This is a genomic window from Lysinibacillus sp. HST-98 (assembly GCF_016757845.1).
GTDB lineage: Bacteria > Bacillota > Bacilli > Bacillales_A > Planococcaceae > Lysinibacillus > Lysinibacillus capsici.
In genome coordinates this window covers 115,344-173,014 of sequence record NZ_JAENHX010000008.1, presented here as the reverse complement: position 1 = coordinate 173,014, position 57,671 = coordinate 115,344, and the positions used below count along the sequence as shown (strand labels likewise).

Genomic DNA, 57,671 nt, shown 5'->3' with positions numbered 1-57,671 from the left:
TTTCTCTTCACAAAGAGTGTCACCAGTTGTTGTATCCTTAAGACCTACAGCAGCTGCGATATCACCAGCAAATACTTTTGAAATCTCTTCACGGCTGTTAGCGTGCATTTGTAGGATACGACCTACACGTTCACGTTTACCTTTTGAAGAGTTTTGTACGTATGAACCTGATTCAAGAACACCAGAGTACACACGGAAGAACGTTAATTTACCTACGAATGGGTCAGTCATAACTTTAAATGCTAAAGCTGAGAATGGCGCTTCGTCTGATGATGGACGTTCAGTTTCATCACCATCTGGAGTTGTACCTTTAATAGCAGGTACATCAACTGGTGATGGTAAGTAGTCGATAACTGCGTCAAGCATTTTACGAACACCTTTGTGTTTGAATGCTGTACCACAGATTACTGGATAGAATTCTACAGCGATTGTCGCTTTACGGATAGCCGTTTTAAGCTCTTCTTTTGTAATTTCTTCACCAGCAAAGTATTTTTCCATGATTTCTTCGTTAACTTCAGCGATTGCTTCGATTAACTTCTCACGGTATTCTTCAGCTTGCGCTTGGAATTCTTCAGGAATTGGTTGACCTTCACGTAATGCTGTACCTTCTTCGTTATCGTAGTAAGTTACATCCATTTCAACTAGGTCAATAATTGCTTTGAACTCATCTTCCGCACCAATTGGTAATTGGATTGGATGAGCATTTGCTTGTAAACGCTCGTGTAAAGTACCTACAGAATATAGGAAATCTGCACCCATTTTATCCATTTTGTTAATGAATACGATACGTGGTACACCGTAAGTTGTAGCTTGACGCCATACAGTTTCTGTTTGAGGTTCAACACCAGATTGAGCATCAAGTACAGTTACTGCGCCGTCAAGTACACGTAATGAACGTTCTACTTCTACAGTGAAGTCTACGTGTCCAGGAGTATCGATGATGTTTACGCGGTTGCCTTTCCATTGAGCTGTTGTCGCAGCAGAAGTGATTGTGATACCACGTTCTTGCTCTTGCTCCATCCAGTCCATTTGAGAAGCGCCTTCATGAGTTTCACCGATTTTGTGAATCTTACCTGTGTAATAAAGGATACGCTCAGTTGTTGTTGTTTTACCAGCATCAATGTGAGCCATGATCCCAATATTACGAGTATTCTCTAGTGAGAATTCGCGTTTCATTAGGTATTTCTCCTTCCATATTGGGCTTATGCTATGTTTAGATTACCAACGGTAGTGAGCGAATGCTTTGTTCGCTTCTGCCATTTTGTGCATATCTTCACGTTTCTTAACTGATGCACCAGTGTTGTTAGAAGCATCAAGAATTTCGTTAGCTAAACGCTCTTCCATAGTTTTTTCACCACGAAGACGAGAATAGTTAACTAGGTAACGAAGACCTAAAGTTGTACGACGTTCTGGGCGTACTTCAACTGGTACTTGGTAGTTAGAACCACCAACACGGCGAGCACGTACTTCAAGAACTGGCATTACGTTATTTAGAGCAGCTTCGAATACTTCGATTGGATCTTGACCAGAACGTTCTTTAACTAGTTCGAACGCACCGTATAAAATCTTTTGAGAAGTACCTCTTTTACCATCAATCATCATTTTATTGATTAAACGAGTTACTAGTTTTGAATTATAAATTGGATCTGGTAACACGTCACGTTTGGAAACAGGACCTTTACGAGGCATGTGTTTTCCTCCTTTCATTGAGTAAATATATTGTTTGATTTAAATTATTTTTTTTCTTTAGGGCGTTTTGTACCGTATAAAGAACGTGATTGCATACGACCGTTTACACCAGCAGTATCAAGAGCACCACGAACGATATGGTAACGAACACCCGGTAAGTCTTTTACACGACCGCCACGGATAAGAACAACACTGTGCTCTTGTAAGTTGTGGCCTTCACCAGGAATGTACGCTGTAACCTCGATTTGGTTAGTTAAACGTACACGAGCGTATTTACGTAACGCTGAGTTTGGTTTTTTAGGCGTCATTGTACCTACACGAGTACAAACACCACGTTTTTGTGGAGATTTAACATCAGTTAAAGATTTTTTAAATGAGTTATATCCTTTGTTTAACGCTGGTGAATTTGATTTCGTGATTTTAGATTTACGAGGCTTACGTACCAATTGGTTAATTGTAGGCATCGATTTTTCCTCCCTTCATTCCTTCTTTTTTAATACCACACATCCAGGTGGTTCATTTTTTGGGTAAAAACAAAGTCTTTGTGCATTTTACACAAAAACTACTCTACAGTAATCGCAACTACCGCAGCTCCAACATGGATTCCACAGGCTTTGCCCAGTTCCTTTTTGGACTCAACAAGAATAACTGGTATACCGATTTCTCTCGCGAAAGATATGGCCGAATCGGTTACCCAATTGTCTGCATCAAGTGCCACAAATAGTTCTTTCACTGAACCAGCTCGCATTGCTTTTACTGCTTGCTTTGTACCTATGATTGTTTGACTAGCCCTTACTTTATCATAAGACATTTACATATCCTCCGAAGTACAGACAGTTAACTATCAACCTTCAATATATTATCATTACTCATTTACACTGTCAACTAATATCTTGAAAAAGTCCGAAGAGATGATGAAAATATGCATCTCTTCGGCCTAATTTTAATGTTTATTCAGCAGAAATGACTTCTGTGTCAAGCTCATCTTTTTCGATGCGGATTTGACGATAACGTTGCATACCAGTACCTGCAGGAACAAGTTTACCGATAATTACGTTCTCTTTTAATCCAAGAAGCTCGTCACGTTTACCCTTAATTGCTGCATCTGTTAACACACGTGTTGTTTCTTGGAACGATGCTGCAGATAAGAATGATTCTGTTTCAAGAGAAGCTTTTGTAATACCCAGGATAACAGGACGACAAGTTGCAGGGTTTTTGCCATTCATAACAGCGTCTACGTTTGCCTCTGAGAATTGGTGGATATCTAATAATGAGCCAGGTAGTAATTCTGTATCTCCAGCTTCAATTACACGCACTTTTCGAAGCATTTGGCGAACCATTACCTCAATGTGTTTATCCCCAATTTCTACCCCTTGCATACGGTATACTTTTTGAACTTCTTTTAATAAATATTCTTGAACAGTTGAAACGTCTTTGACTTTTAGCAATTGTTTTGGATCGATAGAACCTTCTGTTAAAACTTGACCACGTTCTACATTATCACCTTCGATAACTTTCAAACGTGCGTTATAAGGTGCTTGATACTTACGAGTTTCTACGTCACCTTGAATTGTAATTTCTTTTAAGCCTTCACGAATTTCTGTGATATCTGAAACCGTACCAGCGATTTCTGAAATAACAGATTGACCTTTTGGATTACGTGCTTCAAAGATCTCTTGGATACGTGGAAGACCTTGTGTAATATCATCTCCGGCAACTCCACCTGTATGGAATGTACGCATTGTTAACTGTGTACCTGGTTCACCGATTGATTGAGCCGCAATAATACCAACTGCTTCCCCAACTTCAACCTTCTCACCTGTCGCCAAGTTCATGCCGTAACATTTTTTACAAACGCCGTGTTTTGTATTACATGTAAATGCTGAACGGATTGTCACTTCTTCAATACCCGCCTCGATAATTGCACGAGCGATATCTTGGTCTATTAAACCGTCTTTTGCAAGAATTACTTCACCAGTTTCAGGGTGGAAGATTGTTTTCTTCGTATGACGACCAACAATACGTTCATCTAGAGCTTCAATTAACTCTGTGCCTTCCATTAATGCACCAATCGTTAAGCCACGGTCAGTACCACAGTCATCTTCACGAACGATAACATCTTGTGCAACGTCAACAAGACGACGTGTTAAGTAACCTGAATCGGCAGTTTTTAGGGCTGTATCGGCAAGACCTTTACGAGCACCGTGAGTTGAGATGAAGTATTCTAATACTGTTAAACCTTCACGGAATGAAGATTTGATTGGAAGTTCGATAATACGACCAGCCGGGTTGGCCATCAGACCACGCATACCAGCTAGCTGAGTAAAGTTAGATGCATTACCACGGGCACCTGAATCAGACATCATGAAAATTGGGTTTGTTTTCTCAAGTGACTTCATCAGCTTCGCTTGAATTTCATCTTTTGCAGCACTCCAACTTGAAATTACGCGATCGTAACGCTCATCCTCTGTAATGAAACCACGACGGAATTGCGCTTGCACTTTATCTACTTTCTCTTGAGCTTCTGCTAAAATTTCACCTTTATCAGGTAATACCACGATGTCAGATACACCTACAGTAATACCTGCACGTGTTGAATATTTGAAACCTAGGTTTTTCATACGGTCAAGCATTTTAGATGTTTCCGTAATGTGGAAACGTTTAAATACTTCAGCAATGATATTTCCTAAGAATTTCTTACGGAATGGATTTACAACTGGTACTGATGCAAAGTATTTACGCAATACAGCTGTACGTTGTGCATCAATTTTCCCTTTTTCATCTAAATTATTATAAGCATTATCTGATTCAAGCTCTTTAAGTGTTTCTTCATCAATTGTTAACTTAGCAAAGTATTTTTCTGGTGTTACTTGCTCTAAGTTGAAATCAGTTGGCTCATTAATATAAGGGAATGATTCCGGCAAGATTTCATTAAAGATTACTTTACCAACAGTTGTTAATAAGAACATATTATTTTGTTCTTCAGTGAACGTTGGATTATTTAATGAACTTGCTTTTATTGCGATACGTGTATGCAAGTGTACATGACCTGTATCATAGGCAATTAAAACTTCATTTGGACCATAGAAAACAGTACCTTCACCGCGTGCACCTTCACGTTCAAGTGTTAAGTAGTAGTTTCCTAATACCATATCTTGAGAAGGTGTTACAACAGGTTTACCGTCTTTTGGATTCAGGATGTTTTGTGCAGCAAGCATTAGAAGTCGAGCTTCAGCTTGAGCTTCAGCTGATAATGGTACGTGAACTGCCATTTGGTCACCATCGAAGTCAGCATTATAGGCTGTACATACTAATGGGTGAAGACGAATAGCACGACCTTCAACTAGTGTTGGTTCAAATGCTTGAATTCCAAGACGGTGAAGTGTTGGTGCACGGTTTAGTAATACTGGATGCTCACGAATAACATCTTCTAAAACATCCCATACGTCGTTATTTAAACGTTCGATTTTACGTTTAGCAGATTTAATGTTATGAGCAAGACCACGCTCTACTAATTCTTTCATAACGAATGGCTTGAATAATTCAATAGCCATTTCTTTTGGTAAGCCACATTGGTACATTTTTAAGTTTGGACCTACTACGATAACAGAACGACCAGAGTAGTCAACACGTTTACCAAGTAGATTTTGACGGAAACGACCTTGTTTACCTTTCAACATATGTGAAAGTGATTTTAATGGGCGGTTACCAGGACCTGTTACAGGACGTCCACGACGACCATTATCGATTAATGCATCAACAGCTTCTTGTAACATACGTTTTTCATTTTGTACGATGATGCTTGGAGCACCTAAATCTAATAAACGTTTTAAACGGTTATTACGATTAATTACACGACGGTATAAATCGTTTAAATCTGAAGTCGCGAAACGACCACCATCTAATTGCACCATTGGACGAAGCTCTGGTGGAATAACAGGTAGTACATCTAGAATCATCCATTCAGGTGAGTTTCCTGAGTTACGGAAAGATTCAACAACTTCTAGACGTTTAATGGCACGAGTACGTCTCTGACCTTGAGCAGATTTTAACTCCTCTTTTAAAGATTGTGTTTCATCTTCCAGGTCGATTTTACCTAATAATTTTTTGATTGCTTCTGCACCCATTGATGCTTCGAATGTATTACCGAATTTTTCACGATATGCACGATACTCTTTTTCAGAAAGTAATTGTTTACTTTCTAAATTAGTAGCACCTGCATCGATCACAACGTATGAAGCGAAATAGATAACTTCTTCAAGAGCACGAGGTGACATATCTAAAATTAGACCCATACGGCTAGGAATACCTTTGAAGTACCAGATATGAGAAACTGGTGCTGCTAATTCGATATGTCCCATACGTTCACGACGAACTTTAGCACGTGTTACTTCAACGCCACAACGATCACAAACTACGCCTTTATAGCGTACACGTTTATATTTCCCACAGTGACACTCCCAGTCCTTAGTTGGACCAAAAATACGCTCACAGAATAAACCATCTTTTTCTGGTTTTAGTGTACGGTAGTTAATTGTTTCAGGTTTTTTAACCTCTCCATATGACCAAGAACGAATCTTGTCAGGTGATGCTAAACCAATTTTCATATATTCAAATTCATTAACGTCTATCAAGGAGCCTACCTCCCTCTAGTATAGGTCTTTATAAAGACTCTTTTACGCAGCTCGATAATCGTTTGCAAAGATTGCCTCTTTGGCAAAGGATTAGAAATAGAATGATTTATTAAAAGAAAAAGCCAGGCAGGGCGTTAAATCCTGCCCGGCTAATTTGAAAAATAAGTTTGACCATATTCACATTTGTGAATTTGGTTTTCCATTATTCAAAAGACTCTACTGGCTCTTCTTCTGTATCTGGCTGTGGTGCAATGTTAAGTGCATCAGCTGGCTGAAGATCATCTTCTTCGTCTAAATCGCGAAGCTCTACTTCTTCATCATTAACTGTTAACATCTTAACATCCATACCAAGAGATTGAAGTTCTTTAATCAATACTTTGAATGACTCAGGAACACCTGGCTCTGGTACACTTTCACCTTTAACGATGGCTTCATATGTTTTCACACGACCAACAACGTCATCAGATTTAACCGTTAAGATTTCTTGAAGTGTATACGCAGCACCATAAGCTTCAAGTGCCCATACCTCCATCTCACCAAAACGTTGTCCACCAAATTGCGCTTTACCACCAAGTGGTTGTTGCGTAACAAGTGAGTAAGGACCAGTTGAACGTGCATGAAGTTTATCATCAACCATGTGTGCAAGTTTGATCATATACATGATACCTACTGATACACGGTTATCGAATGGTTCCCCAGAACGTCCATCATACAGGATTGTTTTACCGTCACGGTTCATCCCAGCTTCTTCCATCGTTTCCCAAACGTCTTCTTCATTAGCACCATCAAATACTGGTGTTGCCATGTGAACGCCTAGGTAACGAGAAGCCATACCTAAGTGTAACTCTAAAACTTGTCCGATATTCATACGGGAAGGTACACCAAGTGGATTTAACATGATATCTACAGGTGTGCCATCTGGCATGAATGGCATATCTTCTTCTGGTAAGATACGAGAGATAACCCCTTTGTTTCCATGACGTCCGGCCATTTTGTCCCCAACACGAATTTTACGTTTTTGAACAATGTAAGCACGAACTAATTGGTTAACACCTGGTGGTAATTCATCGCCATCTTCACGGTTAAATACTTTAACATCAAGAATGATACCGCCAGCACCGTGTGGTACACGTAATGAAGTATCACGAACCTCACGAGCCTTTTCACCGAAGATTGCATGTAATAAACGCTCTTCAGCAGTCAATTCTGTAACTCCTTTAGGCGTTACTTTCCCTACAAGAATATCACCGTCACGTACTTCCGCACCAATACGGATAATACCACGTTCGTCTAGGTTACGAAGTGCATCTTCTCCGACGTTTGGAATATCACGAGTGATTTCTTCAGGCCCAAGCTTTGTATCACGAGACTCTGATTCATATTCTTCAATATGAACAGATGTATAGACATCGTCTTTTACAAGGCGCTCACTCATAATAACAGCATCCTCATAGTTAAAGCCGTTCCAAGTCATGAAGGCAACAAGTACGTTACGTCCAAGAGCTAGTTCGCCTTTTTCCATTGATGGACCATCTGCTAAAATATCACGAGGCTTGACACGTTCGCCTACTTTTACAAGTGGACGTTGGTTATAAGAAGTACCTTGGTTAGAACGAATGAACTTTTGTAATTTATATTTTGTTAAATCGCCTTTAACCTCTTTGCCGTCTACAACTTCAATGCGGCGAACATGGATAGAGCGAGCTTCAACGTGCTCAACAATACCATCATACTTCGCTACTACAGCCGCACCAGAATCACGCGCATCAACATGCTCCATACCAGTACCAACGAATGGTGCTTCTGGGTTAAGAAGTGGAACTGCTTGACGTTGCATGTTGGCACCCATAAGTGCACGGTTCGAGTCATCGTTTTCTAAGAATGGGATACACGCAGTCGCTGCAGAGACAACTTGTTTAGGAGATACGTCCATGTAGTCCATTTGCGCTTTATTGAATACCGTGTTATCCCCACGGAAACGACCAACTACTTCATCATTAGCAAAAGTACCATCTGGATTTAACGGTGAATTTGCTTGCGCTACATAGTAGTTATCTTCTTCATCAGCTGTTAAATAATCAATTTGCTCCGTTACTCGACCTGTTTCGTGGTCAATACGACGATAAGGTGTTTCAATGAAGCCAAATTTATTTACTTTGGCAAATGAAGATAATGAGTTGATTAACCCAATGTTTGGACCCTCCGGTGTCTCGATTGGACACATGCGACCATAGTGAGAGTAGTGAACGTCACGTACTTCGAAGCCAGCGCGCTCACGCGTTAAACCACCAGGTCCTAATGCAGATAGACGACGTTTATGCGTTAACTCTGCTAATGGGTTTGTTTGGTCCATGAATTGTGATAATTGAGAGCTTCCGAAGAACTCTTTAATGGACGCAATCACTGGACGGATATTGATTAATTGTTGTGGTACGATCGCAGCTGTGTCATTAATTGACATACGTTCACGTACTACACGTTCCATACGAGACAAACCGATACGGAATTGGTTTTGTAGTAACTCACCAACAGAACGTAGGCGACGGTTACCTAAATGATCAATATCATCTGTTGCACCTACTTGGTAAAGTAAGTTAAAGAAATAGCTTACTGAAGATAAAACATCAGCAGGTGTAATATTCTTCACTTCTTCATCAATGTACGCATTACCAATGATATTAATTTCTTTTTGCGCTTCATCTTTTGGAGCATAAATCTTAATAGATTGGATGGTTACATCATCTTCAAGCACTCCACCGACTTGTGATAAAGTGCGGTAACCAATACCTTTTGATGAATCTTCTAGGTAAGGTAGAATTTTATCTAAAGTACGACGATCTAGTACTGTACCTTTTTCTACTAAAATTTCGCCTGTTTCTGGATCTACAAGCGTTTCAGCAATCGTTTGATTGAATAAACGATTTTTAATGTGAAGCTTTTTATTCATTTTGTAGCGACCAACATTCGCTAAATCGTAACGTTTAGCATCGAAGAAACGAGAGTATAATAAACTCTTCGCACTTTCTACTGTTGGTGGCTCGCCTGGACGTAAACGTTCGTAGATTTCTAAAAGCGCTTTTTCTGTACTTTCAGAGTTATCTTTTTCTAACGTATTACGTAGATACTCGTTATCACCGATAATATCGATAATTTCTTGATCTGAACCGAAACCTAATGCACGTAGTAACACTGTTACTGGTAGCTTACGAGTACGATCAATTCGCACGTAAACTACGTCTTTCGCATCAGTTTCATACTCTAACCAAGCACCGCGGTTTGGAATAACTGTAGCTCCAAAGCCTTTTTTACCGTTTTTATCAGTTTTATCATGGAAATACACACTTGGTGAACGAACTAATTGTGAAACGATAACACGTTCAGCACCGTTGATAATGAACGTACCTGTTTCTGTCATTAACGGGAAGTCACCCATGAAGACATCTTGTTCTTTCACTTCGTCTGTTTCTTTGTTGTAAAGACGTACTTTCACACGTAATGGAGCTGCGTAAGTAACATCTCGCTCTTTACACTCATCAACATCATATTTAGGCTCACCTAATGAATAATCGATGAATTCTAATGAAAGATTACCTGTAAAGTCCTCGATCGGCGAAATGTCACGGAACATTTCACGTAAACCTTCTTCAAGGAACCACTCGTAAGACGCCGTTTGAATCTCAATCAGATTTGGAAGCTCAAGCACCTCTTTAATACGCGCAAAGCTTCTACGCTGGCGGTGTTGTCCGTACTGAACTAGTTGACCTGTCAACTCATTCACCCCTCAATAAAGCGATATTAGGTCTTTGCAAAATCATACAAATAGTGTATGATTTCGAAAGACAAAAAGAAAACGAGTCTTCAAAAAGATCTCATTTTCGGTTAACTAAACTTATCTTGGCAAGTATACCCATATTAAAACATTTCTATACAAAAAGGGCATACGACCTCAAAATAATATTTTTGCATTGTATCATATTATCATAGCCGATTTGTCAAGTCAATAAATTCTACATATTTCATTTATTTTTTTGCGCGTACTATCCAGTACCCTTTTTTCTTTTCTACTACATCGACTTCTGAAAACTTTTCTTCTAAGTAACTTACTGTCGATGGCGCTCCTTGTTTCTTCTGAATGACTACCCAGAGTTCACCCGAAGACACTAGCCGATCGTAAGCTCCATCGTAAAAGCGGAAAATCGTTTCCTTCCCCGCACGAATTGGTGGATTCGTTAAGATTGCTGCCGCATCTACATCGTTATCAACCATCGATAGGCCGTCACTCACAAATATTCGCACATTTTGAACACCGTTCACTTGCGCATTTTTTTGCGAAAGCGCAACTGCACGTTCATTTATATCCATCATAAAAACGGTACGGTCTGGATTAGTTTTGGCAATCGATAACCCTATCGGCCCGTATCCACAACCTACATCAAAAATCGCACCATCAATATCAGGCATTTGAAAAGCGTCTATTAAAACACGGGATCCAAAATCTACTTCGCTTTTACTAAATACACCTGCATCCGTTTCAAATGAAAACGTATGCCCTAGTAACTTGAATGTCCAGTGACGTGGTTTACTTTCAGTTTGAGGCTTACTTGTATAATAGTGATCTGACATTTTCACGCCTCCTCAGAATGAAGAAAAAAGCTCGCCAAAATGACGAGCTTTCCTTTTGTTAAAAAGTAACGCGAGATTACTTAACTTCTACAGATGCGCCAACTTCTTCAAGTTTAGCTTTGATTTCTTCAGCTTCATCTTTAGAAACGCCTTCTTTAAGAGCTTTAGGAGCGTTATCTACTACTTCTTTAGCTTCTTTAAGACCTAAACCAGTGATTTCACGAACCACTTTGATTACTTTGATTTTTTCTGCACCAGCAGATGCTAATACTACGTCAAATTCTGTTTTTTCTTCAGCTGCAGCAGCACCACCAGCAACTACTGCTACTGGAGCAGCAGCTGTTACACCGAATTCTTCTTCGATAGCTTTTACTAAATCGTTTAATTCAAGAACTGTCATAGCTTTGATAGCTTCTAAGATTTGCTCTTTATTCATTATAATTTCCTCCTAATTGGATAATGTTTTATTTTTTGCGATCAGGCCGCAGAAGTATTAGTGCGTACTAAATTACGCGCCTTGTTCTTCTTTTTGTTCTGCAACAGCTTTTGTTGCAAGTGCGAAGTTACGCACTGGAGCTTGAAGTACAGATAAAAGCATAGAAAGTAGACCTTCGCGTGATGGAAGTTCTGCAAGTGCTTTAACATCTTCAACAGAAGAGATAGTACCTTCAATAATACCAGCTTTAATTTCTAAAGCTTCGTTTTTCTTCGCGAACTCGTTGATGATTTTAGCAGGCGCTACAACATCTTCATTTGAGAACGCAATTGCGTTAGGACCAACTAATACGTCGTTGATTCCTTCAAGGCCAGCAGCTTCAGCAGCACGACGAGTTAAAGTGTTTTTGTAAACTTTGAACTCAACGCCAGCTTCACGAAGTTGTTTACGAAGCTCAGTTACTTGTGCAACATTAAGACCACGGTAATCCACAACTACTACAGAAGCAGCGCCTTGGAATTTTTCAGTAATCTCTTGAACTTGTACTTGTTTGTTTTCGATTGCTTTGCTCATGATGACACCTCCTATTAGAATGGGTCATTTATACCGACAAAAGAAAAGCCTCCGAGTCAAATAGACACAGAGGCTGAAAGTCATCATCTTTAAAATAAGAATCTGAATTCCGATGTCCTCGGTAGGAACATTAAGTGACAAGTCACTCCTACTGTCTACGGTACAAATGGATAATTCACAACAGCAACTATAGTATCACGTATAGCCACTATCGTCAATACATATATATAAATTATTTTACTACTACGTTAGAAGCGTCAATTTTAACCGCTGGACCCATTGTAGTTGTAACATTTACAGATTTCATGTAAGTACCTTTAGCTGCAGCAGGTTTTGCTTTTTGTACTACATCAAAAACAGCTAAGAAGTTTTCTACTAGTTTTTCTGCTGAGAAAGAAACTTTACCGATAGGAGCGTGGATAATACCAGCTTTATCAGCACGGTATTCTACTTTACCAGCTTTGATTTCTTCGATAGCTTTTGTTACATCAAAAGTAACTGTACCAGTTTTAGGGTTTGGCATTAAACCTTTAGGTCCTAATACACGACCAAGTTTACCAACTTCACCCATCATGTCAGGAGTTGCTACGATTACATCGAAGTCAAACCAACCTTGTTGGATTTTTTGGATGTATTCTGCATCGCCTACATAGTCAGCACCAGCTGCTTCAGCTTCTTTAAGCTTTTCACCTTTTGCAAATACTAATACGCGTTGAGTTTTACCAGTACCGTTTGGTAGCACTACTGCACCACGGATTTGTTGGTCGTTCTTACGAGTATCAATACCTAAGCGGAAAGCAACTTCTACAGTAGCGTCGAAGTTTACTGTGCTAGTTTTTTGAGCAAGTTCGATTGCTTCTTGTGCAGTGTATAGTGCGTTACGATCAATTAATTTAGCTGCATCTTGCAGTTTTTTACCTTTTTTAGCCATTATATATTTCCTCCTTGATTGTGGTTATAGCGGATTTTACCTCCCACGAATAAAGGTTGCGTGTTCACAAAGAAACTTCGCAACCTTCCAAAAAACAAAACATCAAGTAAATGGGATTAGTCTTCGATAACAATACCCATGCTTCGTGCAGTACCTTCAACCATTAACATAGCAGCTTCTACTGAAGCAGCGTTAAGGTCTGGCATTTTAGTTTCAGCGATTTCGCGAACTTTATCACGTTTAACCGTTGCCACTTTTTTACGGTTTGGTTCACCAGATCCAGATTGGATACCAGCTGCTACTTTAAGTAGAACTGCTGCAGGTGGAGTTTTTGTAATGAAAGTGAAAGAACGATCCTCGAATACTGAAATTTCAACTGGGATAATAAGACCAGCTTGATCAGCAGTACGCGCATTAAATTCTTTACAGAATCCCATGATGTTCACACCCGCTTGACCTAATGCAGGACCAACCGGTGGAGCTGGGTTAGCTTTACCAGCAGGGATTTGAAGTTTTACAACTTTAATAACTTTTTTAGCCACGAGACACACCTCCTTAAGTCCGTGATGTGGTAATTGGGTTGCCCCTCCCACTCAATATCTGTCTGTCAGCTAAGTGCCGATAACATTAAAATTATCATTACAGACGTCAAACAAAAGTATGACAGTCTGACCTATGAAATGATACCACTTTTACTTTTTTTAAGCAAGTAGTAATTAACAAAATCTACGAAACATCTACCAATTAGCATGTAGTGTTCTATTGTTAGAACTATAATTTTTGAACTTGTTCGAAATCTAGCTCCATAATTGTTTCGCGACCAAACATATCAACCGTCACTTTAATTTTACCTTTTTCTGTGTCAATTTCTTCAACACGCCCTTGGAAATGAGCAAACGGCCCTTCTAATACTTCTACTGCTTCACCAACAGTAATGTCCACTTCTACAACTTTATCAGTCATACCCATTTGCTGCAGTAGACGATCGGCTTCTTCAGGTAATAACGGTGTTGGTTTTGCTCCTCCACCAGATGAACCGATAAAGCCCGTAACACCAGGTGTATTTCGAACTACATACCAAGAATCATCTGTCATGATTAACTCTACTAACACATAACCAGGGAAAACTTTACGCATCATTGTACGTTTTTTTCCATCTTTCATTTCTGTTTCTTCGTGCTCAGGAACAATCACACGGAAGATTTTATCTTGCATTCCCATTGTTTCAACACGTTTCTCTAGGTTTGCTTTTACACGGTTTTCATACCCTGAATACGTATGAACAACATACCAATTTTTCTCCATAACTACTAGGACTCCTCGTCCGTCCCTCCCTTACAAATAAAAGTGAAAATGAATCGCGATACGCTCAATGCATTTTTACTCTTTTCACAAACATCTCATTAGAAAAATATAGCTTTCGCTATTTACTTGCGAAAGCTCGATGATATATACCGAAACTAGCATAGTCATCTATCGCTACTATCATACTCTCCTAGTAGTATTTATCATAATGAGGAGATTTTACTGCTTTGCGCTTCACTTCACCCATCTCATCGATCCAATTAGATGGAGTTTTCTGCTGAATGAAGATAAAACAAACGAAAAAACCCGTTATTGCAATGGACGGGCTATTTCAAAAATATGCTATTTACTAAATTATAAATCTAAGTACCAGCGGAATAATGATGAAATACCTAAGTCAACTAACACAAAAAATAAAGCCATAATGACAACAGTTGAAATTACAACGACTGTATATTTCGTCAGTTCTTTACTTTTCGGCCAGCTTGTTTTGCGCATTTCTGACATTACATCGCTGAAAAAGCTTTTGATCTTGCCCATTCTAGCTTAACCTCCGAATCAATCAAATCTGTCTATTTACATATCATTTTATAGCGTTTGTTTATGCATTGTATGTTCATTGCAATGCGAGCAAAATTTCTTTAATTCGAGACGTACAGTTGAACCTTCTTTAGCTGGGAACGTGTAATTTCTCGAACCACATTTCTCACAATTTAGCACGACTTTTTTTGCCATATAATCACCTTTTTCGGCACTTTGTCTTTTTAAGACTAACACCTATATTTGTCAATGTCAATAAAGCCTATATGGGCTAAGACATTTCCTCAAGGACTAAATGACGTTCTAATTTACGTTTTACCCGCTGCAATGCATTATCGATAGATTTCACATGACGATTTAATTTGGCGGAAATCTCATGATAAGACTGACCGTCTAGATATAAGGCTAAAACTTGTAGCTCTAATTCACTTAAAATCTCACTCATCTTTTCTTCTAAATATCCAAACTCTTCTCTATGAATCATCAATTCTTCTGGATCATCCATAATAGCACCCGTTAGTACATCCATAAGCGTTCGGTCTGACTCTTCGTCGAATATAGGCTTGTCCAAAGAAATATAGGAATTTAGAGGTATATGCTTTTGCCTAGTTGCTGTTTTAATAGCTGTGATAATCTGCCTTGTAATGCATAACTCTGCAAAAGCCCTGAATGATGCAAGCTTATCACCTTTAAAATCACGAATCGCTTTATATAAGCCTATCATGCCCTCTTGTACAATATCTTCCTTATCTGCTCCGATTAAAAAATAGGATCTTGCCTTCGCTCTTACTAACAAACGGTATTTCGTAATCAAATAATCCAACGCATCTGTATTACCTTGATGCACCATTTCAATAAGCTCTTCATCATTGAATCGTTCAAAATCTTGTGTCACTTGTACAATGCTATTTTTAAACATGGTATCACCTCAGCCACAACAGATAATTAGAAACAGTATAACGGAATTGGAAAATATGCGTCAATCAATCATTTCAACCCTCTTCGCCATTTTTCAAAGGCGAGCGCAACATCTGGCTTTAATTCTATACGAGAAGGCGGCTTACTTTCTTGCTTCCGCTTCACATCGTGAGTAATTTTATGTTGGATAATACTTGTATCAATTTCTAGCTCTCTAGCCGATTTCCTTAAGGCACCATTCCCAAATATAACACTTTGCTCTGCCATATCAGAAGTTGCTACATGAATTTGTATATTTCTAGCCTTTAATTCATGCGTCATTTTTTCAATACGTTCATCTGCTGTTTCATTTTTTCGTGTATAAATGACTTCTACATCATTTTCTATATAAGATTGCTCTACTCCTGGTACAAGATGTGCGTCAAAAACAATAATTACGCGCCAACCCATCGCTGCTTTATATTCAGCCATGAGTTCTATCAACCTTCTACGCGCATCCTCAAAATTCGTATCACGCAATGGCCGCAGCTCTTTCCAAGATCCAATCATATTATAGCCATCAACAAGCAAAATGTTTTTCATTGTTACTCAATCGCTTCTTGACGTTTACGATACACTTCGTACATTAATAAAGCCGCTGCTACTGATGCGTTCAGTGATGTGACATGCCCAACCATCGGTAAGTGATATAAAAAATCGCATTTCTCTTTTAATAAACGCCCCATCCCTTTGCCCTCACTACCGATAATGATGGCTAATGGTAATGTTGCATCCATTTTTCGATAATCTGCAGATCCCTTTGCATCTGTCCCTGCAATCCATATACCACGTTCTTTTAATTCATCTATTGTTTGAGCAAGGTTGTTTACACGTACAACCGGAACGTGTTCAATCGCTCCTGTAGATGCCTTTGCCACTACTGCTGTTAAACTCACTGATCGGCGCTTAGGAATAATAATACCATGTGCCCCTATAGCATCAGCCGTTCTCATAATAGACCCTAGATTATGAGGATCCTCTAACTCATCTAAGATTAAGAAAAAAGGATCTTCCTGTTTATTAGCCGCTGCTGCAAATAAATCCTCAAGTTCAGCATACTTATAAGCGGCAACAGAAGCAACGATTCCTTGATGATTAGCACTTGATAATTGATCAACTTTCTTTTTTGGGACAAATTGAACTATAACACCACGTTCACGGGCTAAATCTAGCAGTTCATTGACGCCAGATTTCTTTACTCCTTCTGCAATCCATACTTTATTCATATCGCGGCCTGAACGAAGTGCTTCTAACACTGGGTTTTTACCGGCAATAATTTCACCATTCTGTTCTGCCATTATTTAGACACTCCTTTTGATTCCTCGATTATTTGAATAGCATATGCAATGATTTCGTAGACGCGTTCTAGTTCATTCAATAAATATAAACTACCAAGCACTGCCTCAAAGCCTGAGCTATTACGATAGGTCTGGACATCCGTATTTTTTGGTACAGAGCCGGATTTGGCATTGCGTCCACGGCGGAACACAGCCAATTCCTCCTCTGTTAAATAATTTTCATCTATCATGCGATGAACGATCATAGATTGCGCTTTTGCTGAAACGTAGCGAGTTGCCTCTCGATGTAGTGTGTTTGGTTTAACACGACCAGAGCGTAGCAAATATTCTCGGACCTTTTGTTCCAATACGGCATCACCCATATAGGCTAACGCCAGCGCTTTTAATTGTTTAACATCTTCATTGCGAAGTTTATCCAACTTAATTACCCTCGTTTCCATCTAGTTCCTTGTCGTGTATCTTCTAAAATGATACCTTGGGCTTGCAAATGGTCACGGATCTCATCAGAACGAGCAAAATCACGACTTTTACGTGCCTCAACGCGCTCTTGTAATAATTCTTCAATTTCTTCGTCTAATAGTTCTTCTTCTTTTGCAAATTCAATACCTAAGACGTCACCTAGTACTTCAAAGGTTTCAATAAAAGTTTCTAATACCTTCTTGCAAGTATTGGCTTCACTTAAGTAAATGTTAGCAATACGAGCTACTTCAAATAATACAGAAATAGCGTTGGCTGTATTAAAATCATCGTCCATTGCCTCTTCAAAATGCGCTTTTTGTTCCGTAATTTTGTTCAGCCATTCTTCTGAATGATCACCTAAGCTTACGGTAGTCGTAAGGCGGTGCTTCACATTGTTGTATGCTGTACGAATACGCTCTAAACCTGACGCAGCAGCTTCTACTAGATCCTTCGCAAAGTTAATTGGATGACGATAATGGACAGATAGCATGAAGAAACGCAATATCTGCGGGTCAATTTGTTTACGGATATCATTCACAAGAATAAAATTCCCAAGAGATTTGGACATCTTTTCATTATCAATATTAATATACCCGTTATGCATCCAATAACGCGCAAATGTTTTATCATTGTGTGCCTCTGATTGAGCAATTTCATTTTCGTGGTGAGGGAAAGTTAAATCCTGCCCACCAGCATGAATATCAATAGTATCTCCTAAATGTTCACGAGCCATTACAGAACACTCAATATGCCACCCTGGACGGCCATCTCCCCATGGGCTTTGCCAGAATATCTCACCTGGCTTAGCAGCTTTCCATAAAGCGAAATCTAGCGCATCATCTTTTTTCTCGCCCGCTTCAATACGAGCACCGATTTTTAAATCGTCAACTGATTGGTGTGATAATTTACCGTAGCCATCAAATTTACGAGTACGGTAATATACATCTCCAGCAGACTCATAAGCGTAGCCCTTTTCAATTAGCACTTGAATAAATTGAATGATATCGTCCATATGCTCTGTCACACGTGGATGAACATCTGCTTTTTTGCATCCCAGTGCTGTAACATCTTCAAAATAGGCTGCAATAAAGCGCTCTGTTAATTCATGCACTTCTTCACCAAGCTCATTTGCTGCTTTAATAATTTTATCGTCTACATCCGTAAAATTGGAAACAAACTTTACATCATAGCCTTTATACTGAAAATAACGACGTACTGTATCATAAACAATTACAGGACGTGAATTCCCAATATGGATATAGTTATACACCGTAGGACCGCAGACATACATTTTTACCTTGCCCTCTTCTAGCGGTACAAAGGTTTCCTTTTGTCGTGTTAATGAGTTAAAAATTTGAATACCCATTGTGTTTCACTCTCCTTTTCTGTTGAATAAAAAAGCGCCCCTATCACTCCTAAAAGGAATGACAGAGACGCTCGATTTGCGTGGTTCCACTCTGATTGAAGACAAAAAGCCTTCCACTTTGGACATCCATTAACGGGGATGACTCGATAAAGCCTACTCTCGTTCAGCTTTATGCTCAAAGGTGCATTTCAGTTTTGCCTAGGCTCAGACCACTTTCAGCCGATGATGGTCCTCTCTTAAGAGCATGCGCCACTTACTTCTCCTTATCAACGCTTTTTCAATGTAAATACATTTTACAACGAAAGAATGAATTGTCAATAAATTTATCTTTATTGTGCAAATTTCTCTACACGGTCAATTGCTTTCTCTTTACCAATTAAACAAATGGCGTTCGGCAACTCTGGTCCATGTGTTTCACCAGTTGTCACAACACGGATTGGCATGAACAGATTTTTACCTTTATGACCAGTTGTCTTTTGTACAGCTTTAATTGCAGCTTTTACCGCATCTGGTGTAAACTCTTCTAGCTCTTCCAATTGCGCTTTAAATGCTGCCATTACTTCAGGTACTTGCTCTCCTGCTAAAACCTCTTTTGCTTCTTCATCATATTCAATATGGTCGTTAAAGAATAGGCTAGATAATTCGACAATTTCTGCACCAAAGCTCATTTGGTCATGATAAAGCGCAATTAAATCCGTCGCCCAAGCATGTTGCTCTGCAGTCAATTCTTCAGGTAATAAGCCTGCTTTTTGTAGGTGTGGTAAAGATAATGCTACAACTTCTTCCAAAGACAATTTTTTAATATATTGATTATTCATCCATGTTAGCTTTTGTTTATCGAACATAGATGGTGATTTTGAAAGACGTTTCTCATCAAAAATTTTGATAAATTCTTCTTTTGAGAAAATCTCTTCTTCTCCCTCTGGAGACCAACCAAGTAGCGCAAAGAAGTTAAACATCGCTTCAGGAAGATAACCTAAATCTTTATATTGCGTAACAAATTGAATAATCGATTCATCACGCTTTGATAGTTTTTTACGGTTTTCGTTAATAATTAATGTCATATGACCAAAGCGTGGATATTCCCAACCAAATGCATCAAAGATCATCATTTGCTTTGGTGTATTCGATAAATGCTCCTCACCGCGGAAAACGTGAGAGATTTCCATAAAGTGATCATCTAAAACAACTGCATAGTTATATGTTGGAATACCATTAGCTTTTACAAGTACCCAATCACCAATATCTTTAGATTCAAATGTAACTTGTCCACGAACTAAATCTTCAAATTCGTATGTTACATTTTCAGGTACACGCATACGAATTGTGTATGGCTCACCTGCCGCTTCTTTAGCAGCGACTTCATCTGCTGATAAGTGGCGACATGTACCATCATAAGTAGGAGCCGCTACACCTCTTGCTTTTTGTTCTTCACGAGATGCTTCAAGCTTTTCAGAAGAACAGAAACACTTGTAGGCTACACCTTGCTCTAATAGTTTTTCAGCGTGTTCTTTATAAATATCAAGACGTTCCATTTGACGATAAGGCGCATAAGGTCCACCAATATCAATGGACTCATCATATTCAATACCTAACCATTTTAGGTTATCTAGCTGAGATGCTTCTCCGCCCTCTACATTACGTTCAATATCCGTATCTTCAATACGTACAATGAATTTACCGTTATGATGTTTTGCATATAAATAATTGAATAATGCTGTACGCGCTCCACCGATATGTAAATAACCTGTTGGAGATGGCGCGTAACGAACGCGAACTTCTTTCGTCATAATTAAAAGCCTCCTAAATTTTCGATCAAAAATTGACTTTGTTCATTTTACCACTCTGTTACAGGAAATAAAAGCGGGGTTCATCCACATTTATTTCTTGATCAATAGAATCGTTGCCATTGCCGCAATACCTTCCTCGCGACCTGTAAAACCTAATCGTTCAGTTGTAGTTGCTTTAACATTTACCTGTGAAGGCTCTGCGTGTAATAATTCAGCGATACGTTGTTGCATCTGTCCAATATAGGGTGCCATTTTAGGACGTTGTGCCATAATGGTACAATCGACATTACCTAGAGAATAACCCTTGTCCTCAACAATCTTCCAAATGTACTCTAATAATTTTGCTGAATCTGCATCTTTAAATGCAGGGTCTGTATCTGGAAAATGACGGCCAATATCCCCTTCTCCAATTGCTCCTAGAGCCGCGTCTGTGACAGTGTGTAAGAGAACATCCGCATCTGAATGTCCTACTAGTCCTTTTTCATGCGGAATGGTAATGCCCCCAATAATTAATGGACGACCTTCTTCAAATGCATGTACGTCAAAACCTTGTCCAATTCGAAACATATTCATCTTCCTTTAATTAATATTTATCATTATCATATCAAAATTTGCCCTAGGTTGTTTGAAAAGCGCTTTAATAATTATCCTCCTATAGCAGTAATGGGCAGTTTAGAAAGCTACACTCTCTAGACTGCCCCATATTCTTTAAATATGATACTCTATATTTTTCATTTGACTGTTGCTAATATTCGGAGATGGCTGTGAATTATAGACACGTGAATAAGGGGGAACGGAGTGTGTTAGCCAAATATTACTCCCTAAGACGGAATCATGTCCAATCGTCGTCTCGCCCCCTAAAATAGTAGCACCAGCATAAATGACAACATTGTCAGCAATATTCGGATGACGCTTAATGCCCTTAATTGGATTACCATTTTCATCTAACGGGAAGCTTAGTGCACCTAATGTTACACCTTGATAAATTTTTACATTCTTACCGATAGTGCAAGTTTCACCGATAACGACACCTGTTCCATGGTCAATAAAGAAAGATTCTCCTATGGTAGCCCCTGGATGAATATCGATACCTGTTAATCGGTGTGCATATTCTGACATAATACGAGGCACAATTTGTACGCCCATTTCGTATAACTCATGTGCGATGCGGTGAATATAAACAGCCACAATAGATGGATAGCTTAGTAAAATCTCCTCTGTGGAAAGAGCTGCAGGGTCACCATTATATGCCGCTTGAATATCTGTTTGTAACACTTGGCGAATGGCAGGAAATCGATTAATCAAATTCATAACAATTTTGTCTGCTTGTTCACGGCAATACTTCTCGCAATTGGCAGGATCACTGTCCTCCATATTATAAAATAATACTTTTTCGATAATATCTCGCAAATCTAATGCTGTTTCACGCAGCTTATTACTGCAAACTACGTTCACCCTTGTTTCATCAATAGGTCTTGTCATATAAATGCCAGGAAACAGCACCTCATGGAAATTATCGATTATTTTTATAACCCGATCTCGTCCATCAAAGCCTATTGAGTTGTCAACGTCGATGTACTGTTTATTTATACTAGTTAATGAACCTGTAATTTCTGGAACCTTTTGATTTAACCAATCATTTAATGACACAATAAACACCCCTCACATCTTTTCATCTATTCTATTACCTTATTAATCATATATCCACTATTTCATTTTACACGTAAAACGATCACAAATGGATAAAACCACTTTATTTGAACTATTCCAACTTTTTATTTTCTTCCTACGCCTTCGCATCTAATTCGACTAGCAAAATGTCATTATTATCATACATATATGGATGAACAGATTACGAAGCAATAAGGCATTCTGACCATACAATTTTCCCCAACCAAAACAAATAAAAAAGACTATCCATTCTCAAAAAACTACGAATGAATAGCCTCTATAAATAATATTTCTTAATGATTAAATGATTCACGCTTACGCAAAATTGCCTCACCAAATACTAAGTCTTCTTGTGTTGTCATTTTTACATTTTCATAACTACTTTCTACGATGTGTACCTGATGTCCGAGACGCTCCATTAGCATTGCCTCATCTGTCCCAAGAAAACCTACTTTTTCAGCTACGTCCTCCGCTTCCATAATTAATTCAAAACGGAATGCTTGTGGAGTTTGTACCATCCAAAGGCTTTCTCGATCAACCGTTTCCTCTATAATGCCATTCATTGATACTTTTTTCATCGTATCTTTCGCACGAACCCCTGCAATTGCTGCACCATGATTATGCGCGTTCTGTACAAGCTTTGCAATGATATCATGCGTAATAAACGGGCGTGCTGCATCGTGGACAAGCACAATATCTACCTGTTGCATCTCTTTCATGCACGAATGGACCGAATGCTGTCGCTCAGCACCCCCATCAGGTAAACCCTTCACTTTGGTAATCCTATAGTCCTCTAGCATTTTTTGAATAAATCCACGTTCTTCTGGTTTTACAGCGAGCCAAATACCTGTGCAAGCGGGATCTTGTTGAAACACTTCTAGTGTGTGTACCAGAATAGGTTTCTCTAAAAGCTTTAAAAATAATTTATTTTGCCCTGCTCCCATACGCTTACCACTTCCAGCAGCAGGTAGAACCACTTCATATTGCATTTTCCCACATCCTAATCGTCCTTCGGCTTAGCAAATATCATACGACCTGCCGATGTTTGCAGCACACTAGTAACTGTAACTGTAATTGCCTGTCCGATGTAACTACGACCACCTTCAACCACAATCATCGTACCATCATCTAAATAGGCAACTCCTTGGTTATGCTCTTTGCCATCCTTTATAACCACAACCTGCATATCTTCACCTGGTATGACTACAGGTTTCACTGCATTCGCTAAATCATTGATATTTAACACTTTTACATGATGGAGCTCACAGACTTTATTCAGGTTAAAATCATTCGTAACGATGCATGTATCATTGCCCATTTTTTTTGCAAGACGGACAAGCTTTAAATCTACCTCTTGTACATCTTCAAAATCCTCATCCGTAATTTCAACTTTTGTCTTACGCTCATCTTGTAATTTTTTTAAAATATCTAAACCACGCCGACCTCTTGTGCGCTTTAAGGTATCAGAAGAATCAGCTATATGCTGAAGCTCTGTGAGCACAAATTGAGGTACAACTAATATACCTTCAATGAAGCCTGTTTCAGAAATATCAGCAATACGACCATCGATAATTACACTTGTATCTAGCAGTTTGTAGCTTCCACGAACCTCCTGAGCTTCAGCACCTTCAGCAGCTTTTTTCTTCGTATTGGTACTACGTAATGTAAAAAGCTGTATGAGCTCATCTCTTTTTCTAAAACCTAGACGGAACCCTAAATACCCTAATACAAATGACAGGATAATTGGAAGTACTTCCGAAATAACAGGGAATGGTACACTATCAATGGCAAAGCCTAAAAAGTAAGCGACAATCAACCCAATTATTAAACCAAACGTACCAAATAATAAATCTCCGATAGGAACCTTAAACAGAACTTCTTCCATCCAGCTAATGAGCCTTACAAAGTAATCGGAAAATGCAAAAGATAGTGTAAACAGTAAAAGTGCGCCTAGAGCTACTGATACATAAGGATTATCTAGCCAAGGATTAGATGATAAATGAAGCAATTCGTATAATGGCGGTAAGAAAACAAGGCCCAATGCTCCTCCAATCAGTAAAAACGCAATTTGAACAAATTTTTTCACAAGCTGTCACCTCCTAATGGTTAGTTAAGATTATACATAGTTTACGGTAGAAAATCTTTCATGAGCTCAGTCAAAATCTCATTATTTTTGATGTTGTGAAACAAGGATAAGACAGTTAGACAAAATTTTACAAACTTCTATTTTGTTCGTACTAGATGAAATCCTTTATTCATTCATCAGCTATTATTTAGGACGTTCATTCTTTTATTTGAGTTTCCGATATTAGCATTAAAAATGAAGGAAAATGCATGTCAGAATAATATCCAACATGCACAACCTCCTTTATAACTCTCTAAAGCATGCATTTAGTGCATCTTTTATCGTTTCTACACCAACAATTTCAATTCCCTGCGGAAATTCCCAACCACCAATATTCGAAGAAGGAATGAAAGCTCTTTTAAATCCAAGCTTCGCCGCTTCAATGACTCTCTGTTCTATACGTGATACCCGACGGACCTCACCTGTCAGTCCGACCTCACCAATAAAGCAATCCGTTGCACGCACTGCCTGATCCTTAAAACTAGATACAATGCTTGTCAACACTGCTAAATCTATTGCTGGCTCATCCAGCTTGACACCACCAGCAACTTTAATATATGCATCCTGAGCTTGTAGCATGAGACCCATACGCTTTTCTAGTACAGCCATTAGCAATTGTACTCGATTTTGATCGACACCTGTGGCCATACGTTTAGGATAGTTAAAGCTCGTAGGCGTAACTAAGGATTGAATTTCAACAAGGATTGGCCTTGTCCCCTCCATTGAGGCTACAATAGTTGACCCCGCCGCACCTTGTGAACGCTCCTGTAAAAATAGCTCAGAAGGGTTTAGAACTTCCTTTAACCCACCTTGAAGCATTTCAAATATAGCAATTTCATTTGTAGATCCGAAGCGGTTTTTTTGGCTTCGTAAAATACGATGATTATGATGTCTCTCCCCTTCAAAGTACAGTACAGTATCCACCATATGCTCTAAAATACGTGGCCCTGCAATTTGTCCCTCTTTTGTGACATGCCCTACTAGAAAAATAGCAATACCTTTTGTTTTAGCGATTCGCATCAGCTCAGCTGTACATTCACGAACCTGTGAGACACTACCTGGGGCGCTTGTTACTTCTGGATGAAAAACCGTTTGTATGGAATCGACAATGACAAATTTAGGTTGTACTTCATCAATGGTTTGGTTTAAAAACTCTAGGTTTGTTTCAGAGTATATGTAAAGCTCTTGAGAAATCACTCCTAAACGCTCTGCTCGTAATTTCGTTTGACGAATAGATTCCTCTCCAGAAATATAAAGTACGCGATGCCCTTTATTCGAGAGTAATGCGGAAACCTGTAATAGTAATGTTGATTTCCCTATTCCAGGATCACCCCCAATTAATACTAGAGAACCAGGTACAATGCCACCGCCTAATACACGATTGAGTTCGCCCATTTCTGTTGCTACGCGCGATTCTTCAGTAGCTTCCACTTGGATAATGGGGATTGCCTTTTGAGTAACTGTAGCAGAATGTTGAAATGCTCCACGTGGGCCTTTTGCAACCATTTCTACTTCTTCCACCATTTTATTCCATTCGCCACACCCAGGGCATCTTCCCATCCATTTAGCAGATTCATAGCCACAGCCTGAACATACAAATTTCGTTTTTTTCTTTGCCAAATTGCTTTCACCTCGAATATTTGTTCTTATCCTTAATTGTACAAAAAAAAAGACAGCTTGGCACTTAAAGCCTTACTGTCTTTTCTTGAAATTATTTAGAGATGGAAACTCCCTCTTTTTTCTTTACAACAAACTCATCGTTTACGTAATCAATGACAACCTGATTACCCTTTTCTACATTACCCTTTAGTAATTCTTCTGATAATCGATCCTCTACTTGTTTTTGTAATGCACGACGTAGTGGACGAGCACCATATTGAGGGTCATAGCCTTCTTCAGCAATTTTTTCAAGTGCTGCATCAGTCAGCTCTAACGAAATATCTTGCTCTTTCAAGCGTTTTGTTAAAGCATTGCCCATCATCGCAATGATTTCTTTTAAGTGCTCTTTTTCTAAGGCGTGGAAGACAATCATTTCATCGATACGGTTTAAGAATTCTGGACGGAATGCTTTTTTCAATTCTTCTAACATCGTACCCTTCATGTCTTTATGCTTAGACTCTGCACCACCTACATTGAAACCAAGGTTCTTTTGGTATTTTAATGCATCTGCACCAACGTTTGACGTCATAATGACCACTGTATTGCGGAAGTCTACTACACGTCCCTTAGAGTCAGTTAAACGACCATCTTCAAGCACTTGCAATAGAATATTGAATACATCAGGGTGTGCCTTTTCAATTTCATCTAATAAAACGACTGAATATGGCTTACGGCGAACTTTCTCTGTCAGTTGGCCACCATCATCGAAGCCTACATAGCCTGGAGGTGAACCTACTAGACGAGAAGTCGAATGTTTCTCCATATACTCGGACATATCAACACGAATCATCGCATCCTCATCACCAAACATTACTTCAGCAAGTGCTCTTGCAAGCTCTGTTTTACCAACGCCTGTAGGTCCTAAGAAGATAAATGAGCCAATTGGTCGTTTTGGATCTTTTAAGCCTGCTCTTGCACGACGTATTGCACGAGAAATCGCTTCTACTGCTTCTCCTTGCCCTACTACACGTTTGTGTAACTCTTCTTCAAGCTGTAATAACTTCGAAGATTCTTCAGAAGCAATTTTAGCTACTGGAATTCCTGTCCACATTGATACAACTGCTGCTACATCATCCACAGTCACTTTAGATTCGGCTTTACCTTGCTCTTCTTTCCAATTTTTTCGAGTAGCTTCAATTTCATCCTTCAGCTTTTGCTCTGTATCTCTTAGCGCTGCTGCCTTTTCAAATTCTTGACCTGATACGGCTGCATTTTTTTCAGAACGAACATTTTCAAGCTTATCCTCAAGCGCCTTTAAGTTTGGTGGGACTGCGAATGAGCGTAAGCGTACTTTAGAACCTGCTTCATCGATTAAGTCAATCGCTTTATCTGGTAAGAATCGGTCAGAAATATATCTATCACTCATTTTTGCCGCTGCTTCAATCGCTTCATCTGTAATTTTCACACGGTGATGCGCTTCATAACGATCGCGTAAGCCTTGAATAATTAGAATAGCCTCTTCCACTGTCGGCTCATCCACTTGGATTGGTTGGAAACGACGCTCTAAGGCTGCATCCTTTTCAATGTACTTGCGGTACTCATCAAGTGTTGTGGCACCAATACATTGAAGTTCACCACGTGCTAAAGATGGTTTTAAGATATTTGATGCATCAATCGCACCTTCAGCACCACCCGCACCAATTAATGTATGCAATTCGTCAATAAATAAAATGATGTTGCCTGCTTGGCGAATTTCATCCATCACTTTTTTCAAACGATCTTCAAATTCTCCACGATATTTTGTACCTGCAACAACTGTCCCCATATCTAAGGTCATTACACGTTTGTCACGAAGGATTTCTGGAACTTCATTATTAATAATTTGCTGTGCCAATCCTTCAGCAATCGCTGTTTTACCAACACCTGGCTCACCAATTAATACAGGGTTATTTTTCGTACGACGCGATAAAACCTCAATAACTCGTGTAATTTCCTTGCTTCGGCCAATGACAGGGTCTAATGTACCTTCACGTGCAATTTGTGTTAGATCACGTGCTAGGCTATCTAATGTAGGTGTATTGGCAGCTTGAGCTGCTTGTTGGCCAGATTGTGCATTATCATTATTACCTAATAGCAATAATACTTGCTGGCGAGCTTTATTTAAGCCGACTCCCGCATTGTTTAAAACGCGAGCTGCCACCCCCTCACCCTCACGTATAAGCGCCAATAATAAATGCTCTGTACCGATATAGGAGTGACCTAGTTTACGTGACTCATCAACAGATAATTCAATTACTTTTTTAGCTCTTGGCGTATAATGAACGATTGGACCGACATCTTCTTTGCCCTTACCAACTAATTCTTCAATGCCAGCTTCAATCATTTGAGGACTAATATCAATGGCTTCTAACGCTTTCGCAGCAATACCACCGCCTTCACGTATAAGCCCTAATAGAATATGCTCTGTACCGATAGATTCGTGCTTCCAACGAATAGCCTCTTCCTGAGCAAGCTGTAATACTTTTTGCGCGCGTTGTGTAAAACGATTAAACATCATATAAATCCTCTCCTTTTTCCCCATTTATAGGCTTATTCGCATGTTCTTGGGATAATGCGTCACGAAGCATCTCCGCTCGTACACGATCCCGTTCAGCAGGTGGTAATGCCTCACCTGCATAGTGCTGTAAAAAACCTGGTTGCATACTAACAACACATTCATTTAAGGTCGTTGCTTGTATACCATCAATCAATTGTAAATCTACTCCTAAACGAACATTAGATAGGCAAGTAGCAGCTTCCTCACTTGTTAAAATTCTTGCATGTGTAAGTGTGCCTAAAGCTCGATATACGCGATCTTCTAGCGCAAGCTCTGCCTTTTCCATTAATTTACCTCTTGCATGCCGCTCTTTTTGAATAATCTTTTCAGCGACACTTTGTATATCTGCTAATATATCTTCCTCTGTCTTCCCAAGTGTAATTTGGTTAGAGACTTGATAAACATTTCCTAAATTTTCGCTTCCTTCACCATATATACCTCTTACAGTCATTCCTAAGCGTGTCATGGCATTTATAATTTGATTCATTTGCCCAGTTAATGTAAGAGCGGGTAAATGCATCATGACGGATGCTCGTAGCCCTGTACCAATATTCGTTGGACAGCTTGTTAAATAACCAAAAGTATCTCGAAAAGCATATGGTAATACTTTCTCTAGGATACGATCAATCTTATTTGCTTGTTCATAGGCACTTTGAAGTTGAAAACTTGCTGTCATACATTGAATGCGTAAATGATCCTCTTCATTCACCATAATGCTAATGGATTCATCTTCAGAGAGTAGTATAGAGCCCACTTGCTCTTTTTTAGCCAGTTGCGGGCTAATCAAATGCTTTTCTACAAGAATTTGACGCTGTAAAGGGGTTAAATCCTTTATAGCAAAATAAGCATAATCATTTTGAAGCGTTGGGCTATCGCTGATTGCATGTGTAACGGCCTGTTCCACTTGCAGTGCCTCATTTTCTGAAAATGCTAATGGAAAACGATAGCCATCTAAATTTCGTGCAAGGCGGATCCGTGTACTAATGACGATATCTGAGTAATCATCTTTGATATGCATCCATGTTGGTGTCGCACGCTCTAAAAATGATTCAATCATCATGTCACATCACCACCTTCAAATTGTAGATGCTTCTCTAGCTCTTTGACTTCATCACGTAGCTTCGCCGCTTCTTCAAACTGTTCTTCATCTACGGCGGATTTCATACGCTTGCGGATATCCTCTATTTGCTTTTTAATAACATACACATTACTGCGAGCACCAGGCATTTTACCAATGTGTTGTGGACCTGCCTGAATACGATTAAAAAGCTTTGGCAAATGATCTCCAAATGTGTCATAACAGCTTGGGCACCCGAATTTTCCTTCTTTTAAAAATTGCTTATACGAAAATCCACATTGTGGGCATGTTTGCTGCTGTGGTTGTACCTGTTGTTTTTCCCCCACCTTTTGCCATGTAGGAGAGCCAAACCAGTTAGACAATAACTGTTGAATAGATACTGGCTCTTGTTTAAACTCTGCATGAAATGGATGGAATTGTGAGGCGCAGACGTCACAATAATGATGCTCTACTTTTTGCCCACTTTGAACTTGTGTTACTGTAACTGTCGCATTACGTTGTTTACAATGTTCGCATATCATTTCCATCACCTCACTATTTTTGTTGTTCATATTTTATTGTTGTCAGCATTGCTCGCAATATTTTTGATCGAATGACATCTCTTAATGGGAGATGCAAGTCGATCGTGGAGCGATCAATTGCTGCTAACATTAATTTCGCTTCTCGCTTGGAAATTACCTGCTCATCAATGAGTCGATAAACCAAATCTTCTGCCATCGTTTGTGATGCCCCACCTTCAATTTGCCTGAGAACATCGTCGATCAAATCAATCTGTGAATTCGCGCGGACACGTAAAATTCGAATGTATCCACCACCACCACGTTTGCTCTCAACAAGGTAACCCCGCTCGGCAGTAAATCTTGTATTAATAACATAATTTATTTGTGATGGTACACATTGAAATTTATCAGCAATTTCACTACGTTTAATTTCAATATGCCCTTCCCCACCTAATTCAAGTACTTGCTTTAAGTAACCCTCTATGATGTCTGATATATTACGCATTTTAGGAATACACCTCGCTTGCTTCACTGACTTTGACTATCTTTGACTTTCTTTGAGTATATTATACAAAACGCTTGAAAAAAATTGCAATGATTTCGCCCATAGAAAAGTGCAAAGTCTTGAAAATGGCTTTTTAATAACCGAAAAAGGCACTTTTCGATCATTTGTTTACGGTTTAATAATTTCCTCATACACCTAATGTACCCTTATTCGTCATAGAAAAAACGCAAGCATATGCAATTAGCATATACTTGCGTCTATGAAAATTATACCCAGCGACCAACAATTGGATAACGCCAAGGTTCATCAGACAATGCTTTTACGATACCGATAATCGGTACCACAAATAGCATAATGCCGAAAATGATTAAAAATGGTAAGCCAATAAGGACAAAGCTTAAAACAACAGAGATAGCAATTAAAACACCCATGACAATTTGGAATAGCAGTGCTTGAATAGAAATTGCCTTTATTTCCTCATCCGAACTAATTAAAAAGAAAATAATGGGCACTAACCATGGCGCAAAAAATGCACTTGCGTGTATGATTACTTTAGACCATTTAGACTCCATATATATCAACCCTTTCTTTGAACTTTATTCTATGTTTTGTGTACTACTATTTACGGAACTATACCCGCAATAGTTTCACATTAAGAAGGATTTTTTAAAATTTTTTTGAAAGGCTGTGAGGAGCGTTGGAATTTAACAACACATTAGCAAATGAATATGAAAAGGGTATTCGCCGTACATTGCCGAGTTATGATACCATGCTACGTTTAATACAAACTTTTTATTATTCTAGGCTATCAGAAAATGCTAACATGTTAGTCGTGGGAGCAGGGAGTGGCAATGAAATTATACAGCTTGCAGAAGGAAGACCTCACTGGTCATTCACTGGCATTGATCCATCAGAATCCATGCTTACTATAGCTAAAGAGCGTTTGCTCACTCTACCAAATAATATGTCATTCCATCAGGCTACAATACTAGATGCTTCGCTGTCCTCTACTCAGTATGATGCAGCAAGTTGTGTACTCGTCTTGCATTTTATTCACGATTATAAAGAAAAGCTAGAAACAATAAAAGCAATAGCAAGACATTTGAAACCTGGAGCACCATTTGTCCTTGTTTCAAAATATGGTCAGCTAGGATCTTTAGAAACAGAACTACAATTTGATTTATGGCGTTCTTATTGGCTACAGCATACAAGACTTTCTTTATCCGATGTAGCAGAGATGGAAAAATCCATTCGTTCCCTTTCTTTTATGAGTGAAGAGGAAATTTTAACACTTTTACAAAGTGCGGGCTTTACTAAACCTTCTAGATTTTTTGCCACTACTTTGTTCGGTGGTTGGGTATGCTTTAAAGAGGATCGCTAACTATTTTGTAGTAAATAATTTGAGGTGAAAACCGTGATAAGCACCATTGGCATTACAAAGCAGCAACAATTGTTAAAGGATTTTCCATTAGAAGAGATACATCAGCAAGAATTTGAATGGTATTGGGTTGATTTTAATTGTCCTACAGCCGAGGAAGAATTATTGTTGGATACATTTTTCCACTTTCACCCTCTTGCTATTGAAGATTGCTTAATGAGGTTGCAGCGTCCTAAGCTCGATTTCTATGATGATTTTCATTTCTTTGTCATTCATCGAGTAAATGAAGAGACGTTAGCTGCGGAGGAGGTTAATATTTTTGCCTCCAATAAATTCATCATAACCTTCCATAAAAATCCTGTCCCTGAGATAGAGAAGGTGCAAAAAATGCTGGAAAACCAACCGAAGAATTGGGAGCGAGGTACTGTATACCTAACGTATCAAACCATTGATAAAATTGTTGATAGTTATTTCCCACTCGTTTACAAAATTGAAGATCATCTAAATGCTTTAGAAGGTGAACTTACATACCAAAGTAATGTAAATGCCATGAAAATTGTCTTCGAGTTCCGTAGTGACTTGCTTGACTTAAGACGTACTATTTTACCAATGCGTGATCTTTTATATCGCATTCTTAATTCTTACCGTTTCTCACTAAAAAAATCGGAGAGAGCTTATTTTGGAGATATCTACGACCATCTACTTAAGCTAACAGAAATGGTTGAATCTAATCGAGAGCTTACAGCAGATATGCGAGATAGTTATATGGCTATGAGTTCTAGCCGAATGAACGGGATTATGATGACTTTAACAATTGTATCAACTATCTTTATACCACTTACTTTCATTGCTGGTGTGTATGGGATGAATTTCGATAACATGCCTGAGCTACATGGGCAATACAGCTATTTTATTGTACTCGGGATTATGATAATTATCGTTATCTTTATGTTGGCCGTCTTTAAACATAAAGGCTGGTTTAAACTGTTTAAACCATAAAAAGACTGCTCGTTTTAATAAAAACGAGCAGTTTTTTAATCTATTAATATGGTCCTCTGTCATCAATCTTATTATCACCTTGCTGTGGAAATAAAAAGTACGCTAATACCCCTGATCCCAAAGCTGCACATATTGTAATTAATAATTGCTCAATATCTGGTACCTCAGCATGATAGTTTCGTAGCATATAAACAGAGCCAATGGAAACAATCACCATAACAGGAATAACAAATTTAAAACGTTTTTTCTCCATACCACCCCTCCTTCCATTTTTATTTTCGTACGATTTTTATATTGCTAAACAGTTCGTATTTTACAGGTTTCCTATTTTAAATTCAAATTTACATTGCTTCACCATTTGGACTAACAATAAAGTAAAAAAAATAAAGAATTAACCAATTTTTTAACCAAATATTCAGCAAATAATAGTAAAATAGATTTAATACCATTTATTTATTAAATTTACAAACCTAACAAATTTCAAAAGTGCTTATTTACTTACAATTTATTATGGATATTAAGAATGGAGCAAATAATAATGAGTTGGTTTTCAAAAAATAGTAGTGCTAGCTACGCAATTACATTAACACCTGAAAATTTTAAGAGCAATGTACAATTAGATGTATTGAACCACCCCAACCTTCAAAAACAATTACAACTTTTAAATTTAACACTTGAGGATTTAGCTATCATTAAGCAACTACAGCCTTTGGCTAAAGACCTAGTTCCTGAAATGGTGGAGAAATTTTATGTAGCCATTAGTTTGAGCCAAGATTTACTTGATATTATTAATAGAACATCACATATTGATCGTTTGAAAATCACGTTACATAAACATTTAAGTGACATTTTTGAAAGTCATATTAATGATGCCTATATTGCTGAACGAAAAGCCATTGCTGAGGCTCACGTTCGAATTGGCTTGCAATCAAAGTGGTATATTGCCTCATTCCAGTCACTCACTACTACTTTTGCAAACTTTGTGAACGAGGTAGATATTTCCAAAACAGATGCTATTCGTGCTATAAACGCTTTTTGTAAAATCATTAATTTTGAGCAACAGCTCGTGATTGAGGCATATGAAAAAGAGGAAGAACGTATTCGATCAACAGCAGATGCAACAAAAAATTCCCTTGTAACGACGATCCAAAGTACTGCAGAGGAGCTTAATGCCATTAGTGAAGAAACAGCCGCATCACTATTAGTGATTTCCTCACAAACAGATGATATTGCTGTAGCAACCAAGCAAGGATTGAGTTTTGTAGCAGATACACAAGAAAAATCAAGACGAGGCCAACAGCAATTGAAAGAACAAAATGATTTAATCCAAGTTATTTTGCAAAGTGTCAATGGTCTTGAAGTAACGATGAACCAACTACGTACCTCTTCTCAAAAAATTTCTGAAATCGTTGGGCTAGTTACAGGCATTGCTGATCAAACCAATTTATTAGCATTAAATGCTTCGATTGAAGCTGCACGAGCTGGAGAACATGGGAAAGGTTTTGCAGTGGTGGCTGAGGAAGTTCGTAAACTTGCTGAGGAAACAAAAAATGCTGTCCAAAATGTTTCTCATCTTATTAAGGACACAGAAAGTAATATTACGACTATGGCTAATTCAGTTATTAATGTTGATCAAAAAATTCAACATAGTGTCAATACACAAGAAAGCTTATCCAAGTCATTTAATGATATTGCTGATGCAGTTTCTGGCATTCAGCAGCAATACGTAAATACATCTAGAGATATTTCAGCCATTTCTAATTTAATCACTGAATTATCGCAGGGCGCTACGCTAGTCTCTTCTTCTTCCGACTCGCTCATTAATGTTGTCAATGAACTAAATATGTAAAATAAAAAGGGAACTCATTTGGAGTTCCCTTTTTCCTTAATGCGGCAATGCACGTTTTTGTTTACGATGCTCTCGTCTTGCTGGCCCAGTTTCAAATAAGCGCTTCTCTTCATCTGTTTCAGGAAAGATTGAGGGAACTGGTACGGGTTTCCCTTCCTCATTTACTGCAACCATCGTGACAAATGATTCTGTCGTTAATTTTTCCTCGCCAGTCTCAATATTGCGAGAAACAACGCGAACATAAACCTCCATTGAAGAACGTCCTGTAGACGAAACAATACTCTCGATTTCAAGAATATCTCCTACATGTGCAGCGGATAAAAAATCAACCGAGTCAATAGAAGCTGTCACTACAAGGCCTTTCGCATGTTTCATTGCTGTAATAGCAGCGATTTCATCAATATAAGCTAACACTCTTCCACCGAAAATAGAATTGTGATTATTTGTGTCTGGGGGTAATACGAGACGCGATTGAACCGTACGTGATTGACTCATGGGTACAGCGTTGTTTGGCATAATTCTTGCAACTTCCCTTCTCATGTTGTTCTTTCGTCATCGTATCGCAGAAAAAGAGCTGATGCAAATTTAGAACGATTTTTTCATCGAAATAAATTTCATGTCAGTCATTTCCTCTATAGCCCACTTAATTCCTTCACGTCCGTAACCACTCATCTTTACTCCACCATATGGCATGTTATCTACTCGGAATGTCGGAATATCATTAATAATGACAGCACCAGCCTGTAATTCATCTGCTGCATATAAAGCATCTGACAATATATTCGTGTAAATACCTGCATTTAGCCCAAAGTCCGACTCATTTACAAGTCGAATTGCGTCGTCTAATGTTTCATATGAAACAATTGAGACGATTGGTGCGAATGTTTCCTGACAAACAATTTTCATATCAGCTGATACATTCGTCATAACTGTTGGTGTTAAAGTACGTTCAGTAAATACGCCTCCAGTTGCAATCGTAGCCCCCTGCTCTTGTGCCTCCTCAATCCATTCCCTGATGCGTTCCACCTCATTTGGGTTTATCATGGCACTAACATCTGTAGTCTTCTCTAATGGATCTCCTACTATAAGCCTTTCTGTTTCTGCAACAAATGCTTTAGTAAATTCATCAATAATGGAAGAATGCACATATATACGTTGTAACGAAATGCATACTTGTCCAGCAAAATTAAAAGCACCGCTTACACAACGACCAATAATTTTATTTATTGGCGTAGATGGTTCGACAATTACTGCTGCATTAGAACCTAGCTCTAAAGTTACTTTACGTAAGCCTACTTTTTCTTTAATTTTCAAACCAACTTTACCACTTCCTGTAAAGGTTACTTTTTTGACGTATGGATGTGTGACAAGTGTATCACTTAGCTCGCCTCCACTTCCTGTCACAATTTGTAATGCCCCATCCGGTAATCCGGCCTCTCGGAAAATTTCAGCCATAACGATAGCACTTAGTGGCGTTTGTGTTGCTGGCTTTAATACAACTGTATTGCCTACTGCAAATGCTGGACCTAACTTGTGTGCTACTAAATTGAATGGAAAATTAAAAGGCGTAATGGCTGATATTACACCTAAAGGTTCTCTTTTTGTCCAGCCTATTCGATCTCCTGCTCCAGGGGCTGCATCCATTGGAACAGTCTCACCTTTTGACTGTTTAGCTCCCTCAGCCGCAAATTGATAGGTTGCGATTGTACGGTCAATTTCAGCTAAACCTGCAACAATAGGTTTTCCAGCCTCTAAGGCTAAAATCTCTGCAAATTCTTCTTTTCTTTGTCGCATTATATCAACGACTTTATATAATATTTCGGCACGTTCGTAGGCTGTTGTCTTTTTAAACGATTGGAATGCCTGCTGCGCACCTTCGATAGCTTTCTCTACATCTTGAATAGATGCTTTAGCTACATGAGCAATAACCTCACCGCTATATGGAGAAGCTAGCTCATAGCTTTCCTCTGCATCAATCCACTGACCATTAATCCAAAGTTTTGTTTCCTTCATCCTTCATATGCACCTCCAAATAATCATGTTCTTCTTCATTCTATCACGAAGAACTTGAGCTAGATGCAATGGCAGCTGCACTAACCGCTGCGATCATTGCTGCTTGCTGTGCTTGGATTAATAGCTCAATAGAAGACATAATGGTCATGGACAAAGACTTTTGTACCTTTGCCATATCATAAATAGCAATTTGTACAGCCATAAAGAGCACAAATTCACGATGCCATTTTAATAACTTCATGTCTTTTAATTCATGGTATAAATCAATCAACCCTTGAAGTTGTGCTGTATTCAGATTAAGTATCGCTAAAAAGCCAAGTAAAGGATAATGCATAGCCTTGACTTTAACGTTTTGCTTTTTGAGCCCATCACGAAGTGTCACAACATCTGGTACTAGCTGACCATCAAATTTGGATGATAAAAATGTTAATACCTGTGAAAGCCATTGGAGCTCATTGCCAGCATTAAAATTATAAGTTCTTAGTTCTTTATAGTATCGATTCATGGTATCCGCGCGTAATTCAACATCATCAGATGGACTGCTTAATAATATGGCATAAGGAATATCCTCATATGAGGTTAAAAATGGATGATGTTTACGTATGGCATCAAATAAGGCTCTAGCCGCCTGTGCATGCGTCTTTTTATCCTGTTCATCCTCCGTCAAAAATTGTGCTCCGATATAGCTGAAATTGCCGCTTCTGAATTTCGCCTCCTTTAAGATGCTCACATTTGTTAGTAAATTCTTGACTGCCTTTTCTGCATCACCTTGCTCCATGAGGTTGGCAGCAATACTATATCCAACGGTTGTTCGTAAAGGAGACAGCCAAGAAGATTGCTTCTTCATCTCTTGTAAAACATTTTTATACTTCGTTGCCTCAAAAGTTTTTCCTGACGCTACAAATGTACTAGCAATAGCTAATACAATTTTACGGTCCACCGTCCAGCCTGCAGCCTTTGATACATCCTCTACTGTATTGGCAAATTCATTTTCAATCATCACATAATCCATATTTATCACACTCCTTTACCCGTTTTACGTAACATAATGTGAGAAAGATTCACCCTCTTTGTAACAATTAACATAAAAAGTAAACATAATTTAATGTATGTTACTTACTTTATTTGATTTAATAGAAAATATTAACAACCTATAAAGGAGGTATGGCCGATGTTAGCAAAAACCACAAAGAAACTATTATTTACCACGACCTTAAAGGATCGATTAAATCTATTCCTTTTTCTAAGAAATTCATCCAATAATATCGCTTTACATACTCTTTTCCATAAAAATTAATATCGAAACACTGAACGCCCAAAATCAATACTCAATATAAGAAAAGAGTCATGTGTCCTAAAGCCTCCCTTTCCATACAATAACTTTTCTACGTCCAGATAAAAAAACAGCGGCAGAAAAACTTTGCCGCTGTACAGATAACTTGTTAAATTAACCCTAGCTCTTGCAGTTCTTCAGATGTGAAGGCTCTCGACCTTGTTAGGAAACGTTTTCCTTCTACGCCCTCGAGTGAAAACATGCCGCCTCTACCATCCACCACATCCAATATGATTTGTGTATGCTTCCAGTAATCATATTGATTTTTATGCATATAGAAAGGAGCACCACTCACTTCACCAAGACACACATCCTGATCTCCTATTAGCAAATCCCCTTCTGGATAACACATTGGTGAGGAGCCATCACAGCATCCACCTGATTGATGAAACATAACGGGCCCATGTTTCTCTTTTAATAGATCGATTAGTGCTAGCGCTTCTTCCGTAGCTAATACACGTTCAACCACGCTCATGCACCTCCCTACGAATTAGAAGAAACCAAGTTTGTTTTCGCTATAGCTAACTAATAAGTTTTTCGTTTGTTGGTAATGCGCTAACATCATTTTATGATTTTCACGACCAACACCAGACATTTTGTAGCCACCGAATGCAGCATGTGCAGGATATGCATGGTAACAGTTTGTCCAAACACGACCAGCTTGAATTTCACGACCGAAGCGATATGCCGTATTAATATCTCTCGTCCAAACACCTGATCCTAAACCGTATAATGTATCATTAGCAATTTCCAATGCTTCCTCTTTGGTTTTAAATGTCGTGACAGCAACTACTGGTCCAAAAATTTCTTCTTGGAATATACGCATTTTATTATGCCCTTTGAATACAGTCGGTTTAATGTAGTAGCCATTTTCAAAGCCTTCACCTACATTATTTTTGTCTCCTCCAATTAGACATTCCGCACCTTCTTGCTTACCAATATCTAAATAAGAAAGAATTTTTTCCATTTGCTCACTAGATGCCTGTGCACCCATCATTGTGTTTGGATCAAGTGGGTTGCCAACTTTAATGGCTTCTACTCGCTGTAATACGCGCTCCATAAATTTATCGTAAATAGATTCTTGAATCAGTGCACGGGAAGGACAAGTACATACTTCCCCTTGATTTAGAGCGAATAGCACAAAGCCCTCAACAGCTTTATCTAAAAAGGCATCATCTTTATCCATAATATCTTCAAAGAAAATGTTTGGCGACTTACCACCCAGTTCTAATGTTACTGGAATAAGGTTTTGAGAAGCATATTGCATAATTAAACGCCCTGTTGTAGTCTCACCTGTAAAGGCAATCTTACCAATGCGTGGATTTGATGCAAGCGGTTTCCCTGCTTCTAAGCCAAATCCATTCACAACATTAATGACACCTGGTGGTAGTAAATCTTCTATTAATTCTAAAAGCACCATAATCGATGCTGGTGTTTGTTCTGCAGGTTTTAATACGACACAGTTTCCAGCTGCAAGTGCTGGAGCAAGCTTCCATACAGCCATTAATAACGGGAAGTTCCAAGGTATGATTTGGCCGACTACGCCAATTGGCTCGTGGAAATGATAAGCAACTGTATCGTTATCAATTTGGCTTACTGAGCCCTCTTGAGCACGTAATACCCCAGCAAAATAACGAAAATGATCAATTGCAAGAGGGATGTCTGCATTTAATGTTTCGCGTACCGCTTTACCGTTATCCCATGTTTCAGCAACGGCTAGCTTTTCTAAATTTTGCTCGATACGGTCCGCAATTTTAAGTAAAATGTTTGCGCGTTCGGTTGGTGATGTTTTGCCCCATGCATCCTTAGCAGCATGTGCCGCATCTAATGCATGTTCAATATCCTCAGCTGTGGAACGTGCTATTTGTGTAAAAACTTGTCCAGTAACAGGAGTAACGTTATCAAAGTACTGACCCTTCACTGGGGGTGTCCATTCGCCACCGATATAATTATCATATTTCTCTTTGAATTGAACTACCGATCCTTCAGTGTTTGGAAATGCATAAACCATTTTACTTCTCCCCTTTACACAATTTAATGAGAACTATCTACAAAAAACGTTATTTTATATCGGAATAACAATATTTTCATAGAAACCCTCTCACCTAATATATTGTCAGAAACATAAAATAATTTCAACTTTTTCAAAAACTTTTCCAACTAATTTATTTTTGCTAGAAAAGCTTCTAGCATTCACTGTATATGCGCCGTTAAGGTATACTTAAAAATAATATAAAATATAGGAGAACAATATGCGTATTAATAAATATTTAAGTGAAACAGGCATCATATCTCGTCGTGGCGCTGATAAATGGATAGCAGAAGGAAAGGTAACGATTAACGGGGAAGTGGCAACAGTTGGTAGTCAAGTTGAAGCAGGAGACATTGTTTGCGTGGATGGTAAAGAGGTAAAGAAAGAACAACAGCTTGTTTACATTGCTCTGAATAAACCTGTCGGGATTACAAGTACAACAGAGCGTCATATAAAAGGCAATGTCGTTGATTTTGTCAATCATCCCCTACGTATTTTTCATATCGGACGTCTTGATAAGGAGTCAGAGGGCCTATTGTTGTTAACGAATGATGGCGATATTGTCAATAAAATTCTACGTGCTGAAAATCATCATGAAAAAGAATATATTGTTCAAGTTGATAAGCCTATAACTGCGCAATTTATCCAAAAAATGGGTGCAGGTGTCGATATTTTAGATACAACAACCTTACCATGTCATGTGGAAAAGATTTCAGAGAAAGTCTTTAAAATCATTTTAGAGCAAGGCTTAAACCGCCAAATTCGTCGAATGTGCTCAGCTCTAGGGTATTCCGTTAAGCGTCTCCAGCGCATTCGTATTATGAATATTAAGCTTGGTAATTTAAAGGTAGGGCAATGGCGTGATTTAACGGAGAAGGAACGAACAGAGCTATTCAAACTACTCAATTACACACCAAAATAGACACATCCAAAGGGAGGGGCGAGGACTATGATATCCATTCAAAGCACAGAACAACTAACAGGGGTACGAATTAGCGCGGATTATTGGGATTTAGATGAACTAATTAATGCTATTTATAAAGTAACTGGTGATGAAAATAAATATTATGATTATCAGGGTCCTCGACTACGTATTTTAAGCGTTTGCTATAAACTAAGACATGCTATGCTTGGTGAGCATCACCTAGAGTTTGTTAGTAATGGACTTAATAAGAGTGTTCTAACACAACATGAAGTCATCTTTCCAAATAAGAATGTCTATTTTTCAACAGAGATTCTTTGGCCAGAAATTATCTTTAGTGCAATCGCATTAAATGATTTTATTGACCTACACCAAAAATTAAACAATGCTTCTATATGGAATCATGAGATAGCTATTATACGCAAATTTCAAGCGGCTATTGCTGAATGTTTAGAACAGGAGGTAAGTGATGAAGATTATGTTGTGTTTTTAAGAATGTTACATGCTAAAAATCCCTTAACTTTCCGTTTTGCAACACAGTACGTGGATGTTCTAAATCTAGAATATATTGATTTAAGTAAAGAGGAACGTCATGCACATTTAGCTGCATTTGCTGTGCGATTAATGGTAGAGGACCATGAATATGTTGCATTAAAATCCCACCTGATGGAAGCAGCTATTGCAACGAAACAAGCATTACATGATATTCAAATTCAACTTAATTATCCTGAAGAAATACTGTGGTGAACGAATCATGCCGTCTCAAAATAATTGAGACGGCTGTTTTTCTATTCAATTGTTTTGTAGGCCATTTTATGAATAACTTCCTTGTGCTGAGGATAATCTGCTAAAAGCTCTTCCTGTGTGAACAATTCAAAATCCTCAAAGTCAAAGCCTGGCGCCACCATACATCCGACTAAACTAAACGTATCCGATTCCTCCACCGACGAGCCAAAAATTGTATGCTTTGGTACTGCAAGTTGAGGGACTTCCCCAGCTTCTATATTCAATCCAAGCTTCTTCGCTTCATATGTCCCATCTGGGAAAATCATATGAACTGTTAGTGGGCTTCCTGCGTGATAATACCATAGCTCGTCCGATTGTAGACGATGTAAATGAGAAATATCCTGTGAGCGCAGGAGGAAATATATACTAGTATAAATCGGTCTCTGTACATCTCTCACTGCTATATCGTCCGATGCACGAAACGATGAAATGTAATAGCCCCCTTCAGGATGTTCGGCTAACTTTAAATGTTCAATAAAATATTGTGCTGAATACTTCAAAAAGCATCACTCCTTTTTTCAACCTTACCAAAAAGTAAAGTGGAAATGCTACCTTTGATTTCCCTTCATCATGCAAGCCAAAAAGGACATCTCAAAATGAGATGTCCTACCATTTTTATAATCCGCCTAAATAAGCTGCCTTTACTTGCTCGCTCTCTTGTAGCTCCTTTGCTGAACCAGATAAAACAATACGCCCTGTTTCAAGTACATATGCACGGTTAGCGACAGATAATGCCATATTAGCATTTTGCTCTACAAGTAATACGGTTGTTCCTTCTTTATTAACCTGCTCAATAATATTGAATATATTTTTCACCATCAACGGGGCAAGACCCATCGAAGGCTCATCCATTAATAACAGTTTTGGTTTTGCCATTAAGGCACGCCCCATCGCCAGCATCTGCTGTTCCCCACCAGACAATGTACCTGACTGCTGTTTTCGGCGCTCTAATAATCGTGGAAATAACTCGAAAACATGATCCATATCTTTCTTAATACCTGCTTTATCATTACGCAGATACGCACCAAGCTCTAAGTTTTCCTCAACTGACATATTAGCAAAAACACGGCGTCCTTCTGGAACGTGAGAAATCCCTGATTTAACAATAGTTTGTGCCGCTTTCCCAGCTATCGAAAAGCCTTCGTATTCAATAATGCCACCTTTTGGCTTTAATAAACCTGACAATGTCTTTAAGAGCGTACTTTTTCCAGCACCATTTGCACCGATTAATGTTACAATTTCACCCTCGTTTACTTCTAAAGAGAGGCCCTTTAATGCTTGGATGTTGCCATAAAAAACATCGATATTTTGTACTTTTAGCATTAGCCGATAACCTCCTCTCCAAGGTATGCTTCTATTACCTTTGGATTGTTGCGAATTTCTTCTGGTGTCCCGTCAGCGATTAATTGTCCGTGATCAAGTACGTAAATACGCTCACAAATACCCATAACTAAGCTCATATCATGCTCAATCAGTAATATTGTTAAGCCGAACTCTTTACGAATAAATGCAATTAACTCCATTAAATCATGAGTTTCTTGTGGGTTCATCCCTGCTGCTGGTTCATCCAATAAGAGTAGTTTGGGATTTGCCGCTAACGCACGAGCAATCTCTAAACGACGTTGCATCCCGTATGGTAAATTCTTAGCTAGCTCATCTTTATAAACATCTAAGCCAAAGATTTTTAAGAACTCGATTGACTGTTGCTCCATTTCGGCTTCACCTTTGAAATGTGTAGGTAAACGAAATATAGAAGCCCACATAGAATGCTTTGCAAGTGAATGATTGGCTACCTTTACATTGTCAAGAACAGATAGTTCTTTAAATAATCGAATATTTTGGAACGTACGGCTGATCCCTTTCTGTGTAACCTGATAGGGTGCAAGTCCATTCAATTTCATACCATTAAAAGTAATTGTACCTTCCGTAGGTGTATATACCCCTGTTAACATATTAAAGCTAGTTGTTTTCCCAGCTCCGTTTGGCCCAATAAGTCCTACCAACTCGCCTTGGTTAAGGTACATATTAACGCCCTGTACTGCCTTTAAACCACCGAATTGAATACCCATATTTTCAACATTGATAAGAAGGTTTCCAGTCATTATTTCGTACCTCCCTTTTTACCAAACTTAAATAATTGTGTTATCTCTTTCGTTCCCATTAAGCCTGTTGGACGATAAAGCATCACGATAATTAATACTAGACTGTAAATAATCATACGCGTTTCTGGGAAGTTTGCTAGATAAGTAGACACGACTGTTAGGAAAATCGCAGCAATCACTGAACCAGAAAGACTTCCTAAACCACCAAGTACAACGTAAATTAAAATATCAAATGATTTTAAGAAACCGAATGTTGTCGGTTGGATAATGTAAAAGTTATGTGCAAAAATGGCCCCTGCTAGACCTGCGAAGAAAGAACCAATAGCGAATGCAACAACTTTATAGTAAGTTGTGTTAATACCCATCGCGTCTGCTGCTATTTCATCTTCTCGAATGGAAATACACGCACGCCCATGACGAGAATTTGTAAAGTTTGAGATAACTAGAATCGTTAACACTACGCCAAAGAATGCGTATGTCCAGTTCGATAAATATTTAACCTGCATCCCTGCTGCGCCACCAACATAATCCGTATTTAAAAAGATAATACGAATAATCTCTGCAAATCCTAGTGTAGCAATCGCTAAGTAATCCCCTTTTAAACGAAGCGTTGGAATCCCTACGATTAAACCCGCAACTGCTGCTGCTGTAGCCCCTAATAGGATGGCCAATGGGAATGGTAACATTAACTTTGTTGTAATAATAGCTGATACATATGCTCCCACTGCGAGGAATCCAGCATGCCCAATTGAAAACTGTCCAGTAACACCAATAACAATATGCAAGCTGACAGCCAACATGATGTTAATACACATTGTAATCAACATATTTTTATAGTACAAATCAATTACTTCTGTTGTAATCAACAATTGTACCACTGCATAGATGACTAGCGCTATTACGGCATAGCCCCAGAAAACTTTAGACTTTTTCATAAAACCGCTCACCTACACTTTCTCACGGGCGTTTTTACCAAAGATACCCGATGGTCTGAAGATTAAGATTAAAATTAAAATAACGAATGCCGCTGCATCACGCCATAACGAGAAGCCAAGTGCACTTACTAAGGACTCTACAACACCTAGTAACATACCACCAACCATAGCGCCAGGGATGATACCAATACCACCAAGAACAGCTGCGATAAATGCTTTAACCCCAGGAATAACACCCATTAACGGGTCAATTTTTGTATAATAAACCCCGAAGATAACACCTGCTGCACCAGCTAAAGCTGAACCAATCGCAAACGTTGCAGAGATTGTATTGTCAACGTTAATACCCATTAAGCGAGCTGCATCTGCATCGTGGGAAACGGCACGCATCGCTTTACCGATTTTTGTTTTATGTACGATGAATTGTAAAAGAATCATCAGTACAACTGCGACTGATAAAATTAAGATGGAAGTACTGCTGATTTGAACGCCAAAAACATCTAGTGATTTATTTTTGAAAACTTCAGGATACGCTGCTGGTTGAGCACCTCTGAAAAAAATCGTTGTATATTCAATTAATAGCGATACACCAATCGCTGTAATTAAAGCTGCGATACGTGTCGCATTTCGTAAACGTTTATAGGCGATACGTTCAATTAATACACCAAAAATCGCACAAACTAACATCGCCAATAATAATGCTGGGAAGAAACCAAGCTCCCATTTAGCAATAGCGTAAAAGCCAATAAATGACCCAATCATGAAGACATCACCATGAGCAAAGTTAATCAGCTTGATAATACCGTATACCATCGTATACCCTAACGCTATTAACGCGTAGATACTTCCAAGTGAAATACCGTTCACAAGTTGCTGTATCCATTCCATGCGCATTCACTCCTTTAAATTTTCTGAAAATTGAAAAATAAGTACATAGATCGATACTAAAAGTTATGTTTTGCTCTACGATTCTAGTTATCTAACACACAAAAAGGGAAGGCGTGTTTACCCGCCTCCCCCTTGCTTACAAAACATTAAGGATTAACTTTAGAGTTGAACACTTGTTTACCGTCTTTAAATTCAAGAACTGTTGCTGTTTTAATTGGGTTATGGTTTTCGTCAACTGAGAAAGTACCTGTTACTAAAGAAAGATCTTTTGTTGCAGCTAATTCATTTTTAATTGCTTCCCCATCTGTAGAGCCTGCACGTTTAATTGCATCAGCAATGTAGTAAATTGTGTCATAACCAAGTGCGTTGAATGCGTCTGGCGCTTTATCACCATTAGCCGCTTTAAAGGCCTTTACGAAATCTTGAATTTTTTGATCTGGGTCTTCAGCAGAGTAGTGGTTTGTGATGTATGTGTTATTCAATGCATCTGCGCCAGCTAATTCGATTAAAGTTGGAGAATCCCAACCATCAGCACCCATCAGAGGTACATCAATGCCCATTTCACGTGCTTGTTTAACAATCAAACCTACTTCTTCATAATATCCAGGGATAAAGATAAAGTCTGGATTTGCTGCTTTAATATTTGTTAATTGTGTACGGAAGTCTGTATCCTTCGCTACATAAGCTTCTTCTTTTACAACTTTTCCGCCACTCTTCGTAATCGTTTCTTTAAAGGATTTTGCTAAACCTTTTGCATAATCTGATGCATTATCTGCAAAAATAGCTACATTTTTCGCATCTAGCTCACCTGAAGCAAAATTAGCTGCTACAATCCCTTGGAATGGGTCAATAAAGCATGTACGGAAAGCATATTCATTAACACTGCCATCCTCATTTACTGTGATATTTGGTGCTGTACCAGAACCCGTAACAATCGGAATTTTATTATCATTTGCAATTTGAACAGTTGCTACTGTATTACCTGAAGTCGCAGGTGCTAGCATTGCTACTACTTTATCCTGCGTTGCTAGTTTAATAGCAGCTGAAGTTGCTTCAGAGTTCTCTGATTTATTATCTACTTTAATCAGTTCAATTTTCTTACCATCAATACCGCCAGCATCATTAATTTCTTTTACAGCCAGTTCTGCACCTAGCCCAATAGAGGAACCATAAGATGCTACATTCCCTGAAAGCTCTAAGTTGGCACCAATTTTAATTGTATCGCCATCAGATGAGCCTCCGCCTGATGATGAGCCTCCGCCAGAACTTGAATCGTCTCCGTTACCGCAACCAGCAAGAACACCAGCAAGTAATGAAGATGCTACTAAAAGTGAACCGAACTTCTTAAGCTTTTTGCTCTCTCTCATAATTAAATTCCCCCCTGAAAATTTCTCAAATATTAGATATTTCTGATAATTATAAACAATTAAATTCATTTACTCAATAGCCAAAATAATTATTTATAACTATCTAAAAACAAAAGAAAATATTATTCATATAAGCCTTTTTCATTGTAAGACATTCTTTATATTTAGTCTAGAGTGATTTTTCAGTATAATTAGTTATTTGTGAATTATCTTTTAATTCAAACTATAGACTAGTACAAAACTATCAGATGAAATTATTTTTTCAAAATAAATTCTAGTTGATTGAAAGAACCCTTCATCTATTACAATTATTTCCCTGAAAATAATCATAGGACTACGAGTAACTAATTGCTGATACCTGTACTGCAAATGGGAAAAGCTTAGAGTGGGCTTCCCATACTCTAAGCTTTTTTTAGTTCAAACACACAAAGGCGCTCATTAATATTTGTTTCATTTTCTAAATGCACTTCATGAAGCAACTCAAATGGTGTTCCATGATGTAAAAATTGTAAATAATCGTAAGGCGGATAATATAAAATTATATGAATATCTCGCATGCGTTGCTCATAGGATTTCCAAATATTATGAATGACTGTGCGAAAAATATGGATGGAAAAGGGATTAAAAAAGAAAAACACATTATCACGTGACTTTATTTCATATGATTCGGCTATTGTATGAATAAACTTAATAGGGGCATGTGCTCTCACTTTTTGAAGATAACTACGTTTATTTTCTTCAGCCTCGGTATAAAAACCCGCATCCATTTCTATCCCAATGGTTGGTATATGAAACTTATGGTGCACAAAAATAGGAACTCTTCCTTTCCCGCACCCCATATCAATAAATACTGGATTGTCAGGCATCTGATACGTAGCGAATAATTGCTCCAATCCACTGTAGGGTGTTGGCTCATAACGATGATAGTGTGCAAGCTTAGGAAAGCCATATTGCTCTCCCACCGTGTTTATATGCAAATGTTTATCAAATTGCTGTTCATTCATATGAAAGGACTCCTCAGAAAAGAATGCTTTATTTTAACACGATAAAAAGCAAAAACCATACCCAAAGATATCGGATATGGTTATTTTCTAACGACCTCTACGTTTAAATTTAACAACAAAGAGAAGTGCGAGAAGGAGTAGCACTAGACATGTAATGGCTGTAAACACTGTATTTTTATCAATAACAGGCCCGTGATTTGCAGCTTCACTATTCGCACCAGGCATTCCCATTGGGACTCCATTTCCATCAGGAGGTTGCATTTGTTCTCCATTTTGTCCATCTCTCGGACCACCGCCCTCTCTATTAAAAGGTGGACTCTTTGATGGGTCAAAGTCCTCTGGAAGCTGACTTGGATCAAATTCATCTAGCATCGAATTCATTTCACCATTTTCACTTGGCATTGGCATACCCATATTGTCCTGAGAAGACGTAGATGCTTCCACTACAAGCTCCCCAGACAGTTGCTTTAATATAGATTCCGAGCGCTGTTTGGAAAATTCAGGAAAGCTATTTTCACCTTCAACTGCTTCTAAAAATTGCTCCGTAGTAGAGAACTTGGTTGGATCTGCCTCCACATAAGTAGTTAATAGTACAGCTAACTTTTTAGTAATAGTTTGCACATAATCTTCTGTTAAATAAGTTGTCGCTAGCTCTTCTAGATACTCTTCATATTTGGCACTGTATTCTTCATTAGCAAGCAATGCATTTAGGAGTGGCCGCTCCTCTAATGTTGTGCCAGAAACAGGGGTTGTTACACTAAAATTAATAGCACTATCATTTAATAAATTGCCTGACATGCCTATTCCCATGTCAAAGCCGCCACCTCGTTGTTGCTTATCCCCATCAACAGTTTGATCGGGTTGTCCATTGTTTTGTACCACTGGTTTTTCCGTAGTAGTAGCGTCAGCTTGATTTTCACCGTTTCCTCTTGCTATTCTACCGCCTCCAGCCCCAAAGCCACCAAAGGACATGTTGTAATCCCAAGGAATAATAGAAAATACACCGTTCTGTTCATATAAATAATAGTTATGTTTCATATTCCCTTGATAACTATCTAAATTCACAAGTGCTGTGTTGACAGCAAAATAACGTAACATTTCATCGACATCGATATACTTTTCTATGTTTCCGCCATTATTAATAGCATCTAGCATTTCAACAAGCTTTGATTGTTCAATATTACCTTCGTTAGTTTTTAATCCAATGCCTGTATAGTCTTCGATATCGTCGCTAATATATTTTAAATCGCTGCCTGTCCCATCTGGCTTATATAAAAAGCCATCATTAGAGCCGTAATTATTAGCCAGGAATGTCTCATCCACAGCTTCTACCCCTAAAAACAAACCCCGCTCCTCACCATTCACTGTGACATACATATAGGAGTGTGCTGGTGTTGGTAAACCCATTTGCTCCATCAGTTCATAGGAGATATACTCTCTCATTAATGTAGAGTCACTATAATTATTGTTTAAATTTAATTTTTTTAAGCCATACAAGCTTTGTGTATCATCATAATAATCAAAATCGATTTTTAAGCTATAGCGATCTGAGTCACTATTGACAACCGATCGTAATGATAGATTGCCCTTTGTCCGAATAGCAACATTCTCAACTTTTTTGCCGTTTACTGTAATGTCTGCTTGTTTTAATTCTTCAGCAGAAGCATTTGCCAACATATCTGTCCAATCTTCTTCCGCGATCTCGATATCTACAGTGGTTACTTTATTGCTATTAAACACTATATTCTCATAGGAGAACTCAGAATTTTTCGTTTCAATGCCTACATTCGGAAGTACAGCATATATCACGACAAAGAGCAGGAGTAAAATCACCATGCATAGATAGACAATTCGTGTTTTAATCATAGCCGTCACCTCTCATCGTAGTTCTATTTGTTAATGAGGTCATTACGCTGTGAAATTCCCATCATAGCTCAGCATAATGGCTGATTTTACACCAGCTACCTTTGTTAGTTCATCCATCAATTTTGCATCATTTTGTTTTACACGAATTTCATAAGTTGTTTCGATTTCATTCTGTTGCATAATGGATTTCGATTTGAGAGCGAATTTTTTGGTTTGCGCAGCAATAATTCGCTCAATTTCAGCATTAGCCAATTCCTCTTCAAACTTTACAATCAGTAAATACGGATTTTCTAACGTTATTTTATTAACGAATATGAGCAATACAAGTCCGATTAAAATAGCACCAATAATCACTAATGGAATAAAGCCAGCACCACATAAAATACCTGAAACAATTGCCCAGAAAATATAGACTAAATCCATTGGATCCTTAATAGGTGTTCGGAAACGTACAATAGATAAAGCACCAACCATACCAAGTGACAGCAAAACATTTGAACTGATTCCCATAATCACTAGTGCTGTTGCCATTGTCATTATAAGTAGTGAGATATTGAATGAATGGGAATAAATGACTCCATTAAAGGTCTTCTTATAAACAGCATAAATGAAAAGCCCAATAAAAAACGCGACTACTAAACCAATAATTGAATCGATTAATGAAAATGAGGTTGTTTTTTCTAAAAAGTTGGATTTAAAAATATCACTAAATTTAATTGTATCCATTGTACATGCTCCTTTATTATTAGCCGTACATACGACTAAGTTGATATTTTGAATAGGCCTCAGCACGAGTATCTACTGACTGTAGTAAATACTTGATGATGTCTGGTAGATACCCATCGTACTTTACCTCTAAAATTACAAGATTCGGCTCCAGCACATCGACCATCGGCAAGTTTTGATTAAACATATCAGTGTTGCGTAGACTCGATTGCACCTTACTATCAAATGTCACACGCACATTGCCAAACGGATAGATATAGGCTTCTCGCTCGTAATCCACTACCGTAGTAGGTCGCAACTGGCTGTAATTCATCTCATGATATAAATCTCGAATTAGCGCTCGATCATCATTCTCCATCCAGGCTATCTCGCCAATACGTAGGTTTTCATACTCAGCTTGAGATATTGAACATTTTGTTTTAAAGGTTACATTGTTACGCTTACTCTTCCGCTCAAGATTAATAACATCACTAGATTTGCCATATATGCGTACTCGATATTTATCTCGATTAATAAAGCCTTCCTTTTTCTCATTTAACACTTTATTGGCAAAATTATCGAAGTACGTACTACGAATCAAATATTTACCGTCTAAGCCAGCATGTTGATCTCGCTGCATAACGTGCTGAAGCTTGGTTTTTAATAATGCATAATCTGGATAGGAGATCGCTTGTTTTATTTCTTGGCGACCATTTGGATTAAATGAAGTAATTATTGGCATCTCATCACTCTCCCTACTTGTATTAGTGTCAGACTGACAAACCTTCAATGATGCTCGTCCCTTTGTTCATTTCCCGTCTACAACGTTTACTATAAAGGGCTTTTGTGTCAGGCAGATGTCAGCTTTACAAATTCTTCAACTCTCTTTTACAATACAAAGCTGATTTCTGGGAGACGGATTAAATCAACATAAAAAGGCTACTACACTCTTATAGCGCAGTAGCCTTTTGCAATACTAATTCAAAATGTGTTCCAGAGGGATTGCTTTCGATTAATCGCAAATCGCCCCCTACAGATTGGGCCATCATTTTACTAAGTGGTAATCCTAAACCCAAGCCGCGAACAGTATATTTTTTATTTTCTCCTCTATAAAAGCGCTCAAAAATAAATGCCTGATCCTCTAAAGGGATTCCTTGTCCTGTGTCCTTCACTAACACTGACAGAGTCTCCTCTTGATCTATCACCGTCAAGGTTATTGTTCCTTTGTCCATCGCCTGTTTAGCATTGGTTAATAGGTTTGTAATGATTTGTTGGATACGAACAATATCTACCTGTACCAATGCAGGGTGTTCCAGTAAATGTAAATGAACTTTTACATGTTCATCTTCCTGTATTACTTCCCACTGTGCCACCGCCTCTCGTAGTAGCTGATTAACCTCAACTGACTCTATCTGCACAGGGATAGCATCGACAGCAAAATGGTTAAAGGCAAGTAAGTCACCAACCATTGTTTTCATTTTTGTCGTTTCGACCATAGCCATTTCAATGAATTCCATAGCATCCTGTCCCGTTACAACACCATCTCTTACAGCCTGTAATAAACCACTTATAGAGGTGACAGGTGTTTTCAATTCATGGGTGACACCTGCTAGTAATTCCGTTCGAGTTTTCTCCAGCTGTTCTAATTTATTTGCCATATTTTTAAAGGAGGAAACAAGCTCATAGACCTCCTCTTCCTTACTATCTTGAGGCAAATCAATTGCATAATTGCCTTCTTGTACATGCTTGGCAGCCTCTGCTACTTGTTTAATGGGATGGGCCAAGCGCTTTGACAGAAAGTAAATAGCGATCCAGCCTAATAATGCTAATGCTCCAATTAATATGGCAAGCTGTCCATATGCTTGGTTAACTCTTGTTAAATTCTCCTTCTTCTCCATCACCAGGGCCCAGCCCAATAACTCATGATTATTTTCTATCTTTCTTTTCACTACATATTCAGGTTCAAGTCCATCCTTTATTTCCTTAGTACCTTCTTTTCCATCCAACAAGCCAGCTACATTTTTGGCACTATCAGGTGGTACTGGACGGTTGCTTGTCAGTATATTTCCCTCTGTATCTACAACATACAAAATCGGATCGATCTCTTTCATATTAAAACGCTGACGATCCCCTATGAAACCTGGAATACCATTTATAGGTCCATTTGTATCCGTTAAACGATAGACTGTCTCGTCTGCTAAAAACTCCATTAATTCTAATCGGTTTTCAAATGTTGTATGACGAATCCACGCTGCTGAGATCAAAGATATAATAGCTAAGCCTATAAAGAGTGTCAGTAAATATCGGCTCGTCCAATATTGAAGTAAGGATATTCGCTTATTTTTTTTGAACACTTAGCTGATACCCCAATCCACGTAGTGTCTTTATTTCTCCTTCCGCCTCATCCCATTCTTTTAAAGCCTTCCTAAGCCTCTTTATAGCTAAATCTACAGCACGATCACTACCCTCATACTCCCATCCCCAAACTTGATCTATAAGCTGATCACGGGTAAATGTTTGATTAGGGTGGTCAGCTAAAAACATGAGCACTGATAAATCTCTTGGCGTTAATACAATCTCTTCTCCATGCAAAAGCACTTTATGCGCTTTACAATCAATCACTAGAGATCCATACTGCTTAATAGTAGCTGAATCAGGACTACCTACAGCCCGTCTTAAAACAGCCCTCACTCTTGCAACAACTTCATCTGCGATAAAAGGCTTGGCAATATAATCATCTGCCCCATGATCAAACCCCTCTAGACGGTAATTAACCTCACCTAATGCTGTTAACATGATAACTGGGCAAGTACTTCGTTCTCTTATTTCTTTTAAAATGGTCCAACCATTTTTTTCTGGCAACATAATATCTAGCAACACTAGATCTGGCTGTGTTTCACGAAACATGACCAAGGCTTGACCACCATTGAAACATTGTGTCACACTATAACCCACTTTTTGTAAATACACCTTTAAAACCTGGCTTATTGGATATTCATCCTCTATTACTAGAATGTTTGCCAAAGTCAATCACCTCGCTACTCGTTCACTCTTATGTTCATTATAGCACTGGATTATGTCAGTTAAATGTCAGCCTATCCATTACCCATTAACTACTAGCACAGATAATATAGAGGACATCTATTGACAATGTCTTCCTCAGCCACTTATCATTGAGTGCGAATGATAATCAATGATAATTCATTCAAAAACCTAGTAAATGAAATTAAGGGGGGTAAAAGCATGATTATTGTAACTAATCGTATTCAAGTAAAACCCGGTTTTGCTGCGAGAATGGCACCAAATTTTACAAAGCCAGGTCCTCTGCAACAGTTTGAAGGCTTTCATAAAGTAGAGGTATTAATTTCAACTGATGATCCTACTTATGATGAAATGAGTGTTAATATGTATTGGGAATCTAAGGAGCATTTCCAAGCATGGCGGAATAGCGATGCATTTGCTGCAGCCCATCAACGCCCAGATTCGGGTTCTGAGGGAGAAAAGGCTGACAGTCCAATTATCGGCAGCAAAATAGTGGTGGCGGAATTAGCTTCTTCTATTGAAGCTTTAAATTAGTAAACGACGATTAAATTACTTATACATTATCTTCTGATTCTATCTAAAAAGCCCTGCATGTTGAACGATCATGCAGGGTCTTTTTTCTTGGTATAACAAACACTGATTAAATCAATATAAAAGAATGACTAGTATATAGCCCAGCACGGATAGACAGACTGAGCCAATTAAACCTGCAATAAATGCCTTTACACCTAGCTCCTTAAACGTTTTCATCTCAACATTTAGTCCTAGACCAGCCATTGCCATCGCAATTAAGATATAAGCAGTATCTACTAATACTTGCGATACATTCGCTGGTATAATCCCTAAGGAGTTGATAGCACTCATCGCTAAAAATCCTAAAATAAACCACGGTATGATGGATAAAGAAAACGCTTTTTTCTCTTCACGTTTGTCCATTCTTCGATAGAAAATACCAATAACAATCGCTACAGGTACGAGCAGGGCCACACGTGTTAATTTTACAATGACAGCTATATCAATTGCTTCATTTCCACCAGCAGATGCAGCTGCAATTACATGAGCAATTTCATGTAATGTCCCCCCTGCGAAAATACCATACGCAGTAGGTGTTAAATCGATGATGGAATAGAGTAGCGTATAAATAAGTGTAAATATAGTCCCCAATAACGCAACAATCGCTGCCCCTACCGCCGTTTCCTTTTCATTTGCTTTAATTTGAGGTGCAATTGCCACTACTGCAGCAGCTCCGCAAATGGCAGTCCCGCAAGCTGTTAATATCCCTAGCTTTTGATCGACTTTAAATATTTTTGTTAGGCCGTACACAACAATTAATGCAAATAGCAAATTAATAACTGCAATAAAAAAAACGTTAGCTCCCGCATGATAAATATCTGCCAAATTTAAGCGCATACCCAATAAAATAATACCAAAGCGTAATAGCTTCTTGCTGGAAAATGAAATACCTACTTGCCAAGAATCTTGTACTTTAAATGCTGCTCGCCAGGTCATCCCTAATATAATGGCAATAACCAACTGTCCCAATATTGAAAGGAAAGGAAATGTGGCAATATATTTCGCTACTAAAGCAATAAGAAGCGTTAATAATATTCCCTTCAAGAAATTTGGACTAAGGGTGGATTTTAATTTATGTTGTCTATTAACCATGATGTTCACTTCTTTCTCCCTTGTTGATTATTACTTTAATAAAGAGTGCACTATTAGTAAAATACATATATATAATTATTATTATTAATATTTCTAATAATAGAGGTGAAGATATGCAATTGGATGCTTTAAAAACATTTGTCACACTGGTTGAGGTCAATAATTTTACAAAGACCTCTGAAATACTTCATATTTCACAACCAAGTGTTAGCTTACACATTAAGAATCTAGAGCAAGAATTACAAACAACCTTATTTATTCGCTCCCCAAAATCGGTGCAAATTACAGCAACTGGTGAAATTCTTTATAAACGAGCAAAGCAAATCATGGCGATAGCTGAAGCTGCAAAAGAAGATATCGCTGCCTATCATCAAGAGGTACTGGGTACTCTAGTCATTGGGGCAAGCTTTACAATTGGCGAATATATATTACCTCCGATCATTGCAAGCTTACAGCAACAATTCCCACAACTTGAACTTCAAATTATTATTGGCAATACAAAAGAAATCATTCAATATACAAAATTACTGCAAGTCGATATTGGTCTAATTGAAGGACAGGCTCATGATAATGAACTAGTCATTAAGCCATTTATGCAAGATGAGTTATTTATTGTTAGTGACAGTAATCATCCTCTTACAAAGCAACAATCTCTGACTGCTGATAAACTCCAGCAACAAAGCTGGGTTGCGCGTGAAGAAGGCTCTGGAACACGTTATTATCTGGATCATTTATTCAGAGCAAATGGTTTACAGATTCAATCGCTTTTGACTATTAGCAGTAATCAGGGCGTGAAGGAGAGCGTTATGCAGGGACTTGGTCTTTCCTTATTGTCTGCCTGTGTGATAGAACGTGAATTAAAAAATGGAGATATGACTATTCTGCGCCTTGAAGGACAGCACTTTATGCGAACATTTTCTTATCTTTGCTCACCTACCATGAAAAATAAGCGCAATGTCGACATACTGATTGATATCTTATTAAAAAAAACTTAGCGGCCTTATCTCGTCGCTAAGCTCTTTTTATGGTTCTTCTCGTATTAAAATGTTTACTTTCAATAATTTCAACAAATTTCATTGCTGCTCTAGAAAGGGGTACTGACTTCAAATAACACATACCAATGCTTCTCGTAGGAATACTTTCCATTAAAGTTAATTCATAAAGAAGACCTCGTTGAAGATAGTCCTTTGAAAATTCCTTTGTTACACATGCAATGCCAAGGTTACTACGCGCAAACTCGAGTACCAAATCATGTGAGCCTAGCTCAAACTCTGGCTCTATGTGAACGCCTCTTGTAAAAAGATAATCTTCCACATACTTCCTTGAATTCGATTTTTTCTCTAGAAAGATAAGTGGAAATTTTAAAAGATCCTCATAGCTTAAACTTTTAGATGAAAGTGTTTTATATTTTTCCCCACAGACAAAAATATCCTGAATATCTGTACATACCGTTAACTGTAATGTTGAATCTTCTATTGGAAAATTACAAAACCCTATATCTACTTCACCTGATTTAATAAAATTACAAATTTCAGAGGTTGTTCCATTTAGCATTTGCAATTTAATATTCGGATACATTGTATGGAATGCTTCTAAATAAGGCATTAAAAAGAAACGTGAGATCGTATCTCCTACCCCTATTTTTAATTGCCCTGTTGTTAAATTTTTGAATTCAAGTAACTTTTCTTCACCAGCATCTAAAAGTCCTAAGGCAGAATTAGTATATTCAAAAAGCAGGCTACCTTCTGTTGTTAATGTCACACCTTTAGGGGTTCGATTAAAAAGACGTGTGCCAAGCTCATTTTCTAATTGCATCATTGCCTGACTAACAGCTGGCTGTGTCATATATAAATCTTTTGCTGCACTAGAAAAGCTATTATTTTTTGCTACAACACTAAAAACACGATATAAATCTAATTTCCCTATCACATAAGCACCTCTTATAGCTATTATACGAACTATTAATTTTACTTATATCATTAACGAGCCTTATAGTAAAATCATATGGATTTTATATCACTTTATGCTAGATAGAATGAGGAGAGATTAAATTGGAACGTGTAATCGGTACAGTTGTAAGAGGTCTTCGTGGTCCTATTATTAATGAAGG

At 38.3% G+C, this 57,671-nt stretch carries 58 protein-coding genes, 1 pseudogene and 2 other annotated features (2 of these 61 cut by a window edge); of the genes and pseudogenes, 9 read left to right on the top strand and 50 right to left on the bottom strand.

Going from position 1 to position 57,671, the window contains the following annotated elements; all coding sequences use genetic code 11:
• The 30 genes from fusA to JIN86_RS17450 all read right to left on the bottom strand — a co-directional run.
• A protein-coding gene (fusA, locus tag JIN86_RS17595; RefSeq protein WP_004233612.1) for an elongation factor G crosses the window boundary here: on the bottom strand, nucleotides 1–1,176 show its 5' portion. 903 nt of this gene lie to the left of the window's left edge; 1,176 of the gene's 2,079 nt are visible here — the first part of the coding sequence; it begins with the start codon at nucleotides 1,174–1,176; its stop codon lies beyond the left edge, outside the window.
• Between the two features lie 42 nt (nucleotides 1,177–1,218).
• The gene (gene rpsG, locus JIN86_RS17590) at nucleotides 1,219–1,689 is read right to left on the bottom strand and encodes a 30S ribosomal protein S7 (protein WP_004233610.1); all 471 of its coding nucleotides are present in this window, start codon (nucleotides 1,687–1,689) and stop codon (nucleotides 1,219–1,221) included.
• Nucleotides 1,690–1,733: 44 nt separating this feature from the next.
• Nucleotides 1,734–2,153 (bottom strand): 30S ribosomal protein S12, encoded by a 420-nt coding sequence (rpsL, locus tag JIN86_RS17585; RefSeq protein ID WP_004233609.1) that lies wholly within the window; start codon nucleotides 2,151–2,153, stop codon nucleotides 1,734–1,736.
• Between the two features lie 98 nt (nucleotides 2,154–2,251).
• Nucleotides 2,252–2,500, bottom strand: coding sequence for a ribosomal L7Ae/L30e/S12e/Gadd45 family protein (locus JIN86_RS17580; protein ID WP_004233607.1), 249 nt, complete (start codon nucleotides 2,498–2,500; stop codon nucleotides 2,252–2,254).
• 139 nt (nucleotides 2,501–2,639) lie between these two features.
• Nucleotides 2,640–6,323, bottom strand: coding sequence for a DNA-directed RNA polymerase subunit beta' (gene rpoC, locus JIN86_RS17575; protein ID WP_004233605.1), 3,684 nt, complete (start codon nucleotides 6,321–6,323; stop codon nucleotides 2,640–2,642).
• 202 nt (nucleotides 6,324–6,525) lie between these two features.
• On the bottom strand, nucleotides 6,526–10,101 hold the full coding sequence (gene rpoB, locus JIN86_RS17570; protein WP_176408505.1) for a DNA-directed RNA polymerase subunit beta: 3,576 nt from the start codon (nucleotides 10,099–10,101) through the stop codon (nucleotides 6,526–6,528).
• Between the two features lie 242 nt (nucleotides 10,102–10,343).
• Entirely contained in the window at nucleotides 10,344–10,946 is a 603-nt protein-coding gene (locus JIN86_RS17565; RefSeq protein ID WP_004233600.1) for a class I SAM-dependent methyltransferase, read from the bottom strand.
• A gap of 76 nt (nucleotides 10,947–11,022) precedes the next feature.
• Complete coding sequence (rplL, locus tag JIN86_RS17560; protein WP_004233598.1) at nucleotides 11,023–11,382, bottom strand: 50S ribosomal protein L7/L12; 360 nt, start codon at nucleotides 11,380–11,382, stop codon at nucleotides 11,023–11,025.
• Between the two features lie 72 nt (nucleotides 11,383–11,454).
• Nucleotides 11,455–11,955, bottom strand: coding sequence for a 50S ribosomal protein L10 (gene rplJ, locus JIN86_RS17555; RefSeq protein ID WP_004233596.1), 501 nt, complete (start codon nucleotides 11,953–11,955; stop codon nucleotides 11,455–11,457).
• 32 nt (nucleotides 11,956–11,987) lie between these two features.
• Nucleotides 11,988–12,134 (bottom strand) — a sequence feature (ribosomal protein L10 leader region).
• Between the two features lie 53 nt (nucleotides 12,135–12,187).
• Entirely contained in the window at nucleotides 12,188–12,886 is a 699-nt protein-coding gene (gene rplA, locus JIN86_RS17550; RefSeq protein WP_004233594.1) for a 50S ribosomal protein L1, read from the bottom strand.
• A gap of 116 nt (nucleotides 12,887–13,002) precedes the next feature.
• On the bottom strand, nucleotides 13,003–13,428 hold the full coding sequence (gene rplK / locus JIN86_RS17545; RefSeq protein ID WP_004233593.1) for a 50S ribosomal protein L11: 426 nt from the start codon (nucleotides 13,426–13,428) through the stop codon (nucleotides 13,003–13,005).
• A 229-nt stretch (nucleotides 13,429–13,657) separates the two neighbouring features.
• Nucleotides 13,658–14,191 carry a transcription termination/antitermination protein NusG gene (gene nusG / locus JIN86_RS17540; protein WP_004233590.1) on the bottom strand — a complete coding sequence of 178 codons (534 nt, stop codon included), beginning with the start codon at nucleotides 14,189–14,191 and terminating at the stop codon, nucleotides 13,658–13,660.
• Between the two features lie 354 nt (nucleotides 14,192–14,545).
• Nucleotides 14,546–14,731, bottom strand: a complete 186-nt coding sequence (gene secE, locus JIN86_RS17535) for a preprotein translocase subunit SecE (RefSeq protein WP_004233589.1) — start codon at nucleotides 14,729–14,731, stop codon at nucleotides 14,546–14,548.
• A gap of 48 nt (nucleotides 14,732–14,779) precedes the next feature.
• Entirely contained in the window at nucleotides 14,780–14,926 is a 147-nt protein-coding gene (rpmG, locus tag JIN86_RS17530; protein WP_004233588.1) for a 50S ribosomal protein L33, read from the bottom strand.
• 76 nt (nucleotides 14,927–15,002) lie between these two features.
• Nucleotides 15,003–15,650 (bottom strand): RNA polymerase sporulation sigma factor SigH, encoded by a 648-nt coding sequence (sigH, locus tag JIN86_RS17525; protein WP_004233587.1) that lies wholly within the window; start codon nucleotides 15,648–15,650, stop codon nucleotides 15,003–15,005.
• Nucleotides 15,651–15,718: 68 nt separating this feature from the next.
• Complete coding sequence (locus tag JIN86_RS17520; protein ID WP_004233586.1) at nucleotides 15,719–16,231, bottom strand: NYN domain-containing protein; 513 nt, start codon at nucleotides 16,229–16,231, stop codon at nucleotides 15,719–15,721.
• 2 nt (nucleotides 16,232–16,233) lie between these two features.
• Entirely contained in the window at nucleotides 16,234–16,986 is a 753-nt protein-coding gene (gene rlmB / locus JIN86_RS17515) for a 23S rRNA (guanosine(2251)-2'-O)-methyltransferase RlmB (RefSeq protein ID WP_004233585.1), read from the bottom strand.
• Entirely contained in the window at nucleotides 16,986–17,426 is a 441-nt protein-coding gene (locus tag JIN86_RS17510) for a Mini-ribonuclease 3 (protein WP_009373982.1), read from the bottom strand. Before JIN86_RS17510 ends, rlmB begins: the two co-directional genes overlap by 1 nt.
• Nucleotides 17,411–18,811 carry a cysteine--tRNA ligase gene (gene cysS / locus JIN86_RS17505; RefSeq protein WP_202342481.1) on the bottom strand — a complete coding sequence of 467 codons (1,401 nt, stop codon included), beginning with the start codon at nucleotides 18,809–18,811 and terminating at the stop codon, nucleotides 17,411–17,413. Before cysS ends, JIN86_RS17510 begins: the two co-directional genes overlap by 16 nt.
• 60 nt (nucleotides 18,812–18,871) lie before the next feature.
• Nucleotides 18,872–19,090 (bottom strand) — a binding site (T-box leader).
• Between the two features lie 50 nt (nucleotides 19,091–19,140).
• Complete coding sequence (gene gltX, locus JIN86_RS17500; RefSeq protein ID WP_004233582.1) at nucleotides 19,141–20,601, bottom strand: glutamate--tRNA ligase; 1,461 nt, start codon at nucleotides 20,599–20,601, stop codon at nucleotides 19,141–19,143.
• Between the two features lie 90 nt (nucleotides 20,602–20,691).
• Nucleotides 20,692–21,168 (bottom strand): 2-C-methyl-D-erythritol 2,4-cyclodiphosphate synthase, encoded by a 477-nt coding sequence (ispF, locus tag JIN86_RS17495; protein ID WP_004233581.1) that lies wholly within the window; start codon nucleotides 21,166–21,168, stop codon nucleotides 20,692–20,694.
• Nucleotides 21,169–21,309: 141 nt separating this feature from the next.
• Nucleotides 21,310–22,251, bottom strand: coding sequence for a serine O-acetyltransferase EpsC (gene epsC / locus JIN86_RS17490; protein WP_004233580.1), 942 nt, complete (start codon nucleotides 22,249–22,251; stop codon nucleotides 21,310–21,312).
• 314 nt (nucleotides 22,252–22,565) lie between these two features.
• Complete coding sequence (gene ispD / locus JIN86_RS17485) at nucleotides 22,566–23,261, bottom strand: 2-C-methyl-D-erythritol 4-phosphate cytidylyltransferase (RefSeq protein ID WP_202342480.1); 696 nt, start codon at nucleotides 23,259–23,261, stop codon at nucleotides 22,566–22,568.
• 11 nt (nucleotides 23,262–23,272) lie between these two features.
• The gene (locus JIN86_RS17480; protein WP_004233578.1) at nucleotides 23,273–24,358 is read right to left on the bottom strand and encodes a PIN/TRAM domain-containing protein; all 1,086 of its coding nucleotides are present in this window, start codon (nucleotides 24,356–24,358) and stop codon (nucleotides 23,273–23,275) included.
• 282 nt (nucleotides 24,359–24,640) lie between these two features.
• A complete protein-coding gene (gene radA / locus JIN86_RS17475; RefSeq protein ID WP_004233577.1) occupies nucleotides 24,641–26,017 on the bottom strand; it encodes a DNA repair protein RadA in 1,377 nt (458 codons plus the stop codon).
• A 91-nt stretch (nucleotides 26,018–26,108) separates the two neighbouring features.
• Nucleotides 26,109–28,553 carry an ATP-dependent Clp protease ATP-binding subunit gene (locus JIN86_RS17470; RefSeq protein WP_004233576.1) on the bottom strand — a complete coding sequence of 815 codons (2,445 nt, stop codon included), beginning with the start codon at nucleotides 28,551–28,553 and terminating at the stop codon, nucleotides 26,109–26,111.
• Nucleotides 28,543–29,652, bottom strand: coding sequence for a protein-arginine kinase McsB (gene mcsB / locus JIN86_RS17465; protein WP_004233575.1), 1,110 nt, complete (start codon nucleotides 29,650–29,652; stop codon nucleotides 28,543–28,545). The genes JIN86_RS17470 and mcsB overlap by 11 nt, the downstream gene beginning before the upstream one ends.
• The gene (locus tag JIN86_RS17460) at nucleotides 29,649–30,191 is read right to left on the bottom strand and encodes a UvrB/UvrC motif-containing protein (protein WP_004233574.1); all 543 of its coding nucleotides are present in this window, start codon (nucleotides 30,189–30,191) and stop codon (nucleotides 29,649–29,651) included. Before JIN86_RS17460 ends, mcsB begins: the two co-directional genes overlap by 4 nt.
• A gap of 13 nt (nucleotides 30,192–30,204) precedes the next feature.
• Complete coding sequence (locus JIN86_RS17455; protein WP_004233573.1) at nucleotides 30,205–30,675, bottom strand: CtsR family transcriptional regulator; 471 nt, start codon at nucleotides 30,673–30,675, stop codon at nucleotides 30,205–30,207.
• A 266-nt stretch (nucleotides 30,676–30,941) separates the two neighbouring features.
• Nucleotides 30,942–31,247, bottom strand: a complete 306-nt coding sequence (locus JIN86_RS17450; RefSeq protein WP_004233571.1) for a DUF4870 domain-containing protein — start codon at nucleotides 31,245–31,247, stop codon at nucleotides 30,942–30,944.
• A 125-nt stretch (nucleotides 31,248–31,372) separates the two neighbouring features.
• Here JIN86_RS17450 and JIN86_RS17445 point away from each other — a divergent pair, with 125 nt between their 5' ends.
• Both JIN86_RS17445 and corA read left to right on the top strand, forming a co-directional pair.
• Nucleotides 31,373–32,056, top strand: a complete 684-nt coding sequence (locus JIN86_RS17445) for a class I SAM-dependent methyltransferase (RefSeq protein WP_004233570.1) — start codon at nucleotides 31,373–31,375, stop codon at nucleotides 32,054–32,056.
• 33 nt (nucleotides 32,057–32,089) lie between these two features.
• Nucleotides 32,090–33,052, top strand: coding sequence for a magnesium/cobalt transporter CorA (gene corA, locus JIN86_RS17440; protein ID WP_004233569.1), 963 nt, complete (start codon nucleotides 32,090–32,092; stop codon nucleotides 33,050–33,052).
• 43 nt (nucleotides 33,053–33,095) lie between these two features.
• On the opposite strand, the gene JIN86_RS17435 is transcribed toward corA, so the two are convergent.
• Nucleotides 33,096–33,305 (bottom strand): hypothetical protein, encoded by a 210-nt coding sequence (locus tag JIN86_RS17435; protein WP_004233568.1) that lies wholly within the window; start codon nucleotides 33,303–33,305, stop codon nucleotides 33,096–33,098.
• Between the two features lie 270 nt (nucleotides 33,306–33,575).
• On the opposite strand from JIN86_RS17435, the pseudogene JIN86_RS23990 reads away from it, so the two are divergent.
• Nucleotides 33,576–34,136: pseudogene (locus JIN86_RS23990) on the top strand (protoglobin domain-containing protein); the annotation flags it as partial.
• Nucleotides 34,119–34,901 carry a methyl-accepting chemotaxis protein gene (locus tag JIN86_RS23985; RefSeq protein ID WP_232735613.1) on the top strand — a complete coding sequence of 261 codons (783 nt, stop codon included), beginning with the start codon at nucleotides 34,119–34,121 and terminating at the stop codon, nucleotides 34,899–34,901. The pseudogene JIN86_RS23990 and the gene JIN86_RS23985, both read left to right, overlap by 18 nt.
• A gap of 36 nt (nucleotides 34,902–34,937) precedes the next feature.
• On the opposite strand, the gene JIN86_RS17425 is transcribed toward JIN86_RS23985, so the two are convergent.
• From JIN86_RS17425 to adh, 5 genes are all read right to left on the bottom strand, one after another.
• Complete coding sequence (locus JIN86_RS17425) at nucleotides 34,938–35,417, bottom strand: acyl-CoA thioesterase (RefSeq protein WP_202342479.1); 480 nt, start codon at nucleotides 35,415–35,417, stop codon at nucleotides 34,938–34,940.
• 69 nt (nucleotides 35,418–35,486) lie between these two features.
• Nucleotides 35,487–36,914: an aldehyde dehydrogenase family protein gene (locus JIN86_RS17420; protein WP_202342478.1), complete on the bottom strand. Its 1,428-nt coding sequence runs from the start codon at nucleotides 36,912–36,914 to the stop codon at nucleotides 35,487–35,489.
• 43 nt (nucleotides 36,915–36,957) lie between these two features.
• Nucleotides 36,958–37,926, bottom strand: a complete 969-nt coding sequence (locus JIN86_RS17415) for a DUF4003 family protein (protein ID WP_202342477.1) — start codon at nucleotides 37,924–37,926, stop codon at nucleotides 36,958–36,960.
• 430 nt (nucleotides 37,927–38,356) lie between these two features.
• Nucleotides 38,357–38,716, bottom strand: a complete 360-nt coding sequence (locus JIN86_RS17410; RefSeq protein WP_009373972.1) for a DUF779 domain-containing protein — start codon at nucleotides 38,714–38,716, stop codon at nucleotides 38,357–38,359.
• A 21-nt stretch (nucleotides 38,717–38,737) separates the two neighbouring features.
• Nucleotides 38,738–40,258 carry an aldehyde dehydrogenase gene (adh, locus tag JIN86_RS17405; protein WP_004233561.1) on the bottom strand — a complete coding sequence of 507 codons (1,521 nt, stop codon included), beginning with the start codon at nucleotides 40,256–40,258 and terminating at the stop codon, nucleotides 38,738–38,740.
• 241 nt (nucleotides 40,259–40,499) lie between these two features.
• On the opposite strand from adh, the gene rluF reads away from it, so the two are divergent.
• On the top strand, nucleotides 40,500–41,201 hold the full coding sequence (gene rluF / locus JIN86_RS17400) for a 23S rRNA pseudouridine(2604) synthase RluF (RefSeq protein WP_004233560.1): 702 nt from the start codon (nucleotides 40,500–40,502) through the stop codon (nucleotides 41,199–41,201).
• A 27-nt stretch (nucleotides 41,202–41,228) separates the two neighbouring features.
• Nucleotides 41,229–41,948: a DUF6904 family protein gene (locus JIN86_RS17395; protein ID WP_202342476.1), complete on the top strand. Its 720-nt coding sequence runs from the start codon at nucleotides 41,229–41,231 to the stop codon at nucleotides 41,946–41,948.
• 41 nt (nucleotides 41,949–41,989) lie between these two features.
• Here JIN86_RS17395 and JIN86_RS17390 read toward each other — a convergent pair whose 3' ends face one another.
• The 12 genes from JIN86_RS17390 to JIN86_RS17335 all read right to left on the bottom strand — a co-directional run bounded on the left by JIN86_RS17390 (nucleotide 41,990) and on the right by JIN86_RS17335 (nucleotide 53,878).
• Nucleotides 41,990–42,487, bottom strand: coding sequence for a cupin domain-containing protein (locus JIN86_RS17390; protein ID WP_202342475.1), 498 nt, complete (start codon nucleotides 42,485–42,487; stop codon nucleotides 41,990–41,992).
• A gap of 115 nt (nucleotides 42,488–42,602) precedes the next feature.
• The gene (locus JIN86_RS17385; protein WP_048395515.1) at nucleotides 42,603–43,310 is read right to left on the bottom strand and encodes an ABC transporter ATP-binding protein; all 708 of its coding nucleotides are present in this window, start codon (nucleotides 43,308–43,310) and stop codon (nucleotides 42,603–42,605) included.
• Entirely contained in the window at nucleotides 43,310–44,089 is a 780-nt protein-coding gene (locus JIN86_RS17380) for an ABC transporter ATP-binding protein (protein ID WP_004233553.1), read from the bottom strand. Before JIN86_RS17380 ends, JIN86_RS17385 begins: the two co-directional genes overlap by 1 nt.
• A complete protein-coding gene (locus JIN86_RS17375) occupies nucleotides 44,089–45,024 on the bottom strand; it encodes a branched-chain amino acid ABC transporter permease (protein ID WP_004233545.1) in 936 nt (311 codons plus the stop codon). Before JIN86_RS17375 ends, JIN86_RS17380 begins: the two co-directional genes overlap by 1 nt.
• Before the next feature lie 12 nt (nucleotides 45,025–45,036).
• Nucleotides 45,037–45,912: a branched-chain amino acid ABC transporter permease gene (locus JIN86_RS17370; RefSeq protein ID WP_004233544.1), complete on the bottom strand. Its 876-nt coding sequence runs from the start codon at nucleotides 45,910–45,912 to the stop codon at nucleotides 45,037–45,039.
• A gap of 146 nt (nucleotides 45,913–46,058) precedes the next feature.
• On the bottom strand, nucleotides 46,059–47,279 hold the full coding sequence (locus JIN86_RS17365; protein WP_004233542.1) for an ABC transporter substrate-binding protein: 1,221 nt from the start codon (nucleotides 47,277–47,279) through the stop codon (nucleotides 46,059–46,061).
• Between the two features lie 401 nt (nucleotides 47,280–47,680).
• Nucleotides 47,681–48,283, bottom strand: a complete 603-nt coding sequence (locus JIN86_RS17360; RefSeq protein WP_004233541.1) for a hypothetical protein — start codon at nucleotides 48,281–48,283, stop codon at nucleotides 47,681–47,683.
• Between the two features lie 87 nt (nucleotides 48,284–48,370).
• Nucleotides 48,371–50,149 carry a CotH kinase family protein gene (locus tag JIN86_RS17355; protein WP_202342474.1) on the bottom strand — a complete coding sequence of 593 codons (1,779 nt, stop codon included), beginning with the start codon at nucleotides 50,147–50,149 and terminating at the stop codon, nucleotides 48,371–48,373.
• Between the two features lie 42 nt (nucleotides 50,150–50,191).
• Complete coding sequence (locus tag JIN86_RS17350) at nucleotides 50,192–50,875, bottom strand: DUF4956 domain-containing protein (protein ID WP_202342473.1); 684 nt, start codon at nucleotides 50,873–50,875, stop codon at nucleotides 50,192–50,194.
• 19 nt (nucleotides 50,876–50,894) lie between these two features.
• Nucleotides 50,895–51,596, bottom strand: a complete 702-nt coding sequence (locus tag JIN86_RS17345; RefSeq protein ID WP_202342472.1) for a polyphosphate polymerase domain-containing protein — start codon at nucleotides 51,594–51,596, stop codon at nucleotides 50,895–50,897.
• A 208-nt stretch (nucleotides 51,597–51,804) separates the two neighbouring features.
• Nucleotides 51,805–53,208 (bottom strand): sensor histidine kinase, encoded by a 1,404-nt coding sequence (locus JIN86_RS17340; protein WP_004233530.1) that lies wholly within the window; start codon nucleotides 53,206–53,208, stop codon nucleotides 51,805–51,807.
• Nucleotides 53,192–53,878, bottom strand: coding sequence for a response regulator transcription factor (locus JIN86_RS17335; protein WP_202342471.1), 687 nt, complete (start codon nucleotides 53,876–53,878; stop codon nucleotides 53,192–53,194). The genes JIN86_RS17340 and JIN86_RS17335 overlap by 17 nt, the downstream gene beginning before the upstream one ends.
• Nucleotides 53,879–54,097: 219 nt before the next feature.
• On the opposite strand from JIN86_RS17335, the gene JIN86_RS17330 reads away from it, so the two are divergent.
• Nucleotides 54,098–54,430 carry a heme oxygenase gene (locus JIN86_RS17330; protein WP_004233528.1) on the top strand — a complete coding sequence of 111 codons (333 nt, stop codon included), beginning with the start codon at nucleotides 54,098–54,100 and terminating at the stop codon, nucleotides 54,428–54,430.
• A gap of 111 nt (nucleotides 54,431–54,541) precedes the next feature.
• Here JIN86_RS17330 and JIN86_RS17325 read toward each other — a convergent pair whose 3' ends face one another.
• Entirely contained in the window at nucleotides 54,542–55,561 is a 1,020-nt protein-coding gene (locus tag JIN86_RS17325) for a YeiH family protein (protein WP_202342470.1), read from the bottom strand.
• 113 nt (nucleotides 55,562–55,674) lie between these two features.
• On the opposite strand from JIN86_RS17325, the gene JIN86_RS17320 reads away from it, so the two are divergent.
• Nucleotides 55,675–56,556, top strand: coding sequence for a LysR family transcriptional regulator (locus JIN86_RS17320; RefSeq protein WP_202342469.1), 882 nt, complete (start codon nucleotides 55,675–55,677; stop codon nucleotides 56,554–56,556).
• A gap of 16 nt (nucleotides 56,557–56,572) precedes the next feature.
• Here the strand turns inward: JIN86_RS17320 and JIN86_RS17315 are convergent, their stop codons facing one another.
• Nucleotides 56,573–57,490, bottom strand: a complete 918-nt coding sequence (locus JIN86_RS17315; protein ID WP_004233525.1) for a LysR family transcriptional regulator — start codon at nucleotides 57,488–57,490, stop codon at nucleotides 56,573–56,575.
• 122 nt (nucleotides 57,491–57,612) lie between these two features.
• Here JIN86_RS17315 and JIN86_RS17310 point away from each other — a divergent pair, with 122 nt between their 5' ends.
• A protein-coding gene (locus tag JIN86_RS17310; RefSeq protein WP_004233524.1) for a coenzyme F420-0:L-glutamate ligase crosses the window boundary here: on the top strand, nucleotides 57,613–57,671 show its start. Its footprint extends 1,132 nt past the window's final position; 59 of the gene's 1,191 nt are visible here — the first part of the coding sequence; the start codon lies at nucleotides 57,613–57,615; the stop codon falls past the right edge of the window.

Bases quoted from the DNA above. Each gene is read 5' to 3' on its own strand.
- rpsG (WP_004233610.1), bottom strand. From the start codon at position 1,689: ATGCCTCGTAAAGGTCCTGTTTCCAAACGTGACGTGTTACCAGATCCA.
- rpsL (WP_004233609.1), bottom strand. From the start codon at position 2,153: ATGCCTACAATTAACCAATTGGTACGTAAGCCTCGTAAATCTAAAATC.
- JIN86_RS17580 (WP_004233607.1), bottom strand. From the start codon at position 2,500: ATGTCTTATGATAAAGTAAGGGCTAGTCAAACAATCATAGGTACAAAG.
- JIN86_RS17565 (WP_004233600.1), bottom strand. From the start codon at position 10,946: ATGTCAGATCACTATTATACAAGTAAGCCTCAAACTGAAAGTAAACCA.
- rplL (WP_004233598.1), bottom strand. From the start codon at position 11,382: ATGAATAAAGAGCAAATCTTAGAAGCTATCAAAGCTATGACAGTTCTT.
- rplJ (WP_004233596.1), bottom strand. From the start codon at position 11,955: ATGAGCAAAGCAATCGAAAACAAACAAGTACAAGTTCAAGAGATTACT.
- rplA (WP_004233594.1), bottom strand. From the start codon at position 12,886: ATGGCTAAAAAAGGTAAAAAACTGCAAGATGCAGCTAAATTAATTGAT.
- nusG (WP_004233590.1), bottom strand. From the start codon at position 14,191: ATGGAGAAAAATTGGTATGTTGTTCATACGTATTCAGGGTATGAAAAC.
- secE (WP_004233589.1), bottom strand. From the start codon at position 14,731: ATGGGCAAGATCAAAAGCTTTTTCAGCGATGTAATGTCAGAAATGCGC.
- rpmG (WP_004233588.1), bottom strand. From the start codon at position 14,926: ATGGCAAAAAAAGTCGTGCTAAATTGTGAGAAATGTGGTTCGAGAAAT.
- sigH (WP_004233587.1), bottom strand. From the start codon at position 15,650: ATGTTTAAAAATAGCATTGTACAAGTGACACAAGATTTTGAACGATTC.
- JIN86_RS17520 (WP_004233586.1), bottom strand. From the start codon at position 16,231: ATGAAAAACATTTTGCTTGTTGATGGCTATAATATGATTGGATCTTGG.
- rlmB (WP_004233585.1), bottom strand. From the start codon at position 16,986: ATGGCAGAACAGAATGGTGAAATTATTGCCGGTAAAAACCCAGTGTTA.
- JIN86_RS17510 (WP_009373982.1), bottom strand. From the start codon at position 17,426: ATGGAAACGAGGGTAATTAAGTTGGATAAACTTCGCAATGAAGATGTT.
- cysS (WP_202342481.1), bottom strand. From the start codon at position 18,811: ATGGGTATTCAAATTTTTAACTCATTAACACGACAAAAGGAAACCTTT.
- gltX (WP_004233582.1), bottom strand. From the start codon at position 20,601: ATGACGAAAGAAGTTCGCGTTCGTTACGCGCCATCTCCAACAGGTTAT.
- ispF (WP_004233581.1), bottom strand. From the start codon at position 21,168: ATGTTTCGAATTGGACAAGGTTTTGACGTACATGCATTTGAAGAAGGT.
- ispD (WP_202342480.1), bottom strand. From the start codon at position 23,261: ATGCAATATGAAGTGGTTCTACCTGCTGCTGGAAGTGGTAAGCGTATG.
- JIN86_RS17470 (WP_004233576.1), bottom strand. From the start codon at position 28,553: ATGATGTTTAATCGTTTTACACAACGCGCGCAAAAAGTATTACAGCTT.
- mcsB (WP_004233575.1), bottom strand. From the start codon at position 29,652: ATGATGATTGAATCATTTTTAGAGCGTGCGACACCAACATGGATGCAT.
- JIN86_RS17460 (WP_004233574.1), bottom strand. From the start codon at position 30,191: ATGATATGCGAACATTGTAAACAACGTAATGCGACAGTTACAGTAACA.
- JIN86_RS17455 (WP_004233573.1), bottom strand. From the start codon at position 30,675: ATGCGTAATATATCAGACATCATAGAGGGTTACTTAAAGCAAGTACTT.
- JIN86_RS17450 (WP_004233571.1), bottom strand. From the start codon at position 31,247: ATGGAGTCTAAATGGTCTAAAGTAATCATACACGCAAGTGCATTTTTT.
- JIN86_RS17435 (WP_004233568.1), bottom strand. From the start codon at position 33,305: ATGGAGAAAAAACGTTTTAAATTTGTTATTCCTGTTATGGTGATTGTT.
- JIN86_RS17425 (WP_202342479.1), bottom strand. From the start codon at position 35,417: ATGCCAAACAACGCTGTACCCATGAGTCAATCACGTACGGTTCAATCG.
- JIN86_RS17420 (WP_202342478.1), bottom strand. From the start codon at position 36,914: ATGAAGGAAACAAAACTTTGGATTAATGGTCAGTGGATTGATGCAGAG.
- JIN86_RS17415 (WP_202342477.1), bottom strand. From the start codon at position 37,926: ATGGATTATGTGATGATTGAAAATGAATTTGCCAATACAGTAGAGGAT.
- adh (WP_004233561.1), bottom strand. From the start codon at position 40,258: ATGGTTTATGCATTTCCAAACACTGAAGGATCGGTAGTTCAATTCAAA.
- rluF (WP_004233560.1), top strand. From the start codon at position 40,500: ATGCGTATTAATAAATATTTAAGTGAAACAGGCATCATATCTCGTCGT.
- JIN86_RS17395 (WP_202342476.1), top strand. From the start codon at position 41,229: ATGATATCCATTCAAAGCACAGAACAACTAACAGGGGTACGAATTAGC.
- JIN86_RS17385 (WP_048395515.1), bottom strand. From the start codon at position 43,310: ATGCTAAAAGTACAAAATATCGATGTTTTTTATGGCAACATCCAAGCA.
- JIN86_RS17380 (WP_004233553.1), bottom strand. From the start codon at position 44,089: ATGACTGGAAACCTTCTTATCAATGTTGAAAATATGGGTATTCAATTC.
- JIN86_RS17375 (WP_004233545.1), bottom strand. From the start codon at position 45,024: ATGAAAAAGTCTAAAGTTTTCTGGGGCTATGCCGTAATAGCGCTAGTC.
- JIN86_RS17370 (WP_004233544.1), bottom strand. From the start codon at position 45,912: ATGGAATGGATACAGCAACTTGTGAACGGTATTTCACTTGGAAGTATC.
- JIN86_RS17365 (WP_004233542.1), bottom strand. From the start codon at position 47,279: ATGAGAGAGAGCAAAAAGCTTAAGAAGTTCGGTTCACTTTTAGTAGCA.
- JIN86_RS17360 (WP_004233541.1), bottom strand. From the start codon at position 48,283: ATGAATGAACAGCAATTTGATAAACATTTGCATATAAACACGGTGGGA.
- JIN86_RS17355 (WP_202342474.1), bottom strand. From the start codon at position 50,149: ATGATTAAAACACGAATTGTCTATCTATGCATGGTGATTTTACTCCTG.
- JIN86_RS17350 (WP_202342473.1), bottom strand. From the start codon at position 50,875: ATGGATACAATTAAATTTAGTGATATTTTTAAATCCAACTTTTTAGAA.
- JIN86_RS17345 (WP_202342472.1), bottom strand. From the start codon at position 51,596: ATGCCAATAATTACTTCATTTAATCCAAATGGTCGCCAAGAAATAAAA.
- JIN86_RS17330 (WP_004233528.1), top strand. From the start codon at position 54,098: ATGATTATTGTAACTAATCGTATTCAAGTAAAACCCGGTTTTGCTGCG.
- JIN86_RS17325 (WP_202342470.1), bottom strand. From the start codon at position 55,561: ATGGTTAATAGACAACATAAATTAAAATCCACCCTTAGTCCAAATTTC.
- JIN86_RS17320 (WP_202342469.1), top strand. From the start codon at position 55,675: ATGCAATTGGATGCTTTAAAAACATTTGTCACACTGGTTGAGGTCAAT.